Raw genomic sequence first — 56440 nt, forward strand, 5'->3', positions numbered from 1 at the left:
GTAGAACCAGCCGCCGTCCGTGGAGGTGCTGCCCGCGCCACGGTTGTCCTTCAGACCGACGCAGCCGTGGCTGGTGTTGCCGGAGCCGAAGGGGGCGCCCCAGTAGTTGCCGTGGATGAAGGTGCCGGAGGTGGACAGCCGCATGGCGTGCGGGACGTCCTTGATGTCGTATCCCTCGGCGCCCTTGCGGCCGAACCCGACCGTGTTGCCGTCCATCCGGGTCTCCTTGTGCTTCTCGGAGATCACCATCTGGCCGTTGTACGTCGGGTTCGCGGCGCTTCCGGCGGAGATCGGGATGGTCTTGAGGACCTTGCCGTCGCGCTCGACCTTCATCTTGTGCGACTTCACGTCGACCGTGCTGACCTGCTTGCGGCCGATGTTGAAGGTGACCTTCTTGTCCTGGACGCCGACGTTGCCGTTGCCCGCTTCCACGCCGTCGAGCTTGAGGTCGAGGGTGACCTTGGAGTTGGGCTTCCAGTACTCCTGCGGACGGAAGTCGAGCCGGTCGTTGCCGAACCAGTGGCCGACGACCTCCTGGCCGCCGGTCGACTTGACCTTGATCGCGGACTCGACGGCCTTCTTGTTCTGGATCTGCTTGTCGAAGGTGATGGACACCGGCATGCCGACGCCCACCGTGGAGCCGTCCTCACCGGCGTAGGTGCCGATGAAGCTGTGCTCGGGCGCGACGGTGGTGAAGGTGCGGTTCTCCACAGCCTTGCGTCCGTCGCCGTCCTTGGCCGTCGCGCTGAGTTCGTACTTGGTGGCGCGCTCGAGCTGCTGCTCGGGCTTCCAGCTCTTGCCGTCGGAGGAGAGGGTGCCCTCAACGGTGGTGCCGCTCTGGGTCGCCTTGAGGCTCACCTTGGTGAGCTTGCCGCCCTTGACGGAGACATTGGCGCCGTCGTTGATGCTGGCGTTGTCCTCGCCGTCCTTCGCGGGGATCTTTATTCGGGCGGCCGAGGTGTCCTTCTCAGCATTGGATATGTCGTTCTTCGCGCCCGACTTCTCGGTGTCGCCGCCATCGTCACCGCCGCTGCAGGCGCTCAGCGTGAGCACCCCACCGAGCAGCGCGGCCGTGACCGCGAGACCCTTGCGGTGCTTCCCCACCGTCATCACTGGCTTCTCCATCTGCCTTCAGAACCCCATGTCTCCCCGGTAAAGCTGCGCAGCCCCCACAGCGCCCGAAATCGGACATGTGCGCTCCAGCTCCATGCACAGGAACGCACGAGGGACTATGACCGGTTCCACTTTCTGTAAAACTGTGGTCCAGGACACCTATCCGCCTGGTTTGCGAACCCTTCCGGTTCCCAGGAAAAGCGGAAGTATGCCTTCCCCCTCGCCTCCGCCACTCAGTAACATCGGCCCGCGTACGGTCAGTTCACACTGATCCCCCGAGCCGTACGTCGTACCCGCATACCCAGGAGGGCGTTTCGTGTCCGAGGCCGGACCCTCGAAGCTGTCAGTCCACCGCCGCCCCCTGGTCACCGCTGCGGCCGCCGGCGGCGTACTGTTCGCCCTTTGGTTCGTGCCCACAGCCAACGCTACCCCTGAAAAACCTGACCATCCCACCCATCACAGCAACACTGTGACGCGGTTGGAACATGGCCAGGGCGCGGAGTAGTCCCGCTGTGACGGTCTAGATCAGCGGCCCGGTGGCCGACTCCGCGGCGGCCACCAGCGCACCGGACCGAACAAATCCCTCAGTAACTGCCAAATCGGGCGCGAGGTAGCGGTCCCCACCGGGCCCCTCGGCCCCGGCCTCCCGCAGCGCGGCCACCACGGCCTGGGCGGCGGCCCCCGGCATCAGCCCGGCCGTCCCGGCGCGGAGCTCGATGGCCCGCGTAGCCGCGTACACCTCGACGGCGATCACCCGCGCCAGTCCGTCCACGGCCGTACGCAGTTTCCGCGCCGCGGACCAGCCCATGGACACGTGGTCCTCCTGCATCGCGGAGGAGGGAATCGAGTCCACCGACGCGGGCACCGCCAGCCGCTTCAGCTCGCTGACCAGCGCCGCCTGCGTGTACTGGGCGATCATCAGCCCCGAGTCGACGCCGGCGTCATGGGCGAGGAACGGCGGCAGACCGTGTGAGCGGTTCTTGTCGAGCAGCCGGTCCGTACGCCGCTCCGCGATGGAGGCGAGGTCGGCGGCGGCGACGGCGAGGAAGTCGAGGACGTAGGCGACCGGCGCGCCGTGGAAGTTGCCGTTGGACTCCACCCGCCCGTCGGGCAGCACGACGGGGTTGTCCACGGCCGAGGCCAGCTCCCGTTCGGCCACCGTACGGGCGTGCGCCAGGGTGTCCCGGCCCGCGCCGGCGACCTGCGGAGCGCACCGTACGGAATAGGCGTCCTGCACCCGTGGCGCGTCGTCCTGGTGGTGCCCGGTCAGCCCTGAACCGGCCAGCACCTTGAGCATGTTGGCGGCGCTGGCGGCCTGGCCCGGGTGGGGCCGGATGGCGTGCAGCTCGGGCGCGAGCACCCGGTCCGTACCCAGCAGCGCCTCCAGCGACAGGGCCGCGGAGATGTCGGCCGAGGTGAAAAGCCGCGCGAGATCGGCGCAGGCCATCAGCAGCATGCCGAGCATGCCGTCGGTGCCGTTGAGGAGGGCCAGCCCCTCCTTCTCGCGCAGTTCGACGGGGGCGATGCCGTGCTCGGCGAGCAGTTCGCCGGTCGGCCGCAGCACGCCGTCGGGGCCCTCCGCCTCGCCCTCGCCCATCAGCGTGAGGGCGCAGTGCGAGAGCGGGGCGAGGTCGCCGGAGCAGCCGAGGGAACCGTACTCGTGCACGACGGGAGTGATGCCCGCGTTCAGCAGGTCCGCCATGGCCTGGGCGACCTCGGGGCGTACTCCGGTGCGGCCGGAGGCGAGGGTCTTCAGCCGCAGGAACATCAGTGCGCGCACCACCTCGCGCTCCACCCGCGGGCCCATGCCGGCGGCGTGCGAGCGGACGATGTTGCGCTGGAGCTGAGCGCGCAGGTCAGGGCCGATGTGGCGGACGGCAAGGGCGCCGAAGCCGGTGGAGACGCCGTAGACGGGGTCGGGCTTTGCGGCGAGGTCGTCGATGAAGCGGCGAGCTGTACGCAGCGCCTCCAGCGCCTCCTGGTGCAGCTCGACGCGGGCACCGTCCCGGGCGACGGCGATGACCTCCTCGGGGCTGGTGCCCGAGCTTCCGACCACCACAGTGTGCATATTCATATTCACGAACCCTAATGAGTGAATTGCGATCTGTCACGGGCGGCGGGCCCACCTCCCTAGGATAAATAGCTTTCTTCCTAGGGCTCCTAGCTTTACGGTCTGCACCATACGGCCACGAGCGGGAGAGGCAGGTGGCGGCGCATGGTGCGCGCGGGTCTTACGGCGGAACGGGTCGTCCAGGCGGCGGCCGAACTGGCGGACGAGGTGGGCCTGGACAACGTCACGCTGTCCGCGCTGGCCCGGAGGTTCGGCGTCAAGGACGCCAGCCTCTACTCCCACATCCGCAGCCTCTCCGACCTGCGTACCCGGCTGTGCGTGCTGGCAGCGCGCGAGATGACCGACCGGATCGGCGCCGCCGTCGCCGGGCGCGCGGGCAAGGACGCGCTGATCGCGTTCGCCGACGCCTACCGCGGCTACGCCCTCGACCACCCCGGGCGCTACGCCGCGGGCCAGCTGCAGATCGACCCGGCCGTGGCCGCCGAGTCGGTCGGCCACCGCCGCAGCATCGATCTGACATACGGGATGCTCCGCGCCTACGGCCTCCGGGAGCCCGATCTGACCGACGCCGGGCGGCTGCTGCGCAGCACCTTCCACGGCTACGCCGATCTGGAGACCCGCACCGGCTTCAGCCACCCCCGGCGGCTCGACGACTCCTGGCACCGCTCCCTGGAGGCGCTGCACTTCCTGCTGGAGAACTGGCCGACGACACCTGAGCAGACGAAACGAGGAGAGTCATGAGCGACCGACCCACCGAAGCCACCGGGCCCCGCGTCGGCACCCTGCCCGTCCCCGGCGCCACCCTCCACCACGAAGTACGCGGCACCGGACCGCTGCTGCTGCTCATACCGGGCGGGGCCGGGGGCCTGGCCGCGTGCCAGGGGATCGCGGCCGCGCTCGCCGACCGGTTCACCGTCGTCGGCTACGACCCACGCGGCATCGGCGCCAGCCCGCCGGACGTACCGGGCGAGGACCAGCGGCCCGAGGTGCACGCGGCCGACGCGCACCGTCTGCTCGATCTGTTCTCACCCGCCGAGCCGGGCTATGTCTTCGGCACCAGCTCCGGCGGCATCGTCGCGGTCGAACTCCTGGCCAGGCACCCCGAGCGGATCCGCCTCGCCGTCGCGCACGAGCCGCCGCTGGCCCGGATGCTGCCGGAACCCGAACCGGCGCTGGCCGCCTTCGCGGAGGTCCGGGACGTCGCCGTACGCGAGGGCGTCGGCGCCGGATACGCACGGCTGGGCGCGGCGGTGGGCGAGGCGGAGCCGGTGGCGGACGACGCGGGTGAGCCGGAGCCGATGTCGTCGCGGCTGCGGGCGACCGTGGAGGCGAGCAGCGCCCAGTTCCTCCGGCATGTGCTGATGCCCTTCACGCATCACAGCCCGGACCTCGGCGTACTGAAGGCCGTCTCCGAGCGGCTCGTCGTCGGCGTCGGCCGGACCTCCCGCGGGCAGCTCCCGCACACCCTCGCCACGGCGCTGGCTGAGCACGTCGGTGCGGAGTGCCGTACCTTCCCGGGCAGCCACATCGGCTGCGTCGAGCACCCCTCCGCGTTTGCGCATGCGCTGGCCGCCACGCTGTTGGGGGCGAGCGGGAACTAGGGCTCGCTCCCTCCCGTGCTCCGGTGAGGGGCTGCCCCTGCCCGACTTCGGCAGGCTGCAAGTCCGCTGTGGCTTGTGGGGGCACCTCCCGGCCGGAGGCTGGGGGAGCAGTTCCCCGCGCCCCTTACGGGGCGCGTCCCCTTCTTCGCCCGCCGGCCCCCATGCCGGGTACGCAGGCTCCGCGGACAGCGTCAGCTGCGACGGAAGCGGCGGCGTTCCGGGGTGGGCAGGGGGTCGGGGGTGGCGGCCAGCCGCACCGTGGGGTCTTGCGGCCCGCCCTCCCGGCCTGCCACCACCGGCTTGCCGGAGCGGAGCGACTTCGCGCGGTACTGCGCCGCGTCCGCGAGCCGGAAGATCCGGTGTGCGGTACGCACTTCGCCGACCGGGTCGCCGGTGGAGGCGACCCCGCAGGCCACGCCCTCCCCCAGCTCCAGTTCGGCCGCGCCCCGGCACAGCTCGTCCGCGGCGCGTACGACCTCGTCGGCCGTGGGTCCGACGGCCAGCAGACAGAACTCGTCCCCGCCGAGCCGTCCGGCCAGTGCGCCGGGCAGCGTCGCGGCACCGGCGGACAGGACGGCGGCGAACCGCTCCAGCAGCCGGTCGCCGGCCTCGTGTCCCTGTGCGTCGTTGACGCCCTTGAGCCCGTTGATGTCGCAGACCACGAGGCTGACGACGGTGCCCAGATCGCGGTGGAGTTCGACGGCCTCGTCCAGCCGGTTCTCGATGGCGCGGCGGTTGGCCAGTCCGGTGAGGGGGTCGGTGTAGGCGAGGCGGCGGACCTCTTCCAGCCGCTCGTTCTGCGCGATGCCGGAGGCTATGAGGGCTGCGAGCACCGCGGCGAAGTCGGCGTCGTCCCGGGTGAAGGGGGGCGTCGCGGCGGGCCGGGCCACGTACAGCTCGCCCCAGGCCCTGCCGTGCAGCACTATCGGCGCGATCACGCAGGAGCCGCGGCCCCTGCGGCGCAGCACCGCCACCCGCCGATAGCTGTGTGCGGCCTCGCCCTCGGCCTCCGCGGTCTCCTCGGGCCCGTCGCCCTCCACCCACGCCTGCGGCCTTCCGCCGCCCGCCCACCACTCGTGCAGCAACTCGGCGACCTGCGGGAAGTCGCGTACGGGATACGACTCGTCGGTGGGGAACTCGGCCTCCTCCGGCGCCCTCTCCCCCACGTTGACCAGCACCCGCAGCCGGCCGCGGGCCCGCTCCCAGACGGATATCGACGCGAAAGCGCCGCCCATCGCCTCGCAGGCGCCCCGTGCGGCCGCGTGGGCTATGTCCCGGTGGGAGAGCGCGGCGGCGGCCTCCGGCTCGTCCTCGTCGTAGGGGTGCGGGCGGGCCGTCGCGGGCGCAGACGTCTGTGCTGCCGCCATGGCCTGGGACAGTCCTACGACGGCGCTGAGGCGCGCGTCCGCGTCCTCGTCGCCCGCTTCTGTTCCGCCCATACCGCCAAGATTAGGAGGCTTCGCCACGTTCTGCCGCGCAGACCCCTGCGGAGAGCCTCACTCTACGAAGAAAGCCGCAGTCTTGCCGGGGAATCACAACTCTCCTGGGGCGAGGCCGCCGTAGTTACTTACCCCGCCGGTCGGTCACTTCCCCGGCCAGTCCGGCTTCCGCTTCTCGTTGAAGGCGGCTACGCCCTCGGCGCGGTCACCCGAGAAGGCAACGGTGCGCCAGGCGGCCTCCTCCACCTCCAGCCCTCCGCGCAGGTCCATGCCCCATCCGGTGCGCAGCGCCCGCTTGGCGGCCCGCAGCCCGACCGGCGAGTTGGCGGCGATCCGCTCCGCCAGCGCCAGCGCCTCGCCGCGGTCCTCGCCCTCCGCGGCGAGCAGGTCGACCATGCCGAGCGCGTGCGCCTCACCGGCCGCCACCCGGCGCGCCGAGAAGATCAGCTCGGCGGCGCGGGCCGCACCGACCCGGCGCGGCAGCAGCTGGGTGCCGCCTCCGCCGGGCACCACACCGACCGACACCTCGGGCAGCCCCACCACGGCCGTGGTGTCGGCGACGATCAGATCGCAGGAAAGCGCCAGTTCGTACCCGCCGCCCAGCGCATAGCCGTGCACGGCGGCGATGGTGGGCATCGGCAGCTCCAGCACCCCGCTGTAGGCTGCCCGGGAGCGCGGGCGCTGCGCGGCCAGCTCCGCATCGCCCAGCGAGTTGCGCTCCTTGAGATCGGCGCCGACGCAGAACGCGCGCTCATGCGTGGAAGTCAGCACAGTGACCCGTACGTCGCCGTCCCGCGCGAGCGCGGCACACGCGTCGGCGAGCGCGACCGCGAACGCCGTCGACACCGCGTTCATGGCACCCCGCCGGTCCATCACCAGCTCCGCGACGTGCCCGTCCCTGCGGACCCGCACCCACTCCCCGAACGTCTGCTCGCTGAGATCATTGGCGTCCATGGCCGTACGATAACGCTCGCTAACTTTGTTGGGTACGGCGCCGCAGCAGCCAGGGCTCCACCACGCCCAGCCCACGCACGGGCCGCTGGTAGAGGGGCTGGAGCGCGAAGCGGTACCCGGACAGGTCCTCGCTCTCCTTCTCGGACTCCGGTGCGGTACCCGAGGCGGTCAGCTCGGCACGGAAGGCGCCGTCCACCAGCACAGTGTCCTTGGGCGCTATCGACGTCAGCCGACTGGCGAGGTTGACCGTGTTGCCGAAGACATCGCCCATCCGGGTCGTCATCGTGCCGAAGGCGATGCCGACCCGCAGCTCGGGCATCGTCTCGTCGTTCGCCATCGTCTCGATCAGCCGCAGCCCGATCTCCGCCGCGGTGCTCGCATCCTCGGCGACGTAGAGGATCTCGTCCCCGAGCGCCTTGATCAGCCGCCCGCCGTGCGCGGCGACCAGATCGGCGGAGGTGGTCTCGAACGCCTCCACCAGCTCGCCGAGTTCCTCGTCCTCCAGCCGCCGCGTCAGCCGGGTGAAGCCCACCAGGTCGGCGAAGCCGATCGCCTGCCGCCGGTTGACCATCTCCTCGTCGTCCTGCGCCTGTACGACCCGGCCCGTGGCCGCGGCCAGCTGCCGGCGCCACACATAGACCAGGAACTCCTCCAGCTCGGGCAGCAGCAACTGCACCAGCGGGAAGGTGACTTCGTTACGGGTCATCCCCGGCTCGGGCGGCTCGGTCAGCCCCATCAGGAACGAGTCGATCTGCCAGTCCGCGAGCCGCGCCGTGGTCTGCCCCGTCGACCGGGCCACCTGCACCGCCATCGTCTCGCTCAGCAGCCCTGCCTCCACCAGGCCCGACAGCCGCCGCAGCGCCAGCACGTCGGCCTCGGTCAGCGCACGGGCCTGCCCCACGTCGGCGAAGCCCATCGCCCGCCAGAACCGGGACGCCAGCTCCATGGAGACCCCGGCCGCGCGGGCGGCCTGGAACGGCGTGTACTGACGTTCGGAGCCGAGGATGAGCTCCTCGATCCGCAGCGCGCTGGGATCGGGCTCGTCCTCCGGGTCTTCCCCCGCCTCGTCGTCCCCGACGGCGAACGGACCCCGCAGAGCGCTGTCCGCGGGGCCGGTGGTGCCGGAGCCGTCACCCTGCGCAACCGCCTCGCTGGGGGTAACGCCCCCGGGACCGCTTCCGGTATCGCTCCCGGCAGGGCCTGGCCCGGGGGGCTCCTGGGCCGCGGACCCGGCGGAACCGGGCGCTCCGCGGTCGTCGCCCTCGGCCGTTTCCGAGGCGCCCGGGGTCGCCGAGGACCCGGGGGCTTCTCCCTGCCGGAGGCTGGGGGAGGAAGCCGCATCACGTTCGGGCATGCCCGGTTCGTCCACGGTCACCGCGGGCTCCCCGCATCCTCCGCGGCGTGGTGTCGCGGCCTCGCGTCGTCCCTGCGCACAGCCCTTCCGTTCCTCTTGCTCAACCTGCTCCGGGCCGGGACACCGCTGCCGGGTGGCACCCGATGTCACTGCCGATTGCCCACCATACGGCAGTTGTGCGCTACCTCACTCTTCAGTTGCGGGGCGCAGATGGACGATGTCACCGGCAGCGACCGCCTGCTGTACGCCCTGTTCCGAGGCGATGATCAACCGGCCGTCGCCGTCGACCGCGACCGCCTCCCCGACCAGCTCGTTCCCGCCGGGCAGCAGCGCCCGTACGGTCCTGCCGAGCGTCACGCAGCCCGCCGCGTACGCGTCCAGCAGAGTGCCCGCTGCGGCGTCGCCGTCGGCCGCCGTCCAGCGGCCGTACCAGTCCTCCACCGCCCGCAGTACCGCGCGCAGCAGCGAGTCCCGGTCGGTGCCCTGGGCGCCCGCGAGGGCGAGCGAGCCGGCGGTGGGCACCGGCAGCTCGTTCTCGCGGAGGGTGACGTTGAGGCCGATACCGAGGACGACGGAGTCCTCCCCGACGCGTTCCGCGAGGATCCCGCCGATCTTGCGTTCGCCGCCCTTGCCGGTGGTCAGTACGTCGTTGGGCCACTTGAGGCCGGTGTCGACGCCTGCCGACCGGGCGAGGGCGCCTGCGGCGGCCACCCCGCCGAGGAGGGGGAGCCAGCCCCAGCGGGTGGCCGGAGGGGCCGGCCGCAGCAGCATCGAGAAGAACAGTCCCGAACGGGGTGGAGCCGTCCACGAGCGGTCGAGACGGCCTTTGCCGGCCGTTTGCTCCTCCGCGACGAGGATGCTGCCCGGTGCGGTGGCGCCCTTGCGGGCGCGGTCGGCGAGCTCCGTGTTGGTCGAGCCGATCGACTCGACCACCTCCAGATCGGTCCACAGCGAACCCTCGCCGAGCAATGCTTTGCGGAGTGCCGCCTCGTTGAGAGGGGGGCGGTCAAGGTCGGACCAGCGGTTGGACGTCATACCCGCCAGGCTATGGGTGGGTACGTCGCTTGTGGGGGCACGCCTCGTTGCGTTTTCGGCTGCCGCCGACAGGTCGTGTCGGGGGGCTCCGCCCTCACAGCCCACCCGCGGAGCCCTCAAGCAATGGCGGCGATGTGGTCAACGCCGCACTCCGCAAATGGGCAGGTCGCCGATAGCCTACGGGTCGGTAGCCAACCCGCGACGGTAAGGAGCCCTCCGAGATGTCCTCGCCCAGCCCCGACATCGACGACCTCGACATCCACACCACCGCGGGCAAACTCGCGGATTTCGAGCGCCGCACCGCGGAAGCCGTTCACGCCGGCTCCGAACGCGCAGTGGAGAAGCAGCATGCCAAGGGCAAGTTGACCGCGCGTGAGCGCATCGCGCTGCTCCTCGACGAGGGTTCGTTCACGGAGCTGGACGAGTTCGCACGGCACCGCTCGACCAACTTCGGGCTGGAGAAGAACCGGCCGTACGGGGACGGCGTGGTCACCGGCTACGGCACCGTCGACGGCCGCCCCGTCTGCGTCTTCTCGCAGGACTTCACCATCTTCGGCGGCGCCCTCGGTGAGGTGTACGGCGAGAAGATCGTGAAGGTCATGGACTTCGCGCTGAAGACGGGCTGCCCCGTCGTCGGCATCAACGACGGCGGCGGCGCCCGGATCCAGGAGGGCGTGGCGGCGCTCGGCCTGTTCGCGGAGATCTTCCGCCGGAACACCCACGCCTCCGGCGTGATCCCGCAGATTTCGCTGGTCCTCGGCCCGTGCGCGGGCGGTGCCGTCTATTCACCCGCGATCACGGACTTCACCGTGATGGTCGACCAGACGTCGCACATGTTCATCACGGGCCCGGACGTGATCAAGACGGTCACCGGTGAGGACGTCGGCTTCGAGGAGCTGGGCGGCGCCCGTACGCACAACGCCACCTCCGGCGTGGCACACCACATGGCGGGGGACGAGAAGGACGCCATCGAGTATGTGAAGGCGCTGCTGTCGTATCTGCCGTCCAACAACCTCTCCGAGCCGCCGGGCTACCCGGAGGAGGCGGACCTGGAGACCTCCGAGGAGGACCGGGAGCTCGACGTCCTGATCCCGGACTCGGCGAACCAGCCGTACGACATGCACGCCGTCATCGAGCATGTGCTGGACGACGGCGAATTCCTGGAGACGCAGGCGCTGTTCGCCCCGAACATCGTCACCGGCTTCGGCCGGATCGAGGGCCAGTCGGTGGGCGTGGTGGCCAACCAGCCGCTCCAGTTCGCGGGCTGTCTCAACATCGACGCGAGCGAGAAGGCGGCGCGCTTCGTCCGTACCTGCGACGCCTTCAATATTCCGGTGCTCACGTTTGTGGATGTGCCGGGCTTCCTGCCCGGTACGGACCAGGAGTACGACGGGATCATCCGGCGCGGTGCCAAGCTGATCTACGCGTACGCGGAGGCGACGGTGCCGCTGATCACGGTGATCACGCGGAAGGCGTTCGGCGGCGCGTACGACGTCATGGGCTCCAAGCACCTGGGCGCCGACCTCAACTTCGCCTGGCCCACCGCGCAGATCGCCGTGATGGGCGCGCAGGGCGCGGTCAACATCCTGCACCGCAAGAAGCTGGCGGGGGCCGGTACGCCCGAGGAGACCGAGGAGCTGCGTGCCCGGCTCACCCAGGAGTACGAGGACGCGCTGCTCAATCCGTATGTGGCGGCCGAGCGCGGCTATGTGGACGCGGTGATCCGCCCGGCGGAGACCCGCCGCCACATCACCCGCGGCCTGCGCACGCTGCGCACCAAGCGGGAAGCGCTCCCGCCGAAGAAGCACGGCAACATCCCGCTGTGAGGAGGCCGCGATGACGACGGAGTCCATCGAAACCGTGCAGGGAACCGGCGGAGGCCCGGCCACGCCCGCCGAGCCGCCCATCCGCGTCGTCCGGGGCAACCCGACGCCCGAGGAGCTGGCGGCGGCGCTGGCGGTGGTGCGGGTCCGGGCTTCCGCCGCGGCGGCCGGGGAGCCGCAGCGGCCGGCGCCGAGCGCCTGGTCCGACCCGGCCCGCACCGTGCCGGGCCCCCTGCCCACGCCGGGCCCCGGCGTCTGGCGCCGTACGTTCTGGCCCGGCTGACCGGTATCCGGCGCGCTCGCGTGGGTGCCTGCGGCTGAGTACGCGTACTCAGGCACAGGCACCTTCGCACGACCACCATGGGCGCATGCTGTGGTCGGACCCCCGAGACGAGCCGCCGCCGGAACTGAGCAGGACCCAGGAGCAGATGCACCGCCTCGGCTGGGTGCTGTTAGTTGTCACCGGCGTGGTGATGCTGCTGCTCCTGTCCGTCGCCTACTCGTGAACACTGCTGGGCGCTCCCCCGCGCCGACTCCTTACGATGGCGGCATGAACTCTCCGCGTCTCGTACTGGCCTCCGCTTCCCCTGCCCGTCTCGCGCTGCTGCGGCAGGCGGGGATGGCCCCCGAGGTGGTTGTCAGCGGCGTGGACGAGGACGCGCTCAGCGCACCGACCCCCTCCGAGCTGGCCAGGGTCCTGGCCGAGGCGAAGGCGACGGCGGTCGCCGGACGGGCGGAGGCGGCGGGCGCGCTGGTCGTCGGCTGCGATTCGGTGCTGGAGCTGGACGGGCGTCCGCTGGGCAAGCCCGCGGACGCCGAGGACGCGACGGCCCGCTGGAAGGACATGCGGGGCCGCTCCGGCGTCCTGCACACCGGGCACTGCGTCATCGACAGGCGTACGGAAACGACGGATACGCCCGCCGAGGCTCCCCGTCGCTCGGTGACTGCCTCCACGACGGTGCACTTCGGCGAGCCGACGGACGAGGAGATCGCGGCTTATGTCGCCAGCGGCGAACCGCTGTATGTGGCCGGGGCGTTCACGCTGGACGGCCGCTCGGGTCCGTTCGTCGACGGCATCGAGGGCGACCACGGCAATGTGCTGGGTCTCTCACTGCCCACGCTGCGCAGGCTGCTGCGCGAGCTGGGCGTCTCCATCACGGACCTGTGGGCTCCGCGCTGATCCCGGATCCGTCGACGGGCCGGCCCGCGGAACGGTCGGCGGGCTGCTCCATCGCCTCGCCGTACCAGGTCAACGACCAGACGATCAGGCCGAGGACGGCCATCATCACCAGGAAGGCCGGCCAGCCGACCAGGCCGACGGAGAAGGCACCGAGCACTCCGTGCACCACGGCGCAGCTGATCAGCACGATGCGCAGAAGGCCACGCGGCGGCACATCACGGAGCGCCGTTCGGAGCAGGATCAGCGCACAGCTCAGCACATAGCCGCCGACGAGCACGGCACCGATCACCGCCGAAACCGTCATGGCACGCGGGTCGATGCCCGCCAGGGACATCTGCTGGGCGTCGGCGACCTTGCCCAGGAAGAGATTGAGTCCTACGAGCACGGCTGCTTCCACCGTCAGCACCAACGCGGTCACCGCGGCCACCGCCCGTCTGCGCCCTGCCACTTAGCCACCTCTTCCGTCGCCGTGCATCTGCGGTACGCGGGCCGCCACTTGGCCACCCGCCCGCCGATGCGATCCCCGCTGCCCGCTCTGCTGTTTGCCGTTACGTGCTCTGCGTTACTCCAGGTATGTGCTCTTGGCAGGGCGAACGCTACTCACGGGTACAAGCCGGGGCAAGGGAAACGACGCAAAGCAAAATTTCGCTCTCCAAGTCGTAGGGACTCCACAAAGACGAGCCCTCCAGGCGCACGACTCCGACAGAGAGCTAGCCCACATGCCTGAGGCGGACGATCCCGCGTCGAATGCGGCGTACCGTGGGACAACGAGGGGAGATCCGGTTCTGCGCGACCCGCGGATGACACTCCGTGTGGGCAAGCTCACCCCCCTTGGCGGCTCGGCCTCAGGTGTCGCCTGTACCTAAACTCAGCTTGTTTCAAGGAGGGAGCCATCGTGCGCAAGGTGCTCATCGCCAACCGCGGCGAAATCGCCGTCCGCGTTGCCCGCGCGTGCCGGGATGCGGGAATCGCGAGCGTCGCCGTCTATGCCGAGCCGGACCGGGACGCGTTGCACGTCCGCGTGGCCGACGAGGCATTCGCGCTGGGCGGTGACACCCCGGCGGCGAGCTATCTGGATGTCACCAAGGTGCTGAAGGCCGCCGCCGATTCGGGCGCCGACGCCGTGCACCCCGGCTACGGATTCCTCTCCGAGAACGCCGACTTCGCGCAGGCGGTCATCGACGCGGGCCTCAACTGGATCGGCCCGCCCCCGCAGGCCATCCGCGACCTGGGCGACAAGGTCGCGGCCCGGCACATCGCGCAGCGCGCGGGCGCCCCCCTCGTCGCGGGCACCAAGGACCCGGTCTCCGGCGCCGAGGAGGTCGTCACCTTCGCCGAGGAGTACGGCCTGCCCATCGCCATCAAGGCCGCCTTCGGCGGCGGCGGTCGCGGTCTGAAGGTCGCCCGCACGCTGGAGGAGGTCCCCGAGCTGTACGACTCGGCAGTGCGCGAGGCCGTGGCCGCCTTCGGCCGCGGCGAGTGCTTCGTCGAGCGCTATCTCGACCGGCCCCGGCACGTGGAGACCCAGTGCCTGGCCGACAAGCACGGCAACGTGGTCGTCGTCTCCACCCGCGACTGCTCCCTCCAGCGCCGCCACCAGAAGCTGGTCGAGGAGGCCCCGGCGCCGTATCTGACGGACGAGCAGAACGCCGAGCTGTACCGCGCGTCCAAGGCCATCCTCCGCGAGGCCGGTTACGAGGGCGCCGGCACCTGCGAGTTCCTCGTCGGCCAGGACGGCACCATCTCCTTCCTGGAGGTCAACACCCGCCTCCAGGTGGAGCACCCGGTGACGGAGGAGGTCACCGGTATCGACCTGGTCCGCGAGATGTTCCGGATCGCCGACGGCGAAGAGCTGGGTTACGACGACCCCCCGCTGCGCGGTCACTCCTTCGAGTTCCGTATCAACGGTGAGGACCCGGGCCGCAACTTCCTCCCGGCCCCCGGCACCGTGACCACCTTCGCCCCGCCGACCGGTCCCGGTGTCCGGCTCGACGCGGGTGTGGAGTCCGGCTCGGTGATCGGCCCGGCGTGGGACTCGCTGCTCGCCAAGCTCATCGTCACCGGCGCCACCCGCCGGCAGGCCCTGGAGCGCGCTGCCCGGGCGCTGGACGAGTTCGAGGTGACCGGCATGGCCACCGCGATCCCCTTCCACCGCACGGTGGTACGGGACGCCGCCTTCGCCCCCGAGGTCAGCGGCCGCGAGGGCGAGTCGTTCGACGTCCACACCCGGTGGATCGAGACGGAGTTCGTCAACGACATCAAGCCGTTCGCGGCTCCCGTCGTCGGAGAGACCGACGAGGAGGAGGCCGCGGGTCGCGAGACCGTCGTCGTCGAGGTCGGCGGCAAGCGGCTGGAGGTCTCCCTCCCGTCCTCGCTGGGCATGCCGCTGGCACGCGCCGCGGTCGAGGGCGGCGCCCGCAAGCCGCGGCGGAAGGCCGCAAAGAAGTCCGGCACCGCCGTCTCCGGCGACGCGCTCGCCTCCCCGATGCAGGGCACCATCGTCAAGGTCGCCGTCGAGGAGGGCCAGCAGGTGGAGGAGGGCGAACTCATCATCGTCCTGGAAGCGATGAAGATGGAGCAGCCGCTGAACGCGCACCGCTCCGGCACCGTGAAGGACCTCCACGCGGAGATCGGCGCCTCGGTGACGTCCGGCGCCGTCATCTGCGAGATCAAGGACTGAAGCCTCGGCTTCTTCGCCGCAGCCTTCTTCCCGCCGCTGCCCTTCTTCCCCGCCGCTGCCCTTCTTTCCGCTGAAAGGGGCCGCGGCGGGAAGGGGTTGCGGCGCCGCTTCAGCCGGCCCGTACCGTGAGAGCCCCGGGCGGGTCCGTCTCGACCCGTGCTCCGAAGGGAGCGCTGACCCGGTCGAGGGTTGCCCGTAGCCACTCCGTGTCTGCGGGCGACGCAGGAACGAGGCGGATCCGGCGGGCCTGGAAAGGGATGAGCCGCACGTCCGATGCCAGCCCGGTATCCGCGTCAAGTGAGACGGCAAAGAGCAGCCGCAGGTCGTCGCGGTATGCGCCGTAGCCGCTGATGCCCTCGTAGTCGTCGATGAAGTCCCCGCAGCCGTAGAGGACGAGCCTGCCCCGGTAGAGCTCGACGGGGCGCGGGTGGTGCGAGGAGTGACCGTGGACGAGGTCCAGCCCGCCGTCGATCAGCGCGTGCGCGAACCGCACCTGCTCGGGCGGTACGTCGTAGCCCCAGTTCGAGCCCCAGTGGACCGAGGCGACGGCGAGGTCGCCCGGGCGTTTCAACTCGGCCACCCGGCGGGCGACTTCCCCCGCATCCGCGAGGGACGACTCCCGTACCAGGTGCACCCCCGGTCGCCTGCCCGTCGCGGCCCAGTGCCGGGGGATGCCGCTGGACGGCGACCCCATCGAGACGACGAGCAGCCGGCCGCCGCTCTCCGCGCCGGGCGGACCGAGCGGGACGACCGCCGGTGTCCGGGCCTCGGTCGCGTCCCGGCCCGCACCGGCCGTCCGTAGCCCGGCCTCCCCCAGGGTGCCGAGCGTTTCCACCAGCCCGCGTACGCCGAAGTCGAGCACATGGTTGTTGGCCAGTACGGTCACGTCGGGCCGGGCGACGCCGAGGGCAGGCGCATTCGCGGGGCTCATCCGGTAGTGGACGTCCTTGCACGGGGCGAAGTCGCCGTTGCGCGTGACGCTGGTCTCCAGGTTGCAGATCCTGGCGTCGGGGGCCAGTTCGTCGAGCGTGCGCAGGGCCTCGCCCCAGGGCCAGCCGAAGTCGGCCGGGCGTGGCACCGGCCCGTTCGCCGCCTCCGCCAGTGCGGCGTAATCCCCGGCATCCTGCATGCAGGGCTCGCACAGCAGGGGATCGCCGGGGTGCGGCAGGATCTGATCGACGCCGCGCCCCAGCATGACGTCGCCGGTCAGGGCAAGCGTCACCGCGTTCCCGGACACGTCTCCACGGTAGTGGAGCCCTCTCGTCCGCTGCTACTCGCCAGGGCTCTCACGAGGGCTTCGCCTCGCGGGAGCCCGGCGATCTGCATCCCTGCTAGCGGCGCCTGGGAGCCAGGTCCGCCACCCGGGGCGGGCCCGCGGGGGCCGACCGCAGATGAGTGGGAGGGGTACCCCCTCCCTGGTTCGGGCTCCCACCCTGGGAGGCGGCGGCCCGGCGTGGGGTGGGCATGGGGACCTCGGAGCGCCCCCTGTCATGGGGGGCCGGCGCCGCGGTTCCGGCGACGGTGACCTGGACGCCGCGGTCGGCGAGGGCCTGCAACTCGGTGTCCGCGCGGTCGTCGTGCGGAGGCGGTTCGTCCGTCACGAGTCGGGTGATCACGTCGGTGGGCACCGTCTGGAACATGGTGTCGGTCCCCAGCTTGGTGTGGTCGGCGAGGACCACCACCTCGCCGGCCGCCTGCACCAGCGCCCGGTCCACGCTCGCGGAGAGCATGTTGGAGGTGGACAGCCCGCGCTCGGCCGTCAGTCCGCTTCCGGACAGGAAGGCGCGGGAGACCCGCAGCCCCTGGAGGGACTGCTCGGCGCCGCTGCCGACCAGCGCGTAGTTGGAACCGCGCAGGGTGCCGCCGGTCATCACCACTTCCACGCGGTTGGCGTGCGCCAACGCCTGGGCCACCAGCAGCGAGTTGGTGACGACGGTCAGGCCAGGCACTCTCGCGAGCCGCCGCGCGAGCTCCTGTGTCGTCGTACCGGCTCCGACGACGACGGCCTCGCCCTCCGAGACGAGGCCCGCGGCGAGGTCGGCGATGGCCGTTTTCTCCGCGGTGGCCAGATGGGATTTCTGGGGAAAGCCGGACTCCCGGGTGAAGCCCCCCGGTAGCACGGCCCCGCCGTGACGGCGGTCGAGGAGTCCTTCGGCCTCCAGCGCCCGTACGTCACGGCGTACGGTCACCTCGGAGGTCTGGACGACGCGGGCCAGCTCGCGGAGCGAGACCGCTCCGTTAGCTCGCACCATTTCTAGGATCAATTGACGACGTTCCGCAGCGAACACGAAACTGACAGTAACGCCAACGACCGTCTGCTTTCAGCGCTATGCGCCGATTAACAGAAATTGTTCGTACGGCAGCGCTCAACGTGGTATAGGGGATCGTTTTGGGCGGGCGGCTTCGTCTCGGCGGCGCGTCAGTGGAGTTCGGCCAGCTTGCGGGTGTGGAGCTGGCGGGCGACCTCGGCGATCGAGCCCGTGAGCGACGGGTAGACAGTGAAGGTGTTCGCGATCTGCTCGACGGTCAGATTGTTGTCAACGGCGATCGAGATCGGATGGATCAGCTCGCTGGCCCGCGGCGCGACGACCACACCGCCGACGACGATCCCGGTGCCGGGGCGGCAGAACAGCTTCACGAAACCGTCCCTGATGCCCTGCATCTTCGCCCGCGGGTTGCGCAGCAGCGGCAGCTTGACGACGCGGGCCTCGATGGCGCCCTTGTCGACGTCCGCCTGGGTGTAGCCGACAGTCGCGATCTCCGGGTCGGTGAAGACGTTCGCGGAGACCGTCTTGAGGTCGAGCGGATTCACCGTGTCGCCGAGGAAGTGGTACATCGCGATCCGGCCCTGCATGGCTGCGACGGAGGCGAGCGCGAGCACGCCGGTGCAGTCGCCCGCGGCGTAGACGCCGGGGGCCGTGGTGCGGGAGACCTTGTCGGTCCAGATGTGGCCCGACTCCTTGAGCCGGACCCCGGCCTCCTCCAGACCCATGTCCGCGGTGTTCGGGATGGCGCCGACCGCCACCAGGCAGTGCGTGCCGGTGATCGTACGGCCGTCCTGGAGGGTGACCTCCACCCGGTCGTCCTCCGTCCTCTTGGCGGAGGCGGCGCGGGAGCGGCTCATCACGTTCATGCCGCGTCGCCGGAAGACGTCCTCCAGGACGGCGGCGGCGTCCGGGTCCTCGCCGGGCAGCACCCGGTCGCGCGAGGAGACGAGGGTGACCTGCGAGCCCAGCGCCTGGTAGGCGCCGGCGAACTCGGCTCCGGTCACGCCGGAGCCGATGACGATGAGCTCCTCGGGCTGTTCCTGCAGGTCGTAGAGCTGCGTCCAGTTCAGGATGCGTTCGCCGTCCGGACGGGCGTCGGGGATCTCACGCGGGTGACCACCGGTGGCGATCAGTACGGCGTCCGCCGTGAGCTGCTCCTGGCTGCCGTCCGCCGCCGTGACGGTGACGATGCGGGAGCCGTCCGTCGCCTGACCGGGCTCGACGCGGCCACGGCCGCGGACGACGCGGCCTCCCGCGCGGGTGACGGAAGCGGTGATGTCGTGCGACTGGGCGAGGGCCAGCCGCTTGACGCGGCGGTTGACCTTGCCGATGTCGACGCCCACGACGCGGGCCGGGTCGTCGGGGTCGTGGGTGGTGTCCTCGACCCGGATGCCGAGCTCCTCGTAGGAGGAGTCGAAGTTGGTCATCACCTCGGCGGTGGCGATGAGCGTCTTGGACGGTACGCAGTCGGTGAGCACCGAGGCGCCGCCGAGGCCGTCGCAGTCGACGACGGAGACTTCCGCGCCGAGTTGCGCTGCCACCAGGGCTGCTTCGTATCCGCCAGGGCCGCCGCCGATGATCACGATCCGAGTCACATGCCCTATTGTCCCGCACCGTGTGGGGTGCGCCGCATCGGGGTGCATCCTCCCTGCGGGAGGGGCCGCCGTTTTTGCGGGCCCCCGCCCGCTGTCCCGCTTTGCTTGTGGGGCACGCATTGTTTGTTCTTCGGCTTGCGCTGAGTGCTTGTGGGGGCACGCCTCGTTTGTTCTTCGGCTTGCGCTGAGTGCTTGTGGGGGCACGCCTCGTTTGTTCTTCGGCTTGCGCTGAGTGCTTGTGGGGGCACGCCTCGTTTGTTCTTCGGCTGCCTGCCGGTGCTTGTGGGGGCACGCCTCGTTGGGTTTCGGCTTGCGCCGACAGGTCGTGTCGGGGGGCTCCGCCCCCCAACGGCCCCCCGCCAGGTGGGCTTCGCCCCCCTAGAACCCCCCTTCCGCGAGTGCTTGATCTATTGACGTGAGGGAGCTCCGCCCGGGGGCTGCTGCCCTTTGTCTGCGGGTGGCGCCCATATCTGGGGTGGATCCTCCTGCGTGGGCGTCACCCGCAGTGCCGGTGTGCTTTGCAGGGGGCCGTTACGCTCGGGGGATGTCGCTCTACGCCGCGTATGCCGGCAATCTCGACGCCCGTCTGATGGCCCGCCGTGCGCCGCACTCTCCGCTTCGGGGGACCGGGTGGCTCACGGACTGGCGGCTCACCTTCGGAGGGGAGCACATGGGGTGGGACGGGGCGCTGGCCACAATCGTGGAGGCGCCGCGTTGCCAGACCTTTGTGGCGCTGTACGACATCGCGCCGATGGACGAGGAGTCCGTGGACCGCTGGGAGGGCGTCGGGCTGGACATATACCGGCGGATGCGGGTGCGGGTGCAGACGCTGGAGGGCGAGGAGCCCGCGTGGTGTTTTGTGCTCAACGGTTACGAGGGCGGCCTGCCCTCGGCCCGCTATCTGGGGGACGTGGCGGACGCCGCGGAGTCGGCGGGGGCGCCGCACGACTACGTCATGGAGCTCCGTAAGCGGCCCTGCTAGCGGAAAATACCGTCCCGCGCCGGTTTCGGCCGTGTGTTCGTCCGGACTTGGAGACGAGTTGCGTCCCACGTCTACGCGCGTAGGCGATAACGGGCTACCCTCGTCGCGTGAACGCTTCTGCCACTACGCACATCGCCGACGACCCCTACCGCTCCGCCGAGGAGGCCGCCGCCAAGCTGCGGGCCCTGACCGGCGAGGACAGTCACGACGTGGCTCTCGTCATGGGCTCGGGCTGGGTGCCCGCGGCCGACACGCTCGGGGTGGCCGACCACGAGCTCGCGGTCACCGAGCTGCCGGGCTTCCCGCCGCCGACCGCCGCGGGCCATGCCGGCAAGATCCGCTCGCACCGGGTGGGCGACAAGCGCGCGCTCGTCTTCCTCGGCCGTACGCACGCGTACGAGGGCCGCGGTGTCGCGGCCGTCGCGCACGGGGTGCGCACGGCCGTGGCGGCGGGCTGCAAGACCATCGTCCTCACCAACGGCTGCGGCGGGCTGCGGCCGGGTATGCGGCCGGGTCAGCCGGTACTCATCAGCGACCACATCAACCTCACCGCCACCTCCCCCATCGTCGGTTCCAACTTCGTCGACCTGACCGACCTCTACTCGCCGCGGCTGCGCGCGCTCTGCAAGGAGGTCGACCCGACGCTGGAAGAGGGCGTCTACGTCCAGTTTCCCGGGCCGCACTACGAGACCCCCGCGGAGATCGGTTACGTCCGCACCATCGGCGGAGACCTGGTCGGCATGTCCACCGTCCTGGAGGCCATCGCCGCACGTGAGGCCGGGGCCGAGGTGCTCGGGATCTCGCTGGTGACCAACCTGGCCGCCGGGATGACGGGCGAGCCCCTCAACCATGAAGAGGTCCTTCAGGCGGGCCGGGACTCGGCGGTACGCATGGGGACGCTGCTCGGCGAGGTGCTGAAGCGGATCTGACCGGTTCGCCGATGCTTCTTTACGGCTTCGGGCCGCCCTTCCGCAGCTTGAGGGCGGTCAGGCACTCACCCCTTCCGGCTCTCCAGCCCCACTGTGAAAGGCAGGACCAAGAAGATGAGCGACGGCCTGCGGGACGACGACGCGCTGCTCGCCCGGGCCCGTGACTGGCTGGCCGAGGACCCGGACCCGGAGACCCACGAGGAGCTCGCAAAGCTCGTCGAGGCCCGGGACCTGGAGGAGCTGCGGGACCGGTTCTCCAGCACCCTCCAGTTCGGCACGGCCGGGCTCCGCGGTGAGCTGGGCGCGGGTCCGATGCGGATGAACCGGTCCGTCGTCATCCGCGCGGCGGCCGGGATCGCCGCGTATCTGCGGGCCCGCACGGAGGAGGGGAGCCGGCCGCTGGTGGTGATCGGGTACGACGCGCGGCACAAGAGCGCCGACTTCGCGCGGGACACCGCGGCCGTCATGGTCGGTGCGGGGCTACGCGCTGCGACGCTGCCCGAGCCGCTGCCCACCCCGGTGCTGGCGTTCGCCGTACGGCACCTGGGCGCCGCCGCCGGAATCATGGTCACCGCCAGCCACAATCCGCCGCGGGACAACGGCTACAAGGTCTACCTGGACGACGGTCTGCAGATCGTGCCGCCCGCCGACGGGGAGATTGCGGACGAGATCGCGTCCGTGGGTCCGCTGAGTGGCGTGCCGCGCCCCGACTCCGGCTGGCAGGTGCTCGGCGACGACGTACGGGATGCCTACCTCACGCGTACCGGCGCCGTCCTCACCGAGGGCTCGCCGCGCGAGGTGCGGGTCGTGCACACAGCGATGCACGGCGTCGGCCACCGCACGGCGCAGCTCGCCTTCGAGCGGGCGGGTTTCCCCGGGATCGTTCCGGTGCCGGAGCAGGCCGAGCCGGACCCCGACTTCTCCACCGTCGCGTTCCCCAATCCGGAGGAGCCCGGCGCGATGGACCGCGCGTTCGCGACCGCGCGCGCCTGGGAGGCCAACCGCGGCGAGCGCCCGGACGTGATCATCGCCAACGATCCGGACGCGGACCGCTGCGGCGTCGCCGTACCGGACGCGACCGCCGAGAGCGGCTGGCGGATGCTGCGCGGCGACCAGGTGGGCGCGCTGCTGGCCAGCCATCTGATCCGCAAGCACGCCAAGGGCACGTTCGCGACGACCATCGTCTCCTCCTCGCTGCTCTCCCGGATCGCCGAGTCCGCGAAGCTGCCGTACGCCGAGACGCTGACCGGCTTCAAGTGGCTGGCCCGGGTGGAGGGGCTGCGGTACGGCTACGAGGAGGCGCTGGGCTACTGCGTCGACCCGGAGGGCGTACGCGACAAGGACGGCATCACGGCGGCGCTGCTCGTCGCCGAGCTGGCCGCCGAACTGAAGCAGGCCGGGCGCACGCTGACGGATCTGCTGGACGACCTCGACGTCGAGTACGGCGTCCACGCGACCGACCAGCTGTCGGTGCGGGTGGCGGACCTGTCGCTGATCGCCGCCGGGATGCGGCGGCTGCGCTCCGAGCCGCCGACTGCCCTGGGCGGGCTGGCCGTTGCCCAGGCCGACGATCTGAGCCAGGGCAGCGACTCTCTTCCACCGACGGACGGGCTGCGCTACCGGCTGGCCGGCTCGGAGGGGGTCGAGGGCGGCCGTGTCATCGTCCGGCCCAGCGGTACGGAGCCGAAGCTCAAGTGCTATCTGGAGGTCGTCGTCCCGGTCGGCCCTCCTGCCCAGCTCGCGGGCGCGCGGGAGCGGGCGGCGGGCGTACTGGACCGGATCAAGGCCGATCTGAAACGGGCGACGGGGTTCTGAGCCCGGGAGGACCGGGGGCGGCTGTGCTGCGGAATAGCCGCCCCCGTCGCGTGAGTTACCCGGAGCAGTCAGCCGAACGTACTCGCAGCACTCCGTGGGGGAGAGACCAACGACCATGTGGCACGGTGAGCAGCTCGATCTTGAGGCGTATCTCGGACGGCTGGGGTACGAGGGGGAGCGGGCGCCCACGTTGGAGACGCTGCGTGGGCTGCACCGGGCGCATGTGCTCTCGGTGCGCTGGGACAATCTGGACAGCTTTCTGTACCGGTCGGTCTCGCTCGACCTCGCCGATCTCCAGGACAAGCTGGTCCGCCGTGACCGGGGCGGTTACTGCTACGAGCAGGCCACGCTGTACGCGGCGGCGCTGGAGCGGCTGGGCTTCCGGTTCACCGCGCTGAGCGGGCGGGTGCAGATGGGTGCGGAGAAGATCCTTCCGGCGACGCACGCGATGCTGCTGGTCGACCTCGACGGGCGGCGCTGGCTGAGCGACATCGGCTTCGGCGCCAGCCCGCTCGCCCCGATCGAGCTGGTGGACGGCGGGGACGGCGACGAGGTGACGATCGAGGGGCGGGCGTTCCTGCTACGCCGTACGGAGATCACGCCGGGCGCGGACGGCTGGGCGCTGTACGAGCCCGACGGCCGGGGCGGCTGGATGGTGCGGCACAACTTCACCGAGAACCCGCAGTATCCGGTGGACTACCAGCTCGGCAACCACTTCATAGCCACCAGCGACCACTCCCCCTTCAACCGCCGCCCCTTCCTCCAGCGCATCCGCCCCGACCGCACCGACCAGCTCGACGGCCTCAACTGGACGACCACCGCTGCCGGTAGCGCCGAGCCGGACGAGAAGCGCACCGTGGAGCCGCACGAGCTGCCCAAGCTGCTGTCGGACACCTTCGGTGTGGAGCTGTCGGCGGAGGAGGCGGAGTTGCTGGTCGAGCGGATGCGGCAGCTGGAGGGTTAGGTCGTGTCCGGCAGATCTTGCCGCGCGCCTCGTGCCGGTGCCCACGCGGCGGAGCAGCATATGAGCACAGCCCCGCGTCCCTTCGGGGCGCGTCCCCTACGGCGCTTGCCCGGTCAGCAAGATCCGACGGACAAGCCTTAGACCAGCAGCAGGACGGCCAGAAGGACCGCGCCCGCCGCGGCCGGGGCGATGACCTCGAAGGACCAGCGGACGGCGACCTCGCCCTGGGCCTCCTCCTGCGGGCCGTGGGTCTCCAACAGCTCGCGGAGTTCGTCGACGGACTGGTCGGAGGGAGCCCGCTTCTCTCGTGGCTCGGACTCGTCCGTTCCGAGATTCGGCAGGCCGCGTCCGCCGAACAGCCCACCGGGCCCGGCGGCGGGCGGCCGGCCCGAGGCGATGCGCTCGTTGTGCCGGGTCGCCTTCTTGCGGGCCCGCAGTGAGACGGGGATGGCCCAGAGCTGGTACTTCGTGCCGTCCGCGACGACCTCGCTGGAGTACCCGGCGCGCACCGTCTCCACGGTCCCCCACGGCACCTCGATCGTCCGGAAGGGGTTGCGTACCCGCATCCGCCGCTCCCCCGCGAACACGGCGGGGCGCAGGGTGAAGGCGACGACGAGCGGCACGACGAGCAACAGTCCGGCGAGGGCGAGCCATGGTGTGCGGCCCTCGCCGCCGACGATCGCGTCGGCCGAGAGCCACACGCCGATGGCAAGCAGCGCGATGCCGCCCGCCATTCCGGAAGGCGAGCGGTATACGCGGTCCGGGAACTGCTGACCGCCGCTGCCGGGTCCGTTTCCGGACTCGCCGCTGGGTCCGTTTCCGGACTCGCCGCCGGCTTCGATTCCCGCCTCGTCGGCGGATCCGTTACCGGCTTCGGTTCCCGCCTCGTCGGCGGATCCGTTACCGGCCTCGCCGGCTTCGTTTTCGGCCTCGCCGCCGGATCCCTTTCCGGCTCCGTCGCCTTGATCCTTCTCCTCGCTCGTCATGCGAACGATTGTGCCGGACCGTCCGCATGACGGACATTGCGGTACGGCATCGAAGACACCCCCCGGGGGGCGGGAAGCGATGAGTTTTCGTGGGGCGAAGAGGAGGTGGCGGCTTCCGCGTTGGCGGCGGATTCGGTGGTGCTGATCGTCCGCCGGGGGACGTCGCGTGTTGCTGCGGTCGTGCTTGCGGTTGCGGCTCCTCTGAGTGCTGGCTCCGCCCTGGGGTGGCGGCGTTGGTGGGATGCGTAAATTTGGCGTTGGTTGCCGGGATCTTGTTTCGTGCGAACGCGCCTTGCGGCCGGCTACGGGGGGAGGGGTCTTGGGTTGCGCGTCGTACTGGTTGCTGGTGCGGGTGGGTTTGGGTTGCGCGCCGTACCGCCGCCGTCTTGGGGTTGGGGTTTCGGGAACCGACCGTCCGGTCGGTTTGGGTTTCGGGGGAGCTGGCTGCTGCCGCCTTCGGGTTGCGGTTTCGTACTCTCGCTCCGCTCGTGGCACGCCGGTGGGCGGTGGGCCGGGTGTGCGGACTTCCTTTTGAAAGGCGCCGACCTCGGTTGGGGGAGCTGCCGGTGGGTGGCCGGCCAGTAATGGTCGGGCGGATGGGGTGACAGCCACTACGCGCGTAGATATGGTGCTCTGGTGAGCATGTCTACCGATGCGGCCCCTCGCGACGCGGGGAGGGGCTCCCTCTCCGACGTCGTGACTTCCGATGCCGCTCTCCGTCGCTTTCTGCAGGGGCTTCCCGGCGTGGACGCGGTCGGGCTGGAGGCCCGGGCCGGTGCGCTGAGGACCCGTTCCATCAAGACGACCGCCAAGGCGTACGCGCTGGATCTGGCGATCTCGATGATCGACCTGACGACGCTGGAAGGGGCCGATACGCCGGGCAAGGTGCGGTCCCTGTGCGCGAAGGGTGCGAGTCCCGATCCAGGCGATCGGTCGACGCCCCGGGTCGCTGCCATCTGCGTGTACGCGGACATGGCGGCCGTCGCCAAGCAGGCGCTGGCGGAGCTGGGGGCGGCCGAGATCAATGTGGCGTCCGTGGCCACCGCATTCCCGTCCGGGCGGGCCGCGATGTCGGTCAAGCTGGCGGACACCAGGGAGGCGGTCGCGGCCGGGGCCGACGAGATCGACATGGTGATCGACCGGGGCGCTTTCCTGGCCGGTCGCTATATGCAGGTGTTCGAGGAGATCCAGGAGGTGAAGGCCGCCTGCGGGGGTGCTCATCTGAAGGTGATCTTCGAGAACGGGGAGCTGGCCACCTACGACAACATCCGGCGGGCCTCCTGGCTGGCCATGCTCGCCGGGGCCGATTTCATCAAGACGTCGACGGGGAAGGTCAACGTCAACGCGACGCCGCCGAACACGTTGCTGATGCTGGAAGCCGTCCGCGATTTCCGGGCGGCCACCGGGCGGCAGGTGGGGGTGAAGCCCGCCGGTGGGATCCGTACGGCGAAGGACGCGGTCGCGTATCTGGTGATGGTGAACGAGACGCTGGGTGACGACTGGCTCAGCCCGGACTGGTTCCGGTTCGGTGCCTCCAGCCTGCTGAACGATCTGCTGATGCAGCGTCAGAAGCTCTCGACCGGGCGCTACTCCGGTCCCGACTACGTAACGGTGGACTGAGCTGTGAACGCAAAATTGTTCGCTTACGCGCCTGCGCCCGAGTCCCGCTCCGTCGTCGACATCGCGCCGTCCTACGGGCTCTTCGTCGACGGGGAGTTCCGTGAGGCGGCCTCCGGGAGGGTGTTCAAGACGCTGGCGCCCGCCAGTGAAGAGGTGTTGTCCGAGGTCGCGTACGGCGACGGGGACGATGTCGATGCGGCGGTGCGGGCGGCTCGCGCTGCCTTCGGACCGTGGTCCGCGCTGCCGGGGGCCGAGCGGGCGAAGTATCTGTTCCGGATTGCTCGTATTGTCCAGGAGCGTTCCCGCGAGTTGGCGGTGCTGGAGACGCTGGACAACGGCAAGCCGATCCGGGAGACGCGGGACGCCGATCTGCCGCTGGTGGCGGCGCACTTCTTCTACTACGCGGGGTGGGCCGACAAGCTCTCGTACGCCGGGTGCGGGCCCGATCCGCGTCCGCTGGGGGTTGCCGCGCAGGTCATCCCGTGGAACTTCCCGTTGCTGATGCTCGCCTGGAAGGTCGCTCCGGCGCTGGCCACCGGCAATACGGTGGTGCTCAAGCCCGCCGAGACGACGCCGCTGTCGGCGCTGTTCTTCGCGGACATCTGCCGGCAGGCCGGGCTGCCCAAGGGCGTCGTCAACATCGTGACGGGGGACGGTGCGACGGGCGCGGCGCTGGTGAGCCATCCGGATGTGAACAAGGTGGCGTTCACCGGGTCGACCGCCGTGGGGAAGGAGATCGCGCGGACCGTCGCAGGGACGCAGAAGCGGCTGACCCTCGAGCTCGGTGGGAAGGGCGCGAACATCGTGTTCGAGGACGCGCCGCTGGACCAGGCGGTGGAGGGCATCGTCGGAGGCATCTTCTTCAACCAGGGGCAGGTGTGCTGCGCGGGCTCCCGGCTGCTGGTGCAGGAGTCGGTGCAGGAGGAAGTGCTGGCCGCGCTCAAGCGGCGGCTGGGCACCCTGCGGGTCGGTGATCCGCTGGACAAGAACACCGATGTGGGCGCCATCAACTCCGCGGAGCAGCTGGCCCGGATCACCGAGCTGGCCGAGGCGGGCGAGGCGGAGGGGGCCCAGCGCTGGTCGCCGCCGTGCGAGCTGCCCGGCGAGGGCTACTGGTTCGCGCCGACCGTCTTCACGGGCGTCAGCCAGGCACATCGGATCGCCCGGGAGGAGATCTTCGGCCCGGTGCTGTCGGTACTCACCTTCCGTACGCCCGACGAGGCGGTCGCGAAGGCCAACAACACGCCCTACGGCCTCTCCGCCGGGATCTGGACGGAGAAGGGCTCGCGCATTCTGAAGCTGGCCAACCAGCTGCGGGCGGGCGTCGTATGGGCCAACACGTTCAACAAGTTCGATCCGACCTCGCCGTTCGGCGGCTACAAGGAGTCCGGTTACGGCCGCGAGGGTGGCAGGCACGGTCTGGAGGCTTACCTTGAGCACGCCTGAGGCACGTACATCCCCGGCACGGGCCGCCCGGCTGTCCGTGCTGAAGACCTACAAGCTGTACGTCGGGGGGAAGTTCCCCCGCAGCGAGAGCGGCAGGGTGTACGAGGTGACCGACGGAAAGGGCCAGTGGCTGGCCAATGCCCCGCTCGCTTCCCGTAAGGACGCGCGGGACGCGGTCGTCGCGGCCCGTAAGGCGTTCGGCGGCTGGTCGGGCGCGACGGCCTACAACCGGGGGCAGATCCTCTACCGGATCGCGGAGATGCTGGAGGGCCGCCGCGAACAGTTCGCCGCCGAGGTGGCGGCGGCCGAGGGGCTGTCGAAGGCGAAGGCGCAGGCGCAGACGGACGCGGCGATCGACCGCTGGGTCTGGTACGCGGGCTGGTCCGACAAGGTGGCCCAGGTTGTGGGCGGCGGCAACCCGGTCGCGGGCCCGTTCTTCAATCTGTCGACCCCGGAGCCGACGGGCGTGGTGGCGGTGCTGGCGCCGCAGAAGTCGTCGCTGCTGGGTCTGGTCTCCGTACTGGCGCCGGTGATCGTCACCGGCAACACGGCAGTCCTCGTCGCCTCGCGCACCGCGCCGCTGCCCGCGCTCTCCCTCGCGGAGGTGCTGGCGACCTCCGATCTGCCCGGCGGCGTGGTCAATGTGCTGTCCGGCGACACGGCGGAGATCGCCCGCCCGCTGGCCGCGCACCAGGATGTGAACGCGATCGATCTGGCGGGCGCCGACGGGGAGTTGGCGACCGAGCTGGAGGGCGCCGCGGCGGAGAACCTCAAGCGGGTGCTGCGGCCGAACGGCGACGACTGGTTCGCCGAGCCGGGGTTGGAGCGGATGACCGCGTTCCTGGAGACGAAGACGGTGTGGCACCCGATCGGTGCCTGACTGCGTTCGTACAGCATCTGACGGCCGTTGTACGCGGGTCAGGGGTGCCCAGCAGTCCACGGCACCCCTGGCTGGGTCTACCGCTTCGGCAGTGCCGGGGCACCCTTGAGCGCTCCGGGGTCATGGAAGGTGAAGGAGTCGGCCGCCTCCCGGTACAACTCCGCGTAGCGCGCGACCTTCTCAGGATCGAGGGCGACGCCGAGGCCGGGTCCCTCGGGGACGGCCAAGGTGCCGTCGGTGTAGCGGTCCAGCGGGCCCGCGAAGCCGCCCTGGACGATGTCGTCGGTCAGCAGGGCACCGTACCCCTGGCCGGCGTGCCGGAAGTTCGGGGTGGCCGCGACGACGTGCACGGCGGCGGCAGCTGCCACACCCAGCTCGCCCAGCGAGTGCTTGACCACGGGGATACCGGCGGCGGCGCAGATCCCCGCGGAGCGCTTGAGGTTCAGCAGGCCCCCGTCCATCTGCTGGTCGACGGAGACGACGTCGGCGGCGCCGTGCTGCAGGACGGCCAGCTGGTCGGCGCGGGTCCAGGACGCCTCGTTCGCCAGGAGGGGCGTGTCGATCCGCGAGCGTACGTACGCCATCTCGGCCAGGTTGCGGCCCGAGGTGGGCTGCTCGACCAGTTCCAGCCCGTACCGCTCCAGCTCCCTGATCGCCCGTACGGCCGCGCCCGGTGACCATGCCTCGTTGGCGTCGACACGGATCGCCATGCCGGGCCCCGCGCCGTCACGGAGCGCCGCGACGCGCTCGATGTCGGTGCCGAGGTCGTCGGCGCCCACCTTGAGGTAGCAGGTACGGGCGCCCGCGCCGGCCGCACGGACGCCCTCGGCGCGTACCTCTTCGGGGGTGCCGGCCGCGACGTAGTGGAAGAACTCGACCCGGTCGCGGAAGCGCCCGCCGAAGAAGCTGACGGCCGGCTGTCCGCAGGACTTGCCGAGCAGGTCCCAGCAGGCGGTCTCCAGCGCTGCCGCGGCCGGGCTGCTGGATCCGGTGTGGTGGTAGGTGCCGACGACGTCGATGCGCTGGATGAGCTGCTCGATCCGCAGCGGGTCGGCCCCCACGGCCAGCGGTTCCATCGCACGCAGCGCGGCGAGGACGACGTCGGCCGACGGGTAGGCTGCGGCCTCGCCCAGCCCGGTCAGCCCCTCGTCGGTGTCCACCTCGACCAGGAGGGCGACGAGTCCGCTGCGGCGTCCGAACGCCCACACCTCGTCGCTGCGGTACGGCACGGCCACCGGCGTGGCCCGTACTCGGGTGATGCGCATGGGTTCCCCTTCAGTTCGCGATGTGGGCGGGCGGCTGGTCCGTGGCGCCGGTCGGCTGGTCCGTGGCGCCGAGCGGCACCGGCTCCACGGGGCCGTCTCTGGTGAGCAGTTCGCAGCCGTCCTGGGTGACGAGCGCGGTGTCGGAGACCACATAGCCGGCCGGCCGGTCGGTCCCGGACATCTCGACCCAGGACATGAGGTGGAAGACCATTCCGGTGCGCACCCGGGTACGCCCGCCCGACCGGATGCCGAGCACCGAGGCGCCGCCCACCCAGCTGGGTGGGAAGCCGATGCCGGTGAGATAGCCGCAGTGATGCCGACGCGGTCGCCGCCCGGTGACCTCAGCCACCGCCTGGGCCCACGCCGCGTACACCGCGCCGGTGCGGGCGCCCGGAACCAGTGCGTCCCGCGCAGCACGCAGCCCCGCGTGCGCGGCGACGGCGGACCGGCGCGCTGCCGCAGGCGCTTCGGCGCCGTAGAGGGTGCGGCTCATGGGCGCGTGGTAGCGGTGAACGCAGCCGGAGAGTTCGGCGAACAGCCCCTCCCCCGGCTCCAGTCGGTACTCGCTCCAGCTGACGTGTTCCTGGCCGAGTCGCCTTGTGGAGCGGATGAGCGGGGCGAAGCCGGGCTGCTGACCGCCCGCCTGGATCAGCGCCCGCTGTGCCTCGGCTGCGACGGCACGCTCGCTGACGCCCACCCCCGCCGTGCCGAGCGCGGCCCGCATCGCCGTTGCGGAGATCCCGGCGGCCTGCCGGACCAGCGCCGTCTCGGCAGGCGACTTGACGCTGCGCAGCCGCGCGGGAAGCGTCGAGCAGTCGGCCCACCGCAGGCCGGGCAGCGCGCCGCGGATACGGTCGAGGACAGCAGGCGGAAAGGCCATCGTCTGCGCCTCGACTCCGACGGTGGCACCGTCCGGGCAGCCGCGGGCGATCTCCTGCGCCGCGACGCGCGCGGGGTCACGGCCGTCCCCGTAGAGCGCGTGCCGCACATGGGGAACCTGCGCGCGCAGGGTGTGCCGTTCCATCCGGCGGGCCACCAGCACCGGCGGGCCGCTGCGGGGCAGCACCAGCAGGGTGAAGGCGAAGTGCCCCATGTGGTCGAGACCCAGCAGATAGTGCACGTTCTCCGGGCTGGCGAGAGCCAGCACGCTCAGGCCGCGGCGACGCATCGCGGCGCGCAGCGCGGTGATCCGCGCTGCATATTCCGCCGGGGGCACCGGTGCGGGGGCCGCCGACTTCGGTACGGCAGGCAGGAGTTCGGCTGTCATGGCGCCAGTGTGGGTGCGGCGTACCCGCGTAACCAGCGACGATTTCCGATGCCTGCCGTTAGCGTGCCTACATGGTCTACGAGGTGCGGCGGCTGCGGCTGCTGCGGGAGCTGGCCGTGCACGGCACGATCGCGGCGACCGCGGAGGCGTGCTGTCTGACTCCCTCCGCCGTCTCGCAACAGCTGTCACTGCTGGAGCGCGAGGCCGGCACTCCGCTGCTCGTACGCGATGGCCGGCGAGTGGTACTGACCGAGGCAGCCCGCGTGCTCGTCGCGCACACCGAGCGGGTGCTGGCTGAGCTGGAGAAGGCACGCTCCGAGGTGTCTGCGCTGCGCCGGGCCGTACGCGGCACGGTGCGGCTCAGCAGCTTCCCCAGCGCCGCGGTCGCACTGGCCGCACCCGCCATCGCCGCCTGCCGCGCGGCCCACCCCGACCTGCGGATACTGCTGGACGAACGGGAGCCCGACCGGTGCGTGACCGGGCTGCGGCAGCACGAGTGCGACGTGGCCCTCGTCTACGAGTACGACCTGCTGCCGCGCCTTGCCGACAGCGGTGTCGCGCTGTCGCCGCTGCTGCACGAACCGCTGGTCGCCGCCCTGCCTCCCGAGGAACCCGCCGCCCTGCCGGACGGTCCTGTCACGCTGGCGAGCCTGCGTGACCAGCCATGGATCGCGCCGCACAGCGACAACGCCCTGCGGACGGTACTCGAACGGGCGTGCCAGGCCGCCGGTTTCGAACCCCACCTGGACTACACCAGCGACGACTACACAGTCATCATGGCGCTGGTGCAGGCCGGACTGGGGGTGTCACTGATCCCGCGGCTCGTCGCGGAGCCGTTGTCCACGGACGTACGGCTGCGCGAGGTGTCCGGGCTGCGGCTCACCCGCACCATCTCGGTCGCGGTCCGCCGGGGCGCGGCCGAGGAGCCTGCGGTGGCGGCGCTGGTGAACGCACTGCGTGCGGCTGTGCCGGGGTAGGCGAAGCCTGGCGGCTGCGCTGATACCCGGCCCGTCATGGGACCGCGGCTAGCCGTCCGTCCCCAGCGCGTGTGCCAGTGGGCCCGCTCCCCCTGCCACCCGTACCGTTCCTGCCCGGACGCCGTCCGCCAGGGTCAGCGAGCCGTCGGCGAGGGCTACGCAGGCTTCCGCGTCCAGCTCCAGCCGCAGTTCCGCACTTTGGGGGGACGGGCCCTCGCCGTAGAGCGGGGTGTCCTTGGTGTGGCCGTCGCCCAGTCGCAGGTGGAAGGCGCCTTCGGGGAGTATGACGTCGACCATGGCGGCTGCCTCGGTGCCGATCGCGCGGCGTACGGCGTCCCGCAGCGGCAGGGCCCACCAGTGGGCGCGTACCGCGTCGGTGGCGCGGGGCTTGCCCAGTGCGGGGGCGCCCCAGGAGGCGAGCGCGGTCAGTACGGGCAGCAGGGCGCGGCCCCGCTCGGTCAGTTCGTAGACGTAGCCGGAGGCGGGCCGCGGCTGGCGGCGCCGTTCGGCCAGCCCTTCGCCCTCCATCTGCTTGAGCCGCGCGGCCAGTACGTCGGTGCTGACGCCGGGCAGGTCGGCGTGCAGATCGGTGTAACGGCGGGGCCCGGCGAGGAGTTCGCGGACGATGAGCAGGGTCCAGCGGTCCCCCACGGAGTCGAGGGCGCGCGCCATGGCGCAGAACTGGTCGTAACTGCGGCGGGACCGCCCCTGGCTGGTCGTACTCGCGTGACGCTGACTCGGCATGCGCTCAGTCTAGACAAGTAGTTGGACTTTCCAAGCCCGGGCTTGGTAGAACCAAGTAGCCAGATGTGGACCAGGAGGGCGGGGCAGCATGGAGTTCCGGCAGTCGAACAAGCTCAGCGAGGTCTGTTACGAGATCCGCGGCCCGGTGATCGAGCAGGCCGACGCGCTGGAGGAGGCCGGACACAGCGTGCTGCGGCTGAACACCGGCAACCCCGCGCTGTTCGGTTTCGAGGCGCCGGAGGAGATCATCCAGGACATGGTGCGGATGCTCCCCCAGGCGCACGGCTACACCGAGTCGCGCGGCATCCTCCCGGCCCGCCGCGCCGTCGCCCAGCACTACCAGCAGCGCGGCTTCCCCGAGGCCGACGTGGACGACATCTACCTCGGCAACGGCGTCTCGGAGCTCGTCTCGATGGCCGTACAGGCGCTGGTCGAGGATGGCGACGAAATCCTCATCCCGGCCCCGGACTTCCCGCTGTGGACGGCCGTGACGACGATGGCGGGCGGCAAGGCCGTGCACTACGTGTGCGACGAGCAGGCGGAGTGGCTGCCCGACCTGGACGACATGGCGGTGAAGATCACCCCCCGCACCAAGGCCGTCGTCATCATCAGCCCCAACAACCCCACCGGCGCCGTCTACCCGCGCGAGCTGCTGGAGGGCATCCTCGACCTGGCCCGCCGCAACGGGCTGATGGTCTTCTCCGACGAGATCTACGACAAGATCCTCTACGACGGCGCCGTCCACCACCACGTGGGGGCGCTGGCCCCCGACCTGGTCTGCCTCACCTTCAGCGGCCTGTCCAAGTCCTACCGGGTGGCGGGCTTCCGCTCCGGCTGGCTGCTGGTCTCCGGGCCCAAGCAGCACGCTCGCGACTACCTGGAGGGCCTGGGCATGCTCGCCTCCATGCGACTGTGCCCCAACGCCCCCGCCCAGCACGCCATTCAAGCCGCCCTCGGTGGCCGCCAGTCCATCGAGGACCTGGTACTGCCCGGCGGGCGGCTGCACGAACAGCGCGACGTGGCCTGGCGGAAGCTGAACGAGATCCCCGGCGTCAGCTGCGTCAAGCCGAAGGGCGCGCTGTACGCGTTCCCCCGGCTGGACCCCGAGATGCACAAGATCTACGACGACGAGCGGTTCGTCCTCGACCTGCTGCTGCGCGAGAAGATCCAGGTGGTCCAGGGCACCGGCTTCAACTGGAAGCAGCCCGACCACTTCCGCGTCCTCACGCTGCCGCGCGCGGACGACCTGGACGCGGCGATCTCCCGCATCGGCCGCTTCCTGGAGGGCTACCGGCAGTGAGCCCGGCCCGCGCCCGGCTCAGGCAGGGGTGACGCGCGCCCGGTGCGCGACGTCGAGCAGCGCGGCGAAGTCCCAGCCGCCCTCGGGAGGCTCGATCCCGTCTCCGTTGTCCTCTTCGTCCGCGCTCGTCGACAGGGCCTCGAACAGCTCCCGTACCGCCGCCTCCGTCACCGCACGCCGCTCGACCAGGCCGAGCAGCCCGCGTACCACGGGCAGGGTGGCATCGACCGGTCCGAGGCCCTCCGTGAAAGTGCACGCCGCCTCGTCGACGGCCAGTTCCTCGGTGATGAACTTGCCGACGGTCGTCTCAAGGCCGTCGTCCTTCAAGCCCTCCGGGTACGGGGCGCGGTGCCATGCCGCACCGTCGTACCAGTAGAGGTAGCCGAGCATGTCGTCCATGGCTCGGAGCTTCTTGAGCGGCAGCCACTCGGGAGCACCGTCGAAGAGGTCGGTGGGCGGGGCATACGGACTGCGGGTGTCGCTGAGTTCGTGGTCGACGCCGAAGAGGGCGGCGCGGCCCTCGGGCAGCGGCCGGAGTATCCACCACTGGCCGCCCGCGTCGTCCCAGCCGAGCTCATACGGGTCCCGGAAAACCCACCACGGGTGTTCGAACTGCTCCGCGCACGACTCCCCCGTCGAGGCGGCGACCAGCGCGCACAACACACCGTGGCGCCATAGCCGTTCGGGGTGCGGCAGGTCTTCGGGCCGGCCGGGTTCGTGGACGGTGTTGCCCTGCACGTGACGATGCCTCCTTCGACGGAAGGGGGCATCGTACTGGCGTCCGAGCCCTCCGGCCGGGGGCACCCCCGGCCGGAGGTCACCGGTCCTCAGACGTTCGCCGTCTCCTCCCCCACCGTCGTGCTGTCCCCGTGCCCCGTCCGCACCACCGTCTCCAGCGGCAGCGTCAGCAGCCGCTCCTTGATCGAGCGGACGATCGTCGGGTGGTCCGAGAAGGAGCGGCCTGTCGCCCCCGGGCCGCCCTGGAAGAGGGTGTCGCCGGTGAAGACGGTGCCCAGGGTGGGGGCGTACAGGCACACGGCGCCGGGCGCGTGGCCCGGCGTGTGCAGGACGGTCAGGTCGGTACCGGCCACCGACACCACCTGGCCGTCCGCGAGTTCACCGTCGGGTGCCCGGTCCGGGTGGGTCATCTTCCACAGCGGCAGATCGTCCGGGTGCAGCAGCATCGGTGCGCCCGTACGGTCCGCGAGCGCCGGCGCGGCGTCGATGTGGTCGTTGTGCGCGTGGGTGCACACGATCGCACGCAGGGTGCGGTCGCCGAGTGCCGCCGCGATGGCGTCGGCGTCGTGCGCGGCGTCGATGACGACCGCTTCCGTATCGTCGCCGACGATCCACACGTTGTTGTCGACCTGGTGTGTCTCCCCGTCGAGGCGGAACTCCCCGCTGGTGACGAGGTGATCGATACGGGCCGCCATCAGAAGACCACCACCGAACGCAGCACGTCGCCGCTGTGCATCCGCTCGAACGCCTTCTCGACCTCGTCCAGGGCGATGGTCTCGGTCACGAAAGCGCCCAGGTCCAGCCGCCCCTGCTGGTGCAGGTCGATCAGCATGGGGAAGTCCCTTGAGGGCAGACAGTCGCCGTACCAGGAAGACTTGAGCGCACCGCCCCGGCCGAAGACGTCCAGCAGCGGCAGCTCCAGCATCATCTCCGGCGTCGGTACGCCGACGAGGACGACGGTGCCCGCCAGATCGCGGGCGTAGAACGCCTGCTTGTACGTCTCGGGACGGCCGACCGCCTCGATGACGACGTCCGCACCGAAGCCGCCGGTCAGCTCGCGGATGGCCTCGATGGGGTCCGCTGTGGCCGAGTTGACGATGTGCGTGGCGCCGATCTTCTCCGCGGTGGTGAGTTTCCGGTCGTCGATGTCCACGGCGATGATCTTCGCCGCGCCCGCGAGCCGCGCCCCCGCGATGGCGGCGTCGCCCACCCCGCCACACCCGATGACGGCCACGGTGTCCCCGCGGGTCACCTGCCCGGTGTTGATCGCCGCACCGATCCCGGCCATCACGCCGCAGCCCAGCAGCCCGGCGACGGCGGGCGAGACCGCGGGGTCGACCTTGGTGCACTGCCCGGCGGCGACCAGCGTCTTCTCGACGAACGCGCCGATGCCCAGCGCGGGCTCCAGTGCGCGGCCGTCACTCTTGAGGGTCATCTTCTGCTCGGCGTTGTGGGTGTCGAAGCAGTACCACGGCCGCCCGCGCTTGCAGGCACGGCACTGTCCGCACACCGCCCGCCAGTTGAGGATCACGAAGTCGCCCGGCTCGACGTCCGTGACCCCCTCACCGACCGTCTCCACGACGCCCGCCGCCTCGTGCCCGAGGAGGAAGGGGTAGTCGTCACTGATCCCGCCCTGCTTGTAGTGCAAGTCCGTGTGGCACACGCCGCACGCCTGCACCTGAACGACGGCCTCGCCGGGGCCGGGGTCGGGAACGACGATCGTCTCGACCCGCACCGCCTCGTTCTTGCCCGGCGCGACGACCCCGCGTACTTCCTGAGCCATACGTGAGGGCCTCCCTCTTCCATCGGGTGCTGTGAGGCGCCATTCTCGCTGGCCGGGGGCGGATTTCGGGAGGGGGAGACACGGGTCGGTGCGAACGATTTTCCGCCGCCACTCCGTCGCCTTTCCGCCACCCGGCCCCGCTGGGGACGACCACTCGTTTCCGCACGCGTCTTCGAATCCACCCGGTGCATAGCGGACAATGGTTGCCCGTGACCGACTCCAGCGACGCATGCGACCTCTCCGAGAGAGCGACCCCCGCAGCCCCCGCGCCCGCATCGGCCCCGGCCCCCACCGCCCGGGTCATCCTCCTCACGGGCCCCTCCGGCTCCGGCAAGACCCGGCTGGCAGCACGCAGCGGGCTCCCCGTCCTCCGCCTGGACGACTTCTACAAGGAGGGCGACGACCCGACCCTCCCCTTCGTCGGGGCCGAGGTCGACTGGGACTCGCCACTCTCCTGGGACGCGGACGCCGCCGTACGCGCCATCACCGGGCTCTGCCGAGAGGGCGCCGCGACGGTCCCGCTGTACGACATCTCCACCAGCGCCCGCACCGGCCAGGAGCACCTGGACCTCGCCGACTCGCCCCTCTTCATCGCGGAGGGCATCTTCGCCGCGGACATCACCGCGCGCTGCACAGCGCTCGGCCTGCTCGCCGACGCCATCTGCCTGCGCGGCCGTCCCACCACCACCTTCCGCCGCAGGCTGCTCCGCGACATCCGCGAATCCCGCAAGCCCCTCCCGGTTCTCCTCACCCGGGGCTTGCGCCTCCTGCGCACCGAACCGGCCATCGTCGCCCGCCACCAATCCCTCGGCGCCCACCCCTGCGCCCACCCGGAAGCCGCGGCCCGCATAGCGCGCCTGCACGCGGCCGGGTCGGTGGCCGCACGCGAAAAGAGCGGTTCCGGCTGAGGCTTGTGCCTCGGCCGGAACCGCTCTTTCCCTGTCCCCCCGGTGTTCCCCGTTCCCCCCTGTTTCCCCTTTTTCCCTCTCCCCCGCGTTTCCCCCGTACCGCCTGGGCCTCGTGTCCCCGCGAGGTCAGGCGATCGTTTCAGGTGGCCGCGTCAGGCGACCAGTTCGTCGAAGGACTCCTCCTGGTTGCGGCCGAAGCTGAGGACCTCGTCGTCGCGGAGACGGCGGAGCGAGCGCCAGATGCTGCTCTTGACCGTGCCGACGCTGATGTCCAGTATGTCGGCGATTTCCGGGTCGGTGCGGCCCTCGTAGTAGCGCAGCACCAGCATGGTGCGCTGGAGTTCGGGCAGTCGGGCCAGGGCCTGCCACAGCACGGTGCGCAGCTCGGTGCCGCGCATGGCGTCCTGGTCGCCGGCCGTCTCGGGCAGTTCCTCGGTCGGGTACTCGTTCAGCTTCCGGCGGCGCCAGGCACTGATGTGCAGGTTGGTCATGGTGCGGCGCAGATAACCGCCGACGGCGGCCTTGTCGCTGATACGCGCCCAGGCCCGGTACGTGGAGAAGAGGGCGCTCTGCAGCAGGTCCTCGGCCTCGTACCGGTCACCGGTCAGGTGGTAGGCGGTGGCGTACAGGGAGGCTCGGCGCTCGCGTACGTACGCGGTGAACGCCGCCTCCGCATCCGCGTCCACGTCCGAGGCCGCGCCCCCAGCGCCCTTCTCGGCCGTGCCCAGAACGGTGGCCTCCCTGTACTCGCCACGATCCCGGGAGTCCCCCCGACTCCCGTTCTCCCCCGTGTCCCCCGTCTTCCCCCCCGGGGCCTTCCCCCTCAGCCCCTCGACCGCGGGCCCGAAAACGGTCCGCGGGCGCATCCGTCCGGCACCGCGTGCGCAGCCCCGCCCGAGCTCTCGGTTCCGCTCGAGCAGGGTGGTGGCCGCCTCGGCACCGGACTTCTCAGCAGACCGGGCCTGGGAAGCGGGAACCGAAGGGACGTGCAGACGCGTGTGAAGGACTGCGCTCGTGTTGGTGCCATGCAGTGTGTTCATCTCGCGCCCCCTCGGAGCAGAACCGGTCGCTTGCTTGACGACCAAAACCCTGCCGCCCCAGTTTCATGGCCAGGTCCCCCCTCTGTCACAGCGGTGTCACAAGGATCGACGGGCGCCACAACGTGCAGGCCGGCGGGCGTGTCGTTGTCCCGCGGCGACCGCCGGTCGAAGTATGGGGGTGCCATAGGCCAGAATGGCGCGCGTGCCTTTCCTGTTGCTGATCGAGGACGATGACGCTGTCCGTACCGCCCTGGAGATGGGTCTTACCCGCCAGGGCCACCGCGTGGTGACCGCCGCGACCGGCGAGGACGGCCTGAAACTGCTGCGCGAACAGCGCCCCGACCTGATCGTGCTGGACGTGATGCTGCCCGGCATCGACGGCTTCGAGGTGTGCCGGCGCATCCGCCGCACCGACCAGCTGCCGATCATCCTGCTGACGGCGCGCAGCGACGACATCGACGTCGTGGTGGGCCTGGAGTCGGGTGCGGACGACTATGTCGTCAAACCAGTCCAGGGCCGGGTGCTGGACGCGCGTATCCGTGCCGTGATGCGGCGCGGCGAACGGGAGTCCAACGACTCGGCGACGTTCGGCTCGCTGGTGATCGACCGCTCAGCGATGACGGTCACCAAGAACGGCGAGGACCTGCAACTCACCCCGACCGAGTTGCGGTTGCTGCTGGAGCTGAGCCGGCGGCCCGGCCAGGCCCTCTCCCGCCAGCAGTTGCTCCGGCTGGTGTGGGAGCACGACTACCTGGGCGACTCGCGGCTGGTCGACGCCTGTGTGCAGCGGCTGCGCGCCAAGGTCGAGGACGTGCCCTCCTCCCCCACCCTGATCCGCACGGTGCGCGGCGTGGGCTACCGGCTGGATGCCCCGCAGTGACCCGACGTACCGACGCAACGGACACAACGGACGCAACAGCACGTACGGACGGAACAGCGGGAGCAGCAGTGCCGACGCGTACGGCGGACGGGACCGGCGAGTGACCGACGCTCCCTCCCTCGGCGAGCGCCTGCGTGGCCGGCTCGCCGGAATGCTGCCAAGTCTGCGGCTGCGCCTGGTCGTCGTCTTCGCGCTGGTGGCGCTCACCGCCGCCGTCTCCGCTTCCGGCATCGCCTACTGGCTCAACCGCGACGCGGTCCTCACGCGTGCCCAGAACGCGGCCCTCAACGACTTCCGTAAGGCGATGGAGGACAACGCGGGCAACCTGCCCCGCAAGGTCAGCTGCCAGGAACTGCGCGAGGCCGCCGCCGAGATGGCGCGCAGCTCGCAGAACTACCAGGTGCTGCTCGTCGGCAGGGCCGAGGACGACAAGCAGTGCGCCGCGGCCTCCAACGAGGACGACTTCACCCTGCGGGACATCCCCGAGCGGCTGCGCAGCGCCGTCGTCGACAAACGCGCCGTCGACAAGAAGAACAGGCACCCGTACCACCTGTACTGGCAGCGGATCACGCTGGACGGTGACCCGTACCTGGTCGGTGGGGCGAAGGTGATCGGCAAGGGGCCGACACCGACCGGCTATCTGCTCAAGTCACTGGCGCCCGAACGGGACGACCTCAACTCGCTGGCCTGGTCGCTGGGTATCGCCACCGCGCTGGCGCTGATCGGCGCGATGCTGCTGGCGCAGGCCGCAGCGACGACCGTGCTGCGGCCCGTACGGCGGCTGGGCGAGGCAGCCCGCAGGCTGGGCGAGGGGAAGCTGGAGACCCGGCTGCGCGTCTCGGGTACGGACGAGCTGGCCGAGCTGTCCCATACGTTCAACGACGCGGCGGCCTCCCTGGAGCAGCGCGTCGCCGAGCTGAGTGCCCGGGAGGCGTCCAGCAGGCGCTTCGTCGCCGACATGTCGCACGAGCTGCGTACGCCGATGACGGCGATCTCCGCGGTCACCGAGGTGCTGGAGGAGGAGCAGGACAACCTCGACCCGATGATCGCGCCTGCCGTACAGCTGGTGGTGAGCGAGACCCGGCGGCTCAACGACCTCGTGGAGAACCTGATGGAGGTCACCCGCTTCGACGCGGGAACAGCCAAGCTGGTGCTGGACGACGTGGACGTGGCGGACCAGGTGACAGCCTGCATCGACGCCCGCGCCTGGCTGGACGCGGTGGAGCTGAACGCCGACCGCGGGATCATGGCCCGGCTCGACCCGCGGCGGCTCGATGTCATCCTCGCCAATCTCATCGGCAACGCCCTCAAGCACGGCGGCTCCCCGGTGCGGGTCTCTGTACGGACGGAGGGCGACGAGGGGGACGAGGGAGACGAGTTGGTGATCGAGGTCGCCGACCAGGGTCCCGGCATCCCGAAGGACGTGCTGCCGCACGTCTTCGACCGCTTCTACAAGGCCAGCGCCTCCCGCCCGCGTTCCGAGGGCAGTGGTCTCGGCTTGTCCATCGCGCTGGAGAACGCCCATATCCACGGCGGCGAGATCACCGCGCACAACGCGCCCGAGGGCGAGGGCGGCGCGGTCTTCACCCTGCGGCTGCCCCGGGACGCCCGCCGGGTCGCCGAGGAGCGCGAGAACGGTGAGAACAGCGACAACGGTGAGGGCCGCGCGAAGGACGGGCCCGGCGCGGGGTATGCGGACGGCGACGATGGCAACGGCGACGGCGCTGGTGACGGCGGCGTGAACCGGGGCGGCGGACGCACCGACGGACGGGACAAGGGAGGCGACCGATGAGCCGCCGTACCGCTCTGCGCGGGCCCGGCCGCGCGCGCTGCCGTGGCACGGCGGCGGCGCTCCTGTGCGTCCTCGCCTCCCTGGTCACCGCCACGGGGTGCGGTATCCGCGCCACGTCGGTGCCGGTGGACGCCGGTGGCGCGCCTTCGCGGGTGGGCTGTGTGCTCCCGAACGACCGCCAGAACCCGGACGGCGGTGCCGGGACCTCCGTCGTCCGCGTCTACCTGGTGTGCGGTTCGCGCGTCTCGCCCGTCGAGCGGGAGGTGCGGATGCCCGGCGGACGCTCCTCGGCCGAACGGCTGCCGGTGGCCCGCAAACTGCTGGACGAGCTGAAGCAGGAGCCGCGCGCGGTGGAGGACTCGGCGGGCTTCGAGACGGCCGTGCCCCGGGAGCTGACGATCAGCAAGGGGACGGACGGCGACCCGGACGAGGCGCTGCGGCTGAGCGAGCCGCTGGACGAGCTGCCGCCGTACGCGCTGGCGCAGATCGTGTGCACCTACGCGGACACCTCGGCAGCCGACGCCGAGGGCGGCGTGGTTCTCGGCGGGCCCGGCGACAGCGGCTCCACGGCATCGCCGCGACGCTACGAGTGCGGCTCGGCGCTGCGTACCCACCCCCGGTCCGCCGAGACAGCAGGCACCCACCTTTGACGTGCTCCCTGGCCTAAGGTCCAGGGATTCCGGCCTGGGTCGTCTGACCTTTCCGGGGGCTTCCTGCTTCGACGCGCTGTGCGGGCATGTGTGCCCGTCTTACCGGCGCTCCACAGGCGTTTAGCGTCTCCACCCGTCCGGTGGCGACGACTCGTTGTCCTTCGAAGAGGACGTTGCGTGCTGCGTTGTGGTCACGGTCGTGCACGGTGCCGCACTCGCTGCAGGTCCACTCGCGGACGTGCAATGGTTTGGGGCCGTCCCGGAGTCCGCAGGCCGAACAGAGCTGAGAGGAGGGGAAGGTCCGGTCCACCTTGGTGAGGGTGCGGCCGTGCAGAGCCGCTTTGTACTCCAGCATGCCGACGAACGTGGACCATCCCGCGTCGTGTACGGACTTGGCGAGCCGGGTGCGTCCGAGGCCGGACACCGCGAGGTCTTCCACGTACACCGCTTGGTTGTCGCGGATGATCTGTGTGGATGCCTTGTGGTGCCAGTCCCGGCGCCGGTTGGCCACGCGGGCGTGCTGGCGTGCGACCTTGATGCGGGCCTTGGCCCGGTTCTTCGATCCCTTGGCCTTGCGGGACAGCTCCCGCCCGAGCCGCTTGAGCTTCTTCTCGGCCCGGCGCAGGAAGCGGGGGCTGTCGATCTTCCGGCCATCGGACAGGACGGCGAAGGCGCACAGGCCGAGGTCGATACCGCACTCTGCCTCCACCTGGGGAAGGATGTCCGGTTCGGTCTCGACGACGAAGCTGAGGAAGTACCGGCCACAGCTGTCTTTGGTGACGGTCAGGGACGTGGGTGCGGCCGGAAGCCGACGGGACCATGTGACTTTGAGGTTGCCGACCTTGGCCACGTACACCGTGCCGTTCTCCTGAAGCGTGAAGGCGTTGGTGTTGAGGCGGATCGACTGCCGGGTGTCTTTCTTCGATTTGAAGCGGGGCGGGCCCACCTTGCGGCCCTGCCGCTTGCCCTTGACCGAGTCGAAGAAGTTCTTGTAGGCGGCATCCAGGTCCCGCAGAGACTGTTGCAGGACGACGGCTGACACTTCGGCGAGCCAGGCGCGTTCCTGGGTGCGCTTGGCCTGGGTGATGCGGAGCCGGGACAGCTCGGCCGACTTCACGTACGGCCCTCCTGCCGCGTGCGCTTCCTTGCGGTCGCGCAGGCAGTCGTTCCACACCACGCGGGCGCACCCGAACGCCTGCGCCAGCGCACGGCGCTGGGAGGCGTCCGGGTAGGCCCGGTAGTTGTAGCGCAGCTGCACACCCAGGATCCTACTACGATTGGTCTCATGGATGAGAGGAACGACTACAGGCGTGGCAGGCAGGTAGTTTCGGCGATGCATGTCCACTTGGTCTTTGTGACCAAGTACCGGCGCGGGGTGTTCAACGACGAGATGCTGACGCGCTGCGAAGAGATCATGCGCAAGGTCTGCGAGGACTTCGAGGCGGAGCTGAAGGAGTTCAACGGCGAACGCGATCACGTCCACCTCCTGGTGCACTACCCGCCCAAGGTCGCCGTCTCGAAGCTGGTCAACAGCCTCAAGGGCGTCTCCGCCCGCCGGATACGGCAGGAATTCACCGGCCGGATCAACCACGCCATCAAGCACGGACACCTGTGGTCGCCCTCGTATTTCTCCGCGTCGTGCGGCGGAGCACCGTTGACGATCGTCCGCCAGTACATCGAGCAGCAAAAACGTCCGCTCTAAAGTGCACGTCAGAGCAGTCTCAAGATGCATTCATCCCCGGCGTGAACGCCGGGGCTTTCTGCAAGAGTCCCGGTAAGGCTGAGCGCCCACGAAGGGGCGCGGGGTACGGCGCGCTCAGCCACAACACACCGGCAGAAGGGCGACAACACCGACCCCGGCGGCGATCTCCCCCGCACGGTGCGGAACACGCGTGTGACATACCCCGGACCTGGTCGGCACACCGCCCCGGAACCACAGCGGAACGCGTCGGCGTCTTCCCGTACGTGCAGCGCCTAGGCTCCGGCGGTCATACCTCGTCCGCCCCCCGAATCCGCCTCGTGGGACTCCTCCTACTGGCGGCGCATCTGTGTTTCGTCGGCTGGCTGTCGCTGCGCCCGCTGGCGGTGCCATGGGTGGCACCGGCCAATCTGCGCCCGTTGGCCACCATCCGCACCGACCTGGCCGACGGGCCGCAGGCCGCGCTGGAGGGGCTCGGCGGCGGACTGCTGCTGCTGGCGCCGCTCGGGGTGCTGTTGCCGCTGGCCACCGGGCGACTGCACCGGCGGCTGCCGGGCACCGTGGCGCGCACCGTTTTCGCGGGGGCGATGGTGTCGATCGTGCTCACCGTGGCCCAGACGGGGGTGCCGGGGCACGTCGTAGACGTCGATTCGGTGCTGCTGAACACCACGGGGGTGGCGCTGGCTGCCGGGCTGTTCTTCCCCCCGGTGCGCCGTTGGCTCCGGCACCGGGACCGCGACTGCTCCGGGCAGGGTGACCGGCTCACGCGCCGTCGGCAGCGGTCCGGGCCCGCCTCGGCCAGGACCGGGCTCCGGCTTCGGGAGGAGAAGGCTCAGGGTTCGACCCCGAGAGCAACCAGGGTCGAAATGGCACCCTGAGGGGAGGTATGCCCCGTAAGTCCGGCCTACCGTCGAAGGCAGTACGGCGACGACAGCCGTACGGCATCGGACCGGACCACCTCCCAGCGTCAGCCGGGGGGAGAAGGAGCAGTCTCATGGCCGCACTTGCCCGTCCCACCGAAGGCCGGATGATCGGCGGCGTGTGCGCCGCGCTCGCCCGGCGGTTCGGCACCACTCCCACCACGATGCGGGTGCTCTTCCTCGCCTCGTGCCTGCTGCCGGGACCGCAGTTCCTGCTCTACATCGCGCTGTGGATCCTGCTCCCGGACGAGAGCCGCAAGCACAGCGCCGCCTGGTGACCGCGCCCGTACGGCACAGCAGCACGCCACGGCGGGCGCCCCTTCCGGGGTGCCCGCCGTGGCGTGCTTCAGGACCTCGTGCCTCAGTGCGAGCCGCCGACCGGCAGGGCCTTGCCCAGCGGCAGCCCGCCGAGCATGCCGCCGCCGGGTGCGGAGCTCTTGCCCTTGACCGTCTTCTGGGGACGGTCGGCCAGCCTTTCGGTGGTTTCTTCCACCGGGGTGCCGGTCAGCGTTCCGGACAGAGCCTCCTGGGCGACGCCGACCGGCTCGGAGAGATTGCCCGGAAGGCCCTGAGCGGCCTCCTTGAGGGGGAGCTCCCCCAGGGCCTTCCCGGTGGTCTTCGCGGTGGTCTCGACTGCGGGGCCCAGCGCCCGGCCGCCTGCCTTGACCGCCTCGCTGCCGAGTAGGCCGGTAGGGGCACCGAGCGTGTCGACGGGGAGCGCGGAGGCGGTACCGGCGCCGGACACTACGACCGCCGCGCTCATCGCGGCGACACCCAGGGTCTTCTTGGCTACCTGCTTCATCAGTGTTTACGTCCTCGGAACGGGGGCTTGAGCAGCCCGGAGGGGGCTTGAGCAGCCCGGCGAAAATAGCCAGGAATTCCGAGAAGCCGCAAACACGTCGACTGCGCCGTAAGTCGCCGTTCCCGAGCGTTTTCCGACAGTATTCCGAGAGGGCTCAGCCGCGCCGTATCGGGTGTACGGCGACGGCTGAACCGCTGGTCACCAGGGGTCAGCGGGAAGAATCCTGGAAAAGCCATTCGGATTTGAGCGCGGCATATCCGGGCTTGACCACGTCGTTGATCATGGCGAGACGTTCATCGAAAGGAATGAACGCCGACTTCATCGCATTGACCGTGAACCACTGCATGTCGTCCAGCGTGTAGTCGAAGGTCCGCACGAGCTGCTCGAACTCGTGGCTCATGTTCGTACCGCTCATCAGCCGGTTGTCGGTGTTGACCGTCGCCCGGAAGTGCAGCTTGCGCAGCAGCCCGATGGGGTGCTCGGCGTAGGAGGGGGCGGCGCCGGTCTGGAGGTTGGAGGTGGGGCACAGCTCCAGCGGGATGCGCTTGTCCCGTACGTAGGACGCCAGACGGCCCAGCTTGACGGCGCCGTTCTCGCCGACCTGGATGTCGTCGATGATGCGCACCCCGTGCCCGAGCCGGTCGGCGCCGCACCACTGGAGGGCCTGCCAGATGGAAGGCAGCCCGAACGCCTCGCCTGCGTGGATGGTGAAGTGGTTGTTCTCGCGCTTGAGGTACTCGAACGCGTCCAGGTGGCGGGTGGGCGGGTGGCCCGCCTCGGCGCCTGCAATGTCGAAGCCGACGACGCCGAGATCGCGGTAGCGGTTGGCCAGCTCGGCGATCTCCAGGGCGCGGGCCGCGTGCCGCATGGCGGTCAGCAGCGCGCCGACCCGGATCCGCCGGCCGGCGGCGCGGGCCCGGCGTTCGCCCTCGCGGAAGCCCTCGTCGACGGCCTCGACCACCTGCTCCAGGGTCAGCCCGCCCAGCAGGTGCTGCTCCGGCGCGTAGCGGACCTCGGCGTAGACGACGCCGTCGGCTGCCAGGTCCTCGGCGCACTCGGCGGCGACCCGGAAGAGCGCCTCGCGCGTCTGCATCACGCCGACCGTGTGCGAGAACGTCTCCAGATAGCGCTCAAGGGATCCGGAGTCGGCCGACTCGCGGAACCAGACCTCCAGCCGGTCCGCTTCTGTTTCCGGAAGCGCGTCGTAGCCGGTCTCGCGGGCCAGCTCGACGATGGTCGCGGGGCGCAGCCCGCCGTCGAGGTGATCGTGGAGCAGAACCTTGGGTGCCCGGCGGATCTGCTCCCTGGTGGGGACGGTGTTCGGAGATTCGCTTGCCATCACGGCACTGTAGCTCCTACGCGCGTAGATCGCATGTGCTTTGTCAACTGCCTTACGACAGCGGGACGGCGTGCCATTGTTGCGCCATGGCTCAGCGAGCGTTGCCCGAGAGGGAAACACGACTGGGACGGCCCCGCGGGACCGTGGGGAGGGCCCCGCACGCCATCGTTCTCTTACTGCCGGGCGGCGGTCCCGCCGTGGGCGCCCGTCGCGGGGCCGCACTGGCGGCGGCAGCCTCCGCGGTGCCGCTGGCGCGCCGGCTGGGGCGCGCCACCTCGGACGACGACCCCCTGGTCACCCACATCGTGCACTACCGCAACAGCAGCCGCCGCGACGGCCGGAACGGCGGAGCGGCGGGCGAGGGCACGAGCCGTACGGCGGACGGGGCCGGGGGCCGTATCGCGGACCGTACGGCCGATGCGGAGTGGGCGGTGGAGGAGGTGCTGCGGCGGTACGGGGACGTGCCCGTCTGCCTGGTCGGCACCGACATCGGCGCCCTGGCCGCATGGCGCGCCGCCGGGCACCAGGCGGTCGCCTCGGTGGTGGCCCTGGCGCCTTTGCTGTGCGAGCCCGGAACTGGTGAAGGGGGCAGCGCGGAGCCCGTACAGCAGTTGCGGGGGCGCCAGGTGCTGATCGTGCACGGGACGAACGACACGCGCTGCGACCCCGAGCTGTCCTTCCGCCTCGCCGAGCGCGCGAAGAAGGTCAACGCCCAGGTGTGCCGCTTCGAGGTGCATACCGATGGGCACGGGCTGCGTGGTTATGCCGCGGAAGTCGCGGCTCTGACCCAGGACTTCGTCCTCGGCACCTTGTGCGGGGGCGATCTGTGCCGCCCGTTGACCGACGCGCTCGCCGCTCCCCCGCCGCTGGGGTTGCGGATGCCGCTGGCGAGCGGGTTCGGCAAGCACCTGCGGTAGGGGTTCCGCCGGTTTCGGGGAGGGGGTGCCCCTGTCCGACGTGCGCAGGATGCGGGTGGCCCTGCGCCCCTGCGGGGCGCTGCGGATGAGTACGCGCGCTCATGTCCGGGCGCCCGGCGCTGCCTAGCGTTCCGGGTATGACGGAGACGAACGGGCGAACGAACGAGCCGGCGGCGCAGGAGGCGGCGGCCGGGGACGAGCGCGACCCGCGCCGGATGTCGGGCTGCCAACTGGGCTGCGTGGTCGTGTTCGTCGTCGGCACTCTGTTGCTCGTCGTCGGCATGCTGTGGCTGTCCGAGGTGGAGAAGGGGCTCGACGGCTACGGCCAGCTGGAGGAAGGCGCCGACGGCACCAGCGGCTCCGTCGCCGATCCGCTCGCGCCGGGCGCCACCGCGGAGTACGAGGACGGGCTGATGGTGACCGTCGGCGAGGCGGAGCGGGTGGCAGGGGCCGCCGCGGGTACGTACCGCTTCACCGTCACCTACGAGAACGACTCGGACGGCGAGCTGCGGATCGGCGAGCGGGACGCCGAGGCGAACGCCTCCGAGTACGACGACGCCCCGCTCGTGGTGCGCGCGGGTGAGTCCCTCGACGACACCGGTGCCGAGGACGGCAGCACCAGCGAGTGGCACAACAGCGCAGCCGCGGGGCGCACGCTGGCGAAGCCGCTGGGTGAGGACGAGAGCGTCACCGTTCCGGTGCGGGTGACCGTCCGCCCCGGCAGCGGCGAGGAGACCTCGCTGACCGTCTCCGTCCTCCCGGAAGGCGACAACTCCAACATGTACCGGGATACCGCGTACTGGCAGATGACGCTGCGCGGTTGAGCTCCGGGCGGGCGGCTCAGGTCCGTACGGCCGTGTGCACCGTTGTCGCCGTCAGGTAGAAGACGTCGGGGCGGCGGAGGATGCCGTCGGGGGAGGCGTCGTCCAGGAGGGTGCCGAGGGTGGCGAGGTCCTCGGCGGAGAGGCTGTCGGCGAGGCCGTCGCGGAAGCGTTCGACGCGGGCGCGTACGTGGGCGCGGGCGACGGGGTCCAGCGGTGCGCACAGATCGGTGAGGAAGGTGCGGCTGCCGGTGGGCGCGAGCCCGGCGGCGACGAGCAGCGCGGGCCAGTCCTCCACGGTGCGGGCGTGACCGGGGAGTTCGGTGCGCATCGCGGTGAACCAGTCCTCATCGGCGGCGTCCAGGCGCGCCTGCAGCCCGGGCCGTCCGATGCCGATGTCGCGGGGCAGGAAGCGGGTGGGCAGGCCGCCCTCGCGTACCGCCAGTACGCCGCCGGGGCGCAGCGCTCCGGCGAAGGTCTCCAGTGCGGCGCGCTGGTCACCGAAGTGGTGGACGACGTTGCTGGTCCAGATGAGTTCGGCCGTGCCCAGGTCGGGCAGGTCGGCGGGGAGTTCGGCCTCCCGGATGGTGATGCGGGAGGCCAGCCCCTCGCGTTCGGCGCGGGCTCGGGCCCGCTCCAGCAGCGCGGGCGTGCTGTCCACCGCGACCGTCTCGGCACCGGGAAAGGCGTGGGCCAGCGCGATCGTGGTGACGCCGGGGCCGCTGCCCAGGTCGAGGACGCGGGTGACGTCACGGTGACCGAGCAGATCGCGAAGCCAGGCGGCGGCCTCCTCCAGGAAGGAGACCTTCAGTTCGGCATCACGTTCGAGGTTCTCGGCGAGCGCCTCCCAGTCGGGCTCCGTGGCGGTGGACGAGTGGGCGTTGTGGTGACTGTGGTGGCTGTGGTGACCGTGCGCGTGCGGGGTCATCGAGACTCCTCGGGTACGGGGTGGGCGGGCTGCTCGGGTGCGGGACGGATGGGCTCGGGGGCCGGCTCGGCGCGCAGAAGCCGGCCCCTGCGGCTGAGCAGAAACTTCTTGAACGCGGCGACCGGCGGGGTGTCGGGGCGCCCGGCCGACCAGGCGAGCCCGATCTCGCGCACGGCGCGCGGCGCGGTGACCGTCAGCTCGCGTACGCCGGGCCGCGGGAAGACGGGCGGCGGCAGCAGCGCGACACCGAGCCCGGCGGCGACCAGTCCGCGGATGGTCTCGGCCTCCTCGCCCTCGAAGGCGATCCGGGGGGTGAACCCGGCCTCGGCGCACAGCGTCTCGAGGATGCGCCGCATGCCGTAGCCGGGCTCCAGGGTGACGAAGGACTCCTCGGCCGCCTCGGCGAGCCGTACCCGCTTGCGCGCTGCCAGCCGGTGGTCGTCCGGTACGACCAGCCGCAGCCGCTGTTCGTCGAGGCGCCGGGCGACCAGGTCCGGTGCCTCCGGGATGGGCGAGGTGAGGCACAGATCCAGCTCACCGGCGCGGAGTCGGTCGAGCATGGCCTCACCGTAGTTCTGCACCAGGGCGAAGCGGACCCGCGGATGGTCGGCCCGGAAGGCGCGCAGCAGCTCGGGGACCGTCTCCCAGCCGAGGGTGTGCAGAAAGCCGAAGGCGACCTTGCCGGTGGCGGGGTCGGCGTCGGACCGTACGGCCTCCGCCGCCTGCTCGACGGCGGCCAGCGCGCGGTCCGCAGAGACGAGGAAGGTGCGGCCCGCCGGGGTGAGGGAGAGCGCACGGCCCTGCCGCGCGAAGAGGGCGACGCCGAGATCCTCCTCCAGCCGGGCGAGGGCACGGCTGAGGGAGGACTGCGGGATGCCGAGCTCCTGCGCGGCCCGGGTGACGTGTTCGTGCCGCGCCACGGCGGCGAACTGCGCGAGGCGGGGGGTGAGGGAGAGGGCTGCCGAGGGTGTGGCGACGCCTGGTGACGGCGTGGCGGAGGTGTCTTTCTTGTTGCGTGACGGTGACAAGAGGCTCCCTCGGGCTGTGACTAGCTGCGGTGATGCGCGAGGGGATCGATTCTCGCACTTTCATGCATTGGACGGATGAAATAGGGGGTCGTACGTTCGAGGCATGCCTGCTCTCGATACCGGGGCGTCCACCGAACCGGTGGACGCCTCAGCTGTCACTCGCACCTCCCCGACTCCCCAGAACTCCGACGCGGCGAAGCACTCCTGTGCGGCGAAGCACTCCGACGCCACGAAGCTGAGCCCCGGCGACCCCGGGCACGGGCGGATGCGGCTCGCGCTGTTCGCCGCGGGTCTGTCGACGTTCGCGCTGCTCTACTCCACCCAGGCGCTCCTCCCCGAGATCTCCCGCGCCCTGCACGCCGCTCCCGACCAGGCGAGCTGGACCGTCTCCGGGGCAACCATCGGGCTGGCCGTCGCCGTGCTGCCGCTGGCCGCGCTCTCCGAGCGTTTCGGGCGGCGCCGGATGCTGACCGTCTCCATGGCGGTCGCGGTGGCGCTCGCCCTCGTCATCCCGTTCGCGCCCAGCCTGCCGGCGCTGATCGCGCTGCGGACGCTCCAGGGCGCCGCCGTCGCCGGGGTGCCCGCCTCGGCGATGGCGTTCCTGTCGGACGAGGTGCGAGCCAGGCATCTGGTGGGCGCCGTCGGGCTGTTCGTCGCGGGCAACAGCGTCGGCGGGATGAGCGGGCGCATTCTCACCGGGTGGGTCACCGAGGCATGGGGCTGGCGAGCAGGTCTCGGCGCCGTCGCCGTCACCTCGCTGCTGTGCGCGGTCGCCTTCCGGCTCCTGGTCCCCCCGGCCCGGCACTTCACCCCTGCCCCGCTGCACCCGCGCCGGGTCGCCACGACCGTACGCGCGCACCTGGGCAACCCGCTGCTGCTGCGGCTGTACGCGATCGGGCTGCTGTTCATGACGGTGTTCGGCGCCGTCTACACCGTCATCGGCTACCGGCTGGTGGACGAGCCGTTCGGGCTCTCGCAGGGCCTGGTGGGCTCGATCTTCGTCATCTATCTGGTGGGTACGGCCGGGGCGGCCACGGCCGGCCGGCTCAACGCGCGGCTCGGCCGGCGCGGCACCCTGTACCTGGGCATCGGCACCGCCTCGGCGGGGCTGCTGATCAGTCTGGCCGACAACATCGTGGCAGTGGTCGTGGGCCTGGTGCTGATCACCGCCGGATTCTTCGCGGGACATGCAGTGGCCTCCGGTTCGGTGAGCCACACCGCCACCCACGGAACCGCGCAGGCATCGGCGCTCTACCAGATGAGCTACTACATCGGCAGCTCACTCGGCGGCGCACTGGGCGCCCTCGCGTTCGCCGCTGGCGGCTGGGCCGCCACCGTGGCCCTGGCGCTGGGCGCCATGGTGCTCGCCGCCGGGATCACCCTGTACGCGACCCGCCGCGCGGTGGTGCTGGCGCGCGCCTGAGAGTGCGCCGCGCGTGTCCGAGCCCGTGCGCCGTGCCGCTCAAAGGGCCCCGCCCGGAAGGCGTCCTCCCGACCCGGAGGGCGCCTTTCACTCTGAAGGTGCCCTCTCCCCTGCCCGTCTCGTTGTGCTCCCAGACGTGAGGCTGCGATCGGGAGTTGGTACGGATGGCCAGGTTCGACATCGGTGAGGGTCTGCCGTTGACGGCGGCGCAGCAGGGGATGTGGTTCACGCAGCAGCTTGCCCCGGACAGCGCCTGCCTGCGGCCCGCCGAGGTGATCGAGATCCACGGCGCCGTCGAAGTGGAACTGCTGGAGCGGGCGCTCCGGCGAGCCGTGTTCGAGACGGAGGCGCTCCGCGTACGGTTCGTGCCCGGCGGGCCGGACGGCGACGAAGGCGTACAGCAGATCATCGAGCCGTGTGCGGACTGGCCGTTCCCACTGATCGACCTGCGGCACGAGGCCGACCCGGGCGCGGCGGCGCAGGAGTGGATGTGGGCCGATCTGAAGGCCCCGATGGACATGCACCGTGCCGGGCTGTTCTCGTTCGCCCTGCTGCGCCCGGCCGAGGAGGGTTTCCTGCTCTACCTGAGCAGCCACCACATCCTCATGGACGGCTACGGGAACAGCCTGTTCGCGCCGCGGATCGCCGAGATCTACACCGCGCTGGAGAGCGGCGAGCCCGTGCCGCCGTCCCGGCTGGCGCCGCTGCGCAAGGCGCTGGAGGACGAGGCCGCCTACGCCTGCTCCGAGCGCGAGGAGCGCGACCGCACCTACTGGGCCGAGGAGTTGGCCCAGTGCGCCGCCTCCGCGCCCGCCACCTCGGGCCGGCTGCCGAAACCGGCACCGGCCTTCGTACGGGAGACCAGCCATCTCGACACCCGGGCCGCCGACGAGCTGCGGGCACTGGCCCGTACCGTCCGCACCGGGCTGGCGACCGTGGCCATGGCGGCGCTGGCGCTGTACGTACACCGGCTCGCCGACGACGCGCGGGACGACGCGGTCGTGGACGTCACCGTCGCGGCGCGCGGTCCGGCGACCCGCGACGTACCGTGCATGGTCGCCAACGTGCTGCCGCTGCGCGTCCCGCAGCCGTCGTCCGGCACGGTGGGCGGACTGCTGCGCAAGACCGCCGCACAGGCCAAGGCTTTGCTGCGGCACCAGCGCTACTCGTACGTCAATCTGGTGCGCGGCTCGCACGCGCGGCGGCCGGCCGCGGGGCGGATGGAGGACTGGGGCATCAACGTGATGCTCCACGACCCGCAGATCAGCTTCGGCCGGCACCCCGCCACGCTGCACAACCTGTCCAACGGCCCGGTGACCGGTATGGCAGTCAATGTCTACGACCGCCCTTCCGACGGCTCCCTGCGCATCGACTTCCAGGCCGATCCCGACATCTATCCGGCCGAGCGGATCGCCGCGCACCACCGCCGCTTCCTCGCCCTGCTGCGTACCCTCGCCACCGCCACGGAGGCGACCCCGCTGGAGGACGTACAGCTGGTGACGGCGGACGAGCGGGAGCGCGTGCTGGCCTGGGGGCGCGGGCCCGAACGCAGCTTCCCCTTCGTGCCGTTGCACGCCGCCTTCGAGGAGCGGGTGCGGGAGGAGCCGGGGGCGAGCGCGCTGGTGTGTGCGCCGGTCGCCGAGGCGGGGGCCGCGTCACAGGGCGCGGCGGGGGCGCCGTCCCAGGGGGCGGCGGAGGCCCCGTCCCAGGGGGCGGCGGAGGCCCCGTCCCAGGGGGCGGCCGGACTGTCCCGGGGTGTGGACGGACTGTCCCAGGGGGCGGCCGGACTGTCCCGGGGTGAGGTCAACGCTCGGGCCAACCGGCTCGCGCACCTGCTGCTGGGCCGGGGTGCGGGCCCTGGCAGCACCGTGGCGCTCGCCCTCCCCCGCACGGCCGACTACGCCGTCGCGCTCCTGGCCGTCCTCAAGACGGGTTCCGCCTGTCTGACGCTGGACGCCGACCACCCGGCCGAACGCACCCGGCAGATGCTCGCGGATGCCGCGCCGGTGTGCGTGCTGACGGCCGGGGCCGGTGAGTCGGCCGTCGCTGTGCCGTCGGAGGGGGCACCCCTGCTGGTCGTCGACGCGGCGGCGACGGTACGGGAGTTGGCGCAGCAGTCGGCGGCCGACCCGGACGACGGCGACCGGCCACGGCCGCTGCGCCCGCACGACGTGGCCTACCTCGCCTTCACCTCCGGCACCACCGGGCGTCCCAAGGGCGTCGAGGTCGAGCACCGGCAGCTGGCCAACCTGTTCCACGACCACCTCACAGCGCTCATCTCTCCCGCAGCCGAGGCCGCGGGGCGCCGGCTGCGGGCGGCCCAGACCGCCTCGTTCTGCTTCGACGCCTCCTGGGAGGCGTGGCTGTGCCTGGCCGCCGGGCACGAACTCCACCTGATCGAGGACGGGGTACGCCACGACCCGGCCGCGCTGGTCGCCCGGGTCGAGGAGCAGCGCATCGACGTGCTCGCCCTCACCCCCACCCATATGCGGGCCCTGCTGGCAGCCGGTCTCTTCGACCACGCGCGGCACCACCACCCGAGCACACTGCTGGTCGGCGGGGAGGCGGTGGACCCCGTCCTGTGGCAGCGGCTGCGCTCCCTCCCCGGGGTCGCCGTGCACAACTGCTACGGCCCCGCCGAGTGCGCGGTCGACGCCGTCTGGTGCCGACTGGACGCCGAGGGCCCCCAGCCGGTCATCGGCCGGCCCGGCCACAATCTGCGGGCCTACGTCCTGGACCGGCACGGCCAGCTGGTGCCCCCAGGTGTCCCGGGCGAGCTCCATCTGGGCGGTGCCCAGGTGGCCCGCGGCTACCTGGGCGCGCCCGAGCTGACGGAGGAGAAGTTCCTCCCGGATCCGTTCGCGGCGGCCGGGCCCTCGGGCGCCGACGGGGCAGCACCCCGTATGTACCGCACCGGGGATCTGGTGCGGTGGACGGACGACGGCGTACTGGAGTACCTCGGCCGCACCGACACCCAGTTGAAGGTGCACGGCGTACGGATCGAACCGCAGGAGGTCGAGACCGTACTGGCCCGGCATCCGTACGTGGCGCAGGTCGCCGTTGCGGCGCAGCGGACCGGGGACGACCCGGCGAACGGGCCGGTGCATCTGGCGGCGCATGTGGTGCCGGCGCAGCGGGGGTTCCCGGGGTCTGGCGGGACCGGCGGTGCCGCGTTTTCCGGGCCGTCAGGGGAAGGCCGGCCCTCGCCCACCGCCGTGCCCTGGCTGGACCCGGCGGAGCTGCGCTCCTGGGCCGCCTCCCGGCTGCCGTCGGCCATGGTGCCCGCCGCCTTCCACACCCATGAGGCGCTGCCCATGACGCCACAGGGGAAGCTGGACCGCGCGGCGCTCCTTGCCACTGTTCCGTCCCAGGCCACCCGCATGGACCGGAACCGCCGGCCCCGTAAGGCCGCCAGCGACCGGGAGCGCACGCTGTGTGCGCTGTTCGCCGAGGTCCTCGATGTGACCGAGGTCGGACTGGACGACGACTTCTTCGCGCTGGGCGGCCATTCACTTGCCGCGACCCGGCTGCTGGCCCGTATCCAGACGGAGCTGGGCACCGAACTCACCCTCGGCGCCCTGTACCAGGCCCCGACCGTCGGCCAGTTGGCGAAGCTGATCGACACCGCGGAGGGCCCGCAGCCCCCCGCCGACAACGCCTACGACATGCTGCTGCCGCTGCGTACGGAAGGTGCGGCAGCGCCGCTGTTCTGCGTCCATCCGGCGGGCGGACTGGGCTGGTGCTATGCCACGCTGCCGCCGCACCTGCCGCCGTCCGTCCCGGTCTACGCCCTTCAGGCGCAGGGCCTGCGCCCGGCGGACGAGCGTGCCGGGACCTTCCCCGAGCTGATCGCGGAGTACGTCGCCCGGATCCGCTCCGTACAGCCGCACGGGCCCTACCGGCTGCTCGGCTGGTCACTCGGCGGGGCACTGGCGCACGCCGTCGCCGCCCGCCTGCAGCAGGAGGGCGAAGACGTCAGCCTCCTGGCGCTGCTGGACTCGGCGCCGCTGGACCGGACGCCGCGCCTGGACCCCGACGCGGACCCGGCCGTCGTGCGCCGCCTGGTCACCGAGGCCGTGGGGCACGATCTGGCGGACGACACCCAACTGACGGCCGTCACCAGGATGCTGGCCCACTACGCGGCCCTGCGCCCGACCTGGACCCCGGCCGTGCACCAGGGCGACGCCCACTACTTCCGCGCCGCCGAAACCACCCCGGAGCACGCTCCCGCCCCCGAAGCCTGGCACCCCCACCTCACCGGCACCCTCACCCTCCACGACATCCCCTGCACCCACACCACCATGGGCCAACCGGAGCCGATGGCGAGGGTGGGGCGGCTGTTGGGGCCGCTGCTGAGCGACCCGGCTCGGCTCATGGGATGACCGGCAACCGAAGAGGGCAGAATGAGGGTCGTTGCGAGATACGGACGCAGGTGTGGCTGGGCACAGATGATGGCCGCGCGTCATCGCAAGCGGATCCCGCTCT

The 56440-nt window shown here is 71.2% G+C and carries 50 protein-coding genes (1 of these 50 cut by a window edge); 27 read left to right on the top strand and 23 right to left on the bottom strand.

Features of this window, described 5'->3' with window-relative positions; translation table 11 throughout:
- On the bottom strand, positions 1 to 1110 hold the 5' portion of the coding sequence (locus tag ACTWP9_RS01305) for a L,D-transpeptidase (RefSeq protein ID WP_443244042.1). It extends 126 nt beyond the left edge of the window; 1110 of the gene's 1236 nt are visible here — the first part of the coding sequence; its start codon is at positions 1108 to 1110; the stop codon falls past the left edge of the window.
- A gap of 523 nt (positions 1111 to 1633) precedes the next feature.
- Positions 1634 to 3187, bottom strand: coding sequence for a histidine ammonia-lyase (gene hutH / locus ACTWP9_RS01310; RefSeq protein WP_443244043.1), 1554 nt, complete (start codon positions 3185 to 3187; stop codon positions 1634 to 1636).
- A 141-nt stretch (positions 3188 to 3328) separates the two neighbouring features.
- Here hutH and ACTWP9_RS01315 point away from each other — a divergent pair, with 141 nt between their 5' ends.
- Together ACTWP9_RS01315 and ACTWP9_RS01320 are read left to right on the top strand one after the other, a co-directional pair.
- Positions 3329 to 3925, top strand: a complete 597-nt coding sequence (locus ACTWP9_RS01315; protein ID WP_443244044.1) for a TetR/AcrR family transcriptional regulator — start codon at positions 3329 to 3331, stop codon at positions 3923 to 3925.
- The gene (locus ACTWP9_RS01320; protein ID WP_443244045.1) at positions 3922 to 4785 is read left to right on the top strand and encodes an alpha/beta fold hydrolase; all 864 of its coding nucleotides are present in this window, start codon (positions 3922 to 3924) and stop codon (positions 4783 to 4785) included. The genes ACTWP9_RS01315 and ACTWP9_RS01320 overlap by 4 nt, the downstream gene beginning before the upstream one ends.
- Positions 4786 to 4976: 191 nt before the next feature.
- Here the strand turns inward: ACTWP9_RS01320 and ACTWP9_RS01325 are convergent, their stop codons facing one another.
- The 4 genes from ACTWP9_RS01325 to ACTWP9_RS01340 form a co-directional block, all read right to left on the bottom strand.
- Complete coding sequence (locus tag ACTWP9_RS01325) at positions 4977 to 6224, bottom strand: GGDEF domain-containing protein (RefSeq protein ID WP_443244046.1); 1248 nt, start codon at positions 6222 to 6224, stop codon at positions 4977 to 4979.
- 144 nt (positions 6225 to 6368) lie between these two features.
- Positions 6369 to 7178, bottom strand: a complete 810-nt coding sequence (locus ACTWP9_RS01330; protein WP_443244047.1) for an enoyl-CoA hydratase/isomerase family protein — start codon at positions 7176 to 7178, stop codon at positions 6369 to 6371.
- A gap of 19 nt (positions 7179 to 7197) precedes the next feature.
- Positions 7198 to 8553, bottom strand: a complete 1356-nt coding sequence (locus tag ACTWP9_RS01335; RefSeq protein ID WP_443244048.1) for an adenylate/guanylate cyclase domain-containing protein — start codon at positions 8551 to 8553, stop codon at positions 7198 to 7200.
- 165 nt (positions 8554 to 8718) lie between these two features.
- Complete coding sequence (locus ACTWP9_RS01340; protein WP_443244049.1) at positions 8719 to 9567, bottom strand: biotin--[acetyl-CoA-carboxylase] ligase; 849 nt, start codon at positions 9565 to 9567, stop codon at positions 8719 to 8721.
- 221 nt (positions 9568 to 9788) lie between these two features.
- Here ACTWP9_RS01340 and ACTWP9_RS01345 point away from each other — a divergent pair, with 221 nt between their 5' ends.
- From ACTWP9_RS01345 to ACTWP9_RS01360, 4 genes are all read left to right on the top strand, one after another.
- Positions 9789 to 11393, top strand: coding sequence for an acyl-CoA carboxylase subunit beta (locus tag ACTWP9_RS01345; RefSeq protein ID WP_443244050.1), 1605 nt, complete (start codon positions 9789 to 9791; stop codon positions 11391 to 11393).
- Positions 11394 to 11403: 10 nt separating this feature from the next.
- Positions 11404 to 11673: an acyl-CoA carboxylase subunit epsilon gene (locus ACTWP9_RS01350; RefSeq protein WP_443244051.1), complete on the top strand. Its 270-nt coding sequence runs from the start codon at positions 11404 to 11406 to the stop codon at positions 11671 to 11673.
- Positions 11674 to 11758: 85 nt separating this feature from the next.
- Positions 11759 to 11896: a morphogenic membrane protein MmpB gene (gene mmpB, locus ACTWP9_RS01355; RefSeq protein WP_209240091.1), complete on the top strand. Its 138-nt coding sequence runs from the start codon at positions 11759 to 11761 to the stop codon at positions 11894 to 11896.
- Positions 11897 to 11940: 44 nt separating this feature from the next.
- A complete protein-coding gene (locus ACTWP9_RS01360; protein ID WP_443244052.1) occupies positions 11941 to 12570 on the top strand; it encodes a Maf family protein in 630 nt (209 codons plus the stop codon).
- On the opposite strand, the gene ACTWP9_RS01365 is transcribed toward ACTWP9_RS01360, so the two are convergent.
- On the bottom strand, positions 12545 to 13018 hold the full coding sequence (locus ACTWP9_RS01365) for a hypothetical protein (RefSeq protein ID WP_443244053.1): 474 nt from the start codon (positions 13016 to 13018) through the stop codon (positions 12545 to 12547). The two genes, ACTWP9_RS01360 and ACTWP9_RS01365, sit on opposite strands and share 26 nt — an antisense overlap.
- A gap of 447 nt (positions 13019 to 13465) precedes the next feature.
- On the opposite strand from ACTWP9_RS01365, the gene ACTWP9_RS01370 reads away from it, so the two are divergent.
- Entirely contained in the window at positions 13466 to 15250 is a 1785-nt protein-coding gene (locus ACTWP9_RS01370; protein ID WP_443244054.1) for an ATP-binding protein, read from the top strand.
- 109 nt (positions 15251 to 15359) lie between these two features.
- Here ACTWP9_RS01370 and ACTWP9_RS01375 read toward each other — a convergent pair whose 3' ends face one another.
- The 3 genes from ACTWP9_RS01375 to ACTWP9_RS01385 form a co-directional block, all read right to left on the bottom strand.
- Positions 15360 to 16487, bottom strand: a complete 1128-nt coding sequence (locus ACTWP9_RS01375) for a CapA family protein (RefSeq protein ID WP_443244055.1) — start codon at positions 16485 to 16487, stop codon at positions 15360 to 15362.
- 94 nt (positions 16488 to 16581) lie between these two features.
- Entirely contained in the window at positions 16582 to 17502 is a 921-nt protein-coding gene (locus ACTWP9_RS01380) for a DeoR/GlpR family DNA-binding transcription regulator (RefSeq protein ID WP_443244056.1), read from the bottom strand.
- Positions 17503 to 17669: 167 nt separating this feature from the next.
- Positions 17670 to 19121 (bottom strand): NAD(P)H-quinone dehydrogenase, encoded by a 1452-nt coding sequence (locus tag ACTWP9_RS01385; protein ID WP_443244371.1) that lies wholly within the window; start codon positions 19119 to 19121, stop codon positions 17670 to 17672.
- Between the two features lie 535 nt (positions 19122 to 19656).
- Between ACTWP9_RS01385 and ACTWP9_RS01390 the strand changes: the two genes are divergently transcribed.
- The 4 genes from ACTWP9_RS01390 to ACTWP9_RS01405 all read left to right on the top strand — a co-directional run bounded on the left by ACTWP9_RS01390 (position 19657) and on the right by ACTWP9_RS01405 (position 23802).
- Positions 19657 to 20094, top strand: coding sequence for a gamma-glutamylcyclotransferase (locus ACTWP9_RS01390; protein ID WP_443244057.1), 438 nt, complete (start codon positions 19657 to 19659; stop codon positions 20092 to 20094).
- Positions 20095 to 20201: 107 nt separating this feature from the next.
- Positions 20202 to 21023, top strand: coding sequence for a purine-nucleoside phosphorylase (locus ACTWP9_RS01395; protein WP_443244058.1), 822 nt, complete (start codon positions 20202 to 20204; stop codon positions 21021 to 21023).
- Positions 21024 to 21137: 114 nt separating this feature from the next.
- Positions 21138 to 22838, top strand: coding sequence for a phospho-sugar mutase (locus ACTWP9_RS01400; protein ID WP_443244059.1), 1701 nt, complete (start codon positions 21138 to 21140; stop codon positions 22836 to 22838).
- A gap of 115 nt (positions 22839 to 22953) precedes the next feature.
- Complete coding sequence (locus ACTWP9_RS01405; protein ID WP_443244060.1) at positions 22954 to 23802, top strand: arylamine N-acetyltransferase family protein; 849 nt, start codon at positions 22954 to 22956, stop codon at positions 23800 to 23802.
- A 137-nt stretch (positions 23803 to 23939) separates the two neighbouring features.
- Here ACTWP9_RS01405 and ACTWP9_RS01410 read toward each other — a convergent pair whose 3' ends face one another.
- A complete protein-coding gene (locus ACTWP9_RS01410; protein ID WP_443244061.1) occupies positions 23940 to 24788 on the bottom strand; it encodes a PH domain-containing protein in 849 nt (282 codons plus the stop codon).
- Positions 24789 to 25430: 642 nt separating this feature from the next.
- Here ACTWP9_RS01410 and deoC point away from each other — a divergent pair.
- The 3 genes from deoC to ACTWP9_RS01425 are packed head-to-tail and all read left to right on the top strand — an operon-like array spanning position 25431 to position 28734.
- Complete coding sequence (gene deoC, locus ACTWP9_RS01415; protein ID WP_443244372.1) at positions 25431 to 26408, top strand: deoxyribose-phosphate aldolase; 978 nt, start codon at positions 25431 to 25433, stop codon at positions 26406 to 26408.
- A gap of 3 nt (positions 26409 to 26411) precedes the next feature.
- Complete coding sequence (locus tag ACTWP9_RS01420) at positions 26412 to 27854, top strand: aldehyde dehydrogenase family protein (protein ID WP_443244062.1); 1443 nt, start codon at positions 26412 to 26414, stop codon at positions 27852 to 27854.
- Positions 27841 to 28734: an aldehyde dehydrogenase family protein gene (locus ACTWP9_RS01425; RefSeq protein ID WP_443244063.1), complete on the top strand. Its 894-nt coding sequence runs from the start codon at positions 27841 to 27843 to the stop codon at positions 28732 to 28734. The genes ACTWP9_RS01420 and ACTWP9_RS01425 overlap by 14 nt, the downstream gene beginning before the upstream one ends.
- Before the next feature lie 77 nt (positions 28735 to 28811).
- Here ACTWP9_RS01425 and ACTWP9_RS01430 read toward each other — a convergent pair whose 3' ends face one another.
- Both ACTWP9_RS01430 and ACTWP9_RS01435 read right to left on the bottom strand, forming a co-directional pair.
- Entirely contained in the window at positions 28812 to 29999 is a 1188-nt protein-coding gene (locus ACTWP9_RS01430) for a mandelate racemase/muconate lactonizing enzyme family protein (protein ID WP_443244064.1), read from the bottom strand.
- Positions 30000 to 30009: 10 nt separating this feature from the next.
- Complete coding sequence (locus ACTWP9_RS01435) at positions 30010 to 31266, bottom strand: M24 family metallopeptidase (RefSeq protein ID WP_443244065.1); 1257 nt, start codon at positions 31264 to 31266, stop codon at positions 30010 to 30012.
- Positions 31267 to 31337: 71 nt separating this feature from the next.
- Between ACTWP9_RS01435 and ACTWP9_RS01440 the strand changes: the two genes are divergently transcribed.
- On the top strand, positions 31338 to 32243 hold the full coding sequence (locus tag ACTWP9_RS01440; RefSeq protein ID WP_443244066.1) for a LysR family transcriptional regulator: 906 nt from the start codon (positions 31338 to 31340) through the stop codon (positions 32241 to 32243).
- A gap of 48 nt (positions 32244 to 32291) precedes the next feature.
- On the opposite strand, the gene ACTWP9_RS01445 is transcribed toward ACTWP9_RS01440, so the two are convergent.
- Positions 32292 to 32987 carry a winged helix-turn-helix transcriptional regulator gene (locus ACTWP9_RS01445; RefSeq protein ID WP_443244067.1) on the bottom strand — a complete coding sequence of 232 codons (696 nt, stop codon included), beginning with the start codon at positions 32985 to 32987 and terminating at the stop codon, positions 32292 to 32294.
- Positions 32988 to 33075: 88 nt separating this feature from the next.
- On the opposite strand from ACTWP9_RS01445, the gene ACTWP9_RS01450 reads away from it, so the two are divergent.
- Positions 33076 to 34287, top strand: coding sequence for a pyridoxal phosphate-dependent aminotransferase (locus ACTWP9_RS01450; protein WP_443244068.1), 1212 nt, complete (start codon positions 33076 to 33078; stop codon positions 34285 to 34287).
- 18 nt (positions 34288 to 34305) lie between these two features.
- Here the strand turns inward: ACTWP9_RS01450 and ACTWP9_RS01455 are convergent, their stop codons facing one another.
- From ACTWP9_RS01455 to ACTWP9_RS01465, 3 genes are all read right to left on the bottom strand, one after another.
- A complete protein-coding gene (locus ACTWP9_RS01455) occupies positions 34306 to 35025 on the bottom strand; it encodes a hypothetical protein (RefSeq protein ID WP_443244069.1) in 720 nt (239 codons plus the stop codon).
- An 89-nt stretch (positions 35026 to 35114) separates the two neighbouring features.
- Positions 35115 to 35720, bottom strand: a complete 606-nt coding sequence (locus ACTWP9_RS01460; protein ID WP_443244070.1) for an MBL fold metallo-hydrolase — start codon at positions 35718 to 35720, stop codon at positions 35115 to 35117.
- On the bottom strand, positions 35720 to 36808 hold the full coding sequence (locus ACTWP9_RS01465) for an S-(hydroxymethyl)mycothiol dehydrogenase (protein ID WP_443244071.1): 1089 nt from the start codon (positions 36806 to 36808) through the stop codon (positions 35720 to 35722). The genes ACTWP9_RS01460 and ACTWP9_RS01465 overlap by 1 nt, the downstream gene beginning before the upstream one ends.
- Positions 36809 to 37017: 209 nt before the next feature.
- Between ACTWP9_RS01465 and ACTWP9_RS01470 the strand changes: the two genes are divergently transcribed.
- Positions 37018 to 37716, top strand: a complete 699-nt coding sequence (locus ACTWP9_RS01470; RefSeq protein ID WP_443244072.1) for a uridine kinase family protein — start codon at positions 37018 to 37020, stop codon at positions 37714 to 37716.
- A gap of 152 nt (positions 37717 to 37868) precedes the next feature.
- Here the strand turns inward: ACTWP9_RS01470 and ACTWP9_RS01475 are convergent, their stop codons facing one another.
- Complete coding sequence (locus ACTWP9_RS01475; protein WP_443244073.1) at positions 37869 to 38756, bottom strand: SigE family RNA polymerase sigma factor; 888 nt, start codon at positions 38754 to 38756, stop codon at positions 37869 to 37871.
- Positions 38757 to 38958: 202 nt separating this feature from the next.
- Between ACTWP9_RS01475 and afsQ1 the strand changes: the two genes are divergently transcribed.
- From afsQ1 to ACTWP9_RS01490, 3 genes are all read left to right on the top strand, one after another.
- The gene (afsQ1, locus tag ACTWP9_RS01480; RefSeq protein WP_433100320.1) at positions 38959 to 39636 is read left to right on the top strand and encodes a two-component system response regulator AfsQ1; all 678 of its coding nucleotides are present in this window, start codon (positions 38959 to 38961) and stop codon (positions 39634 to 39636) included.
- A 151-nt stretch (positions 39637 to 39787) separates the two neighbouring features.
- Positions 39788 to 41428 (top strand): ATP-binding protein, encoded by a 1641-nt coding sequence (locus ACTWP9_RS01485; protein WP_443244373.1) that lies wholly within the window; start codon positions 39788 to 39790, stop codon positions 41426 to 41428.
- The gene (locus tag ACTWP9_RS01490; RefSeq protein ID WP_443244074.1) at positions 41425 to 42078 is read left to right on the top strand and encodes a hypothetical protein; all 654 of its coding nucleotides are present in this window, start codon (positions 41425 to 41427) and stop codon (positions 42076 to 42078) included. The genes ACTWP9_RS01485 and ACTWP9_RS01490 overlap by 4 nt, the downstream gene beginning before the upstream one ends.
- Positions 42079 to 42091: 13 nt before the next feature.
- Here ACTWP9_RS01490 and ACTWP9_RS01495 read toward each other — a convergent pair whose 3' ends face one another.
- Complete coding sequence (locus ACTWP9_RS01495) at positions 42092 to 43336, bottom strand: RNA-guided endonuclease InsQ/TnpB family protein (protein ID WP_443244075.1); 1245 nt, start codon at positions 43334 to 43336, stop codon at positions 42092 to 42094.
- A gap of 27 nt (positions 43337 to 43363) precedes the next feature.
- Here ACTWP9_RS01495 and tnpA point away from each other — a divergent pair, with 27 nt between their 5' ends.
- The 3 genes from tnpA to ACTWP9_RS01510 all read left to right on the top strand — a co-directional run bounded on the left by tnpA (position 43364) and on the right by ACTWP9_RS01510 (position 44975).
- The gene (gene tnpA / locus ACTWP9_RS01500; protein WP_443244076.1) at positions 43364 to 43780 is read left to right on the top strand and encodes an IS200/IS605 family transposase; all 417 of its coding nucleotides are present in this window, start codon (positions 43364 to 43366) and stop codon (positions 43778 to 43780) included.
- Between the two features lie 317 nt (positions 43781 to 44097).
- Entirely contained in the window at positions 44098 to 44655 is a 558-nt protein-coding gene (locus ACTWP9_RS01505; protein WP_443244077.1) for a VanZ family protein, read from the top strand.
- Between the two features lie 116 nt (positions 44656 to 44771).
- Positions 44772 to 44975: a PspC domain-containing protein gene (locus ACTWP9_RS01510; protein ID WP_443244078.1), complete on the top strand. Its 204-nt coding sequence runs from the start codon at positions 44772 to 44774 to the stop codon at positions 44973 to 44975.
- 83 nt (positions 44976 to 45058) lie between these two features.
- On the opposite strand, the gene ACTWP9_RS01515 is transcribed toward ACTWP9_RS01510, so the two are convergent.
- Positions 45059 to 45499: a hypothetical protein gene (locus ACTWP9_RS01515; protein ID WP_443244079.1), complete on the bottom strand. Its 441-nt coding sequence runs from the start codon at positions 45497 to 45499 to the stop codon at positions 45059 to 45061.
- A gap of 208 nt (positions 45500 to 45707) precedes the next feature.
- Complete coding sequence (locus ACTWP9_RS01520) at positions 45708 to 46838, bottom strand: adenosine deaminase (protein WP_443244080.1); 1131 nt, start codon at positions 46836 to 46838, stop codon at positions 45708 to 45710.
- A gap of 86 nt (positions 46839 to 46924) precedes the next feature.
- On the opposite strand from ACTWP9_RS01520, the gene ACTWP9_RS01525 reads away from it, so the two are divergent.
- On the top strand, positions 46925 to 47755 hold the full coding sequence (locus ACTWP9_RS01525) for an alpha/beta hydrolase (protein WP_443244081.1): 831 nt from the start codon (positions 46925 to 46927) through the stop codon (positions 47753 to 47755).
- A 137-nt stretch (positions 47756 to 47892) separates the two neighbouring features.
- A complete protein-coding gene (locus tag ACTWP9_RS01530; protein ID WP_443244082.1) occupies positions 47893 to 48579 on the top strand; it encodes a hypothetical protein in 687 nt (228 codons plus the stop codon).
- Positions 48580 to 48595: 16 nt separating this feature from the next.
- On the opposite strand, the gene ACTWP9_RS01535 is transcribed toward ACTWP9_RS01530, so the two are convergent.
- Positions 48596 to 49504, bottom strand: a complete 909-nt coding sequence (locus ACTWP9_RS01535; protein WP_443244083.1) for a class I SAM-dependent methyltransferase — start codon at positions 49502 to 49504, stop codon at positions 48596 to 48598.
- The gene (locus ACTWP9_RS01540) at positions 49501 to 50532 is read right to left on the bottom strand and encodes a LysR family transcriptional regulator (RefSeq protein WP_443244084.1); all 1032 of its coding nucleotides are present in this window, start codon (positions 50530 to 50532) and stop codon (positions 49501 to 49503) included. Before ACTWP9_RS01540 ends, ACTWP9_RS01535 begins: the two co-directional genes overlap by 4 nt.
- A gap of 103 nt (positions 50533 to 50635) precedes the next feature.
- Here ACTWP9_RS01540 and ACTWP9_RS01545 point away from each other — a divergent pair, with 103 nt between their 5' ends.
- Together ACTWP9_RS01545 and ACTWP9_RS01550 are read left to right on the top strand one after the other, a co-directional pair.
- On the top strand, positions 50636 to 51955 hold the full coding sequence (locus ACTWP9_RS01545) for an MFS transporter (RefSeq protein WP_443244085.1): 1320 nt from the start codon (positions 50636 to 50638) through the stop codon (positions 51953 to 51955).
- Between the two features lie 164 nt (positions 51956 to 52119).
- Positions 52120 to 56337 carry an amino acid adenylation domain-containing protein gene (locus ACTWP9_RS01550; RefSeq protein WP_443244086.1) on the top strand — a complete coding sequence of 1406 codons (4218 nt, stop codon included), beginning with the start codon at positions 52120 to 52122 and terminating at the stop codon, positions 56335 to 56337.
- The last annotated feature ends 103 nt before the right edge of the window (positions 56338 to 56440 follow it).

Source organism: Streptomyces sp. 3N207 (genome assembly GCF_052246355.1).
Classification (GTDB): Bacteria; Actinomycetota; Actinomycetes; order Streptomycetales; family Streptomycetaceae; genus Streptomyces.

Bases quoted from the DNA above. Each gene is read 5' to 3' on its own strand.
- hutH (WP_443244043.1), bottom strand. From the start codon at position 3,187: ATGAATATGCACACTGTGGTGGTCGGAAGCTCGGGCACCAGCCCCGAG.
- ACTWP9_RS01315 (WP_443244044.1), top strand. From the start codon at position 3,329: ATGGTGCGCGCGGGTCTTACGGCGGAACGGGTCGTCCAGGCGGCGGCC.
- ACTWP9_RS01320 (WP_443244045.1), top strand. From the start codon at position 3,922: ATGAGCGACCGACCCACCGAAGCCACCGGGCCCCGCGTCGGCACCCTG.
- ACTWP9_RS01325 (WP_443244046.1), bottom strand. From the start codon at position 6,224: ATGGGCGGAACAGAAGCGGGCGACGAGGACGCGGACGCGCGCCTCAGC.
- ACTWP9_RS01330 (WP_443244047.1), bottom strand. From the start codon at position 7,178: ATGGACGCCAATGATCTCAGCGAGCAGACGTTCGGGGAGTGGGTGCGG.
- ACTWP9_RS01340 (WP_443244049.1), bottom strand. From the start codon at position 9,567: ATGACGTCCAACCGCTGGTCCGACCTTGACCGCCCCCCTCTCAACGAG.
- ACTWP9_RS01345 (WP_443244050.1), top strand. From the start codon at position 9,789: ATGTCCTCGCCCAGCCCCGACATCGACGACCTCGACATCCACACCACC.
- ACTWP9_RS01350 (WP_443244051.1), top strand. From the start codon at position 11,404: ATGACGACGGAGTCCATCGAAACCGTGCAGGGAACCGGCGGAGGCCCG.
- mmpB (WP_209240091.1), top strand. From the start codon at position 11,759: ATGCTGTGGTCGGACCCCCGAGACGAGCCGCCGCCGGAACTGAGCAGG.
- ACTWP9_RS01360 (WP_443244052.1), top strand. From the start codon at position 11,941: ATGAACTCTCCGCGTCTCGTACTGGCCTCCGCTTCCCCTGCCCGTCTC.
- ACTWP9_RS01380 (WP_443244056.1), bottom strand. From the start codon at position 17,502: ATGGTGCGAGCTAACGGAGCGGTCTCGCTCCGCGAGCTGGCCCGCGTC.
- ACTWP9_RS01390 (WP_443244057.1), top strand. From the start codon at position 19,657: ATGTCGCTCTACGCCGCGTATGCCGGCAATCTCGACGCCCGTCTGATG.
- ACTWP9_RS01400 (WP_443244059.1), top strand. From the start codon at position 21,138: ATGAGCGACGGCCTGCGGGACGACGACGCGCTGCTCGCCCGGGCCCGT.
- ACTWP9_RS01405 (WP_443244060.1), top strand. From the start codon at position 22,954: ATGTGGCACGGTGAGCAGCTCGATCTTGAGGCGTATCTCGGACGGCTG.
- ACTWP9_RS01410 (WP_443244061.1), bottom strand. From the start codon at position 24,788: ATGACGAGCGAGGAGAAGGATCAAGGCGACGGAGCCGGAAAGGGATCC.
- deoC (WP_443244372.1), top strand. From the start codon at position 25,431: ATGTCTACCGATGCGGCCCCTCGCGACGCGGGGAGGGGCTCCCTCTCC.
- ACTWP9_RS01430 (WP_443244064.1), bottom strand. From the start codon at position 29,999: ATGCGCATCACCCGAGTACGGGCCACGCCGGTGGCCGTGCCGTACCGC.
- ACTWP9_RS01435 (WP_443244065.1), bottom strand. From the start codon at position 31,266: ATGACAGCCGAACTCCTGCCTGCCGTACCGAAGTCGGCGGCCCCCGCA.
- ACTWP9_RS01440 (WP_443244066.1), top strand. From the start codon at position 31,338: ATGGTCTACGAGGTGCGGCGGCTGCGGCTGCTGCGGGAGCTGGCCGTG.
- ACTWP9_RS01445 (WP_443244067.1), bottom strand. From the start codon at position 32,987: ATGCCGAGTCAGCGTCACGCGAGTACGACCAGCCAGGGGCGGTCCCGC.
- ACTWP9_RS01450 (WP_443244068.1), top strand. From the start codon at position 33,076: ATGGAGTTCCGGCAGTCGAACAAGCTCAGCGAGGTCTGTTACGAGATC.
- ACTWP9_RS01460 (WP_443244070.1), bottom strand. From the start codon at position 35,720: ATGGCGGCCCGTATCGATCACCTCGTCACCAGCGGGGAGTTCCGCCTC.
- ACTWP9_RS01465 (WP_443244071.1), bottom strand. From the start codon at position 36,808: ATGGCTCAGGAAGTACGCGGGGTCGTCGCGCCGGGCAAGAACGAGGCG.
- ACTWP9_RS01475 (WP_443244073.1), bottom strand. From the start codon at position 38,756: ATGAACACACTGCATGGCACCAACACGAGCGCAGTCCTTCACACGCGT.
- ACTWP9_RS01485 (WP_443244373.1), top strand. From the start codon at position 39,788: ATGCTGCCAAGTCTGCGGCTGCGCCTGGTCGTCGTCTTCGCGCTGGTG.
- ACTWP9_RS01490 (WP_443244074.1), top strand. From the start codon at position 41,425: ATGAGCCGCCGTACCGCTCTGCGCGGGCCCGGCCGCGCGCGCTGCCGT.
- tnpA (WP_443244076.1), top strand. From the start codon at position 43,364: ATGGATGAGAGGAACGACTACAGGCGTGGCAGGCAGGTAGTTTCGGCG.
- ACTWP9_RS01510 (WP_443244078.1), top strand. From the start codon at position 44,772: ATGGCCGCACTTGCCCGTCCCACCGAAGGCCGGATGATCGGCGGCGTG.
- ACTWP9_RS01515 (WP_443244079.1), bottom strand. From the start codon at position 45,499: ATGAAGCAGGTAGCCAAGAAGACCCTGGGTGTCGCCGCGATGAGCGCG.
- ACTWP9_RS01520 (WP_443244080.1), bottom strand. From the start codon at position 46,838: ATGGCAAGCGAATCTCCGAACACCGTCCCCACCAGGGAGCAGATCCGC.
- ACTWP9_RS01525 (WP_443244081.1), top strand. From the start codon at position 46,925: ATGGCTCAGCGAGCGTTGCCCGAGAGGGAAACACGACTGGGACGGCCC.
- ACTWP9_RS01530 (WP_443244082.1), top strand. From the start codon at position 47,893: ATGACGGAGACGAACGGGCGAACGAACGAGCCGGCGGCGCAGGAGGCG.
- ACTWP9_RS01535 (WP_443244083.1), bottom strand. From the start codon at position 49,504: ATGACCCCGCACGCGCACGGTCACCACAGCCACCACAGTCACCACAAC.
- ACTWP9_RS01545 (WP_443244085.1), top strand. From the start codon at position 50,636: ATGCCTGCTCTCGATACCGGGGCGTCCACCGAACCGGTGGACGCCTCA.
- ACTWP9_RS01550 (WP_443244086.1), top strand. From the start codon at position 52,120: ATGGCCAGGTTCGACATCGGTGAGGGTCTGCCGTTGACGGCGGCGCAG.